Annotated in this window: 73 protein-coding genes, 1 tRNA gene and 2 pseudogenes (2 of these 76 only partly in view); 47 read left to right on the top strand and 29 right to left on the bottom strand. The window is 65.9% G+C overall.

Translation table 11 applies throughout. The annotated features are described in order from the left end of the window. The 3 genes from RM779_RS07100 to RM779_RS07090 form a co-directional block, all read right to left on the bottom strand. A protein-coding gene (locus RM779_RS07100) for a LacI family DNA-binding transcriptional regulator (protein ID WP_311616798.1) crosses the window boundary here: on the bottom strand, positions 1–592 show its 5' portion. 461 nt of this gene lie to the left of the window's left edge; 592 of the gene's 1,053 nt are visible here — the first part of the coding sequence; the start codon lies at positions 590–592; its stop codon lies off the left edge, out of view. A 112-nt stretch (positions 593–704) separates the two neighbouring features. Next, positions 705–1,199: an SRPBCC family protein gene (locus RM779_RS07095; protein ID WP_311616797.1), complete on the bottom strand. Its 495-nt coding sequence runs from the start codon at positions 1,197–1,199 to the stop codon at positions 705–707. Further along, positions 1,196–1,588, bottom strand: a complete 393-nt coding sequence (locus RM779_RS07090; protein ID WP_311616796.1) for a metalloregulator ArsR/SmtB family transcription factor — start codon at positions 1,586–1,588, stop codon at positions 1,196–1,198. Before RM779_RS07090 ends, RM779_RS07095 begins: the two co-directional genes overlap by 4 nt. Before the next feature lie 390 nt (positions 1,589–1,978). Here RM779_RS07090 and RM779_RS07085 point away from each other — a divergent pair, with 390 nt between their 5' ends. Continuing rightward, complete coding sequence (locus tag RM779_RS07085) at positions 1,979–2,854, top strand: AraC family transcriptional regulator (RefSeq protein ID WP_311616795.1); 876 nt, start codon at positions 1,979–1,981, stop codon at positions 2,852–2,854. Positions 2,855–2,933: 79 nt separating this feature from the next. On the opposite strand, the gene RM779_RS07080 is transcribed toward RM779_RS07085, so the two are convergent. After that, positions 2,934–3,887 carry a LysR family transcriptional regulator gene (locus RM779_RS07080; RefSeq protein WP_311616794.1) on the bottom strand — a complete coding sequence of 318 codons (954 nt, stop codon included), beginning with the start codon at positions 3,885–3,887 and terminating at the stop codon, positions 2,934–2,936. Positions 3,888–3,960: 73 nt separating this feature from the next. Here RM779_RS07080 and RM779_RS07075 point away from each other — a divergent pair, with 73 nt between their 5' ends. Together RM779_RS07075 and RM779_RS07070 are read left to right on the top strand one after the other, a co-directional pair. Beyond that, on the top strand, positions 3,961–4,170 hold the full coding sequence (locus RM779_RS07075) for a hypothetical protein (RefSeq protein WP_311616793.1): 210 nt from the start codon (positions 3,961–3,963) through the stop codon (positions 4,168–4,170). Positions 4,171–4,226: 56 nt separating this feature from the next. Beyond that, positions 4,227–4,682: a hypothetical protein gene (locus RM779_RS07070; RefSeq protein WP_311616792.1), complete on the top strand. Its 456-nt coding sequence runs from the start codon at positions 4,227–4,229 to the stop codon at positions 4,680–4,682. Here the strand turns inward: RM779_RS07070 and RM779_RS07065 are convergent. Beyond that, the gene (locus RM779_RS07065) at positions 4,624–5,346 is read right to left on the bottom strand and encodes an HAD family hydrolase (protein WP_311616791.1); all 723 of its coding nucleotides are present in this window, start codon (positions 5,344–5,346) and stop codon (positions 4,624–4,626) included. The genes RM779_RS07070 and RM779_RS07065 overlap by 59 nt on opposite strands. 23 nt (positions 5,347–5,369) lie before the next feature. On the opposite strand from RM779_RS07065, the gene RM779_RS07060 reads away from it, so the two are divergent. Continuing rightward, a complete protein-coding gene (locus tag RM779_RS07060) occupies positions 5,370–6,221 on the top strand; it encodes an endonuclease/exonuclease/phosphatase family protein (RefSeq protein WP_311616790.1) in 852 nt (283 codons plus the stop codon). A 79-nt stretch (positions 6,222–6,300) separates the two neighbouring features. Here the strand turns inward: RM779_RS07060 and prcB are convergent, their stop codons facing one another. After that, positions 6,301–7,146: a proteasome subunit beta gene (gene prcB / locus RM779_RS07055; protein ID WP_311616789.1), complete on the bottom strand. Its 846-nt coding sequence runs from the start codon at positions 7,144–7,146 to the stop codon at positions 6,301–6,303. 135 nt (positions 7,147–7,281) lie between these two features. Then, positions 7,282–7,671 (bottom strand): annotated as a pseudogene (locus tag RM779_RS07050) (Tat pathway signal sequence domain protein); the annotation flags it as partial. A gap of 118 nt (positions 7,672–7,789) precedes the next feature. Here RM779_RS07050 and RM779_RS07045 point away from each other — a divergent pair. From RM779_RS07045 to RM779_RS06935, 24 genes and pseudogenes are all read left to right on the top strand, one after another. Continuing rightward, positions 7,790–8,527 carry a WhiB family transcriptional regulator gene (locus tag RM779_RS07045; protein ID WP_311616788.1) on the top strand — a complete coding sequence of 246 codons (738 nt, stop codon included), beginning with the start codon at positions 7,790–7,792 and terminating at the stop codon, positions 8,525–8,527. After that, positions 8,478–9,419, top strand: coding sequence for a PD-(D/E)XK nuclease family protein (locus RM779_RS07040; RefSeq protein ID WP_311616787.1), 942 nt, complete (start codon positions 8,478–8,480; stop codon positions 9,417–9,419). Before RM779_RS07045 ends, RM779_RS07040 begins: the two co-directional genes overlap by 50 nt. 121 nt (positions 9,420–9,540) lie before the next feature. After that, complete coding sequence (locus RM779_RS07035) at positions 9,541–10,134, top strand: hypothetical protein (RefSeq protein ID WP_311616786.1); 594 nt, start codon at positions 9,541–9,543, stop codon at positions 10,132–10,134. 3 nt (positions 10,135–10,137) lie between these two features. After that, complete coding sequence (locus RM779_RS07030; protein WP_311616785.1) at positions 10,138–10,971, top strand: AAA family ATPase; 834 nt, start codon at positions 10,138–10,140, stop codon at positions 10,969–10,971. 177 nt (positions 10,972–11,148) lie between these two features. Continuing rightward, positions 11,149–11,394, top strand: a complete 246-nt coding sequence (locus tag RM779_RS07025) for a hypothetical protein (protein WP_311616784.1) — start codon at positions 11,149–11,151, stop codon at positions 11,392–11,394. Between the two features lie 148 nt (positions 11,395–11,542). Beyond that, positions 11,543–11,923, top strand: coding sequence for an SLOG family protein (locus RM779_RS07020; RefSeq protein ID WP_311616783.1), 381 nt, complete (start codon positions 11,543–11,545; stop codon positions 11,921–11,923). Position 11,924: 1 nt separating this feature from the next. Next, positions 11,925–12,170, top strand: a complete 246-nt coding sequence (locus tag RM779_RS07015) for a hypothetical protein (RefSeq protein ID WP_311616782.1) — start codon at positions 11,925–11,927, stop codon at positions 12,168–12,170. Next, complete coding sequence (locus RM779_RS07010) at positions 12,167–12,352, top strand: hypothetical protein (RefSeq protein WP_311616781.1); 186 nt, start codon at positions 12,167–12,169, stop codon at positions 12,350–12,352. The genes RM779_RS07015 and RM779_RS07010 overlap by 4 nt, the downstream gene beginning before the upstream one ends. 142 nt (positions 12,353–12,494) lie before the next feature. Next, a complete protein-coding gene (locus RM779_RS07005) occupies positions 12,495–12,749 on the top strand; it encodes a hypothetical protein (RefSeq protein WP_311616780.1) in 255 nt (84 codons plus the stop codon). After that, positions 12,746–13,138 (top strand): hypothetical protein, encoded by a 393-nt coding sequence (locus RM779_RS07000; RefSeq protein WP_311616779.1) that lies wholly within the window; start codon positions 12,746–12,748, stop codon positions 13,136–13,138. The genes RM779_RS07005 and RM779_RS07000 overlap by 4 nt, the downstream gene beginning before the upstream one ends. Then, positions 13,081–13,302: pseudogene (locus tag RM779_RS33660) on the top strand (CHC2 zinc finger domain-containing protein); the annotation flags it as partial. The gene RM779_RS07000 and the pseudogene RM779_RS33660, both read left to right, overlap by 58 nt. A gap of 37 nt (positions 13,303–13,339) precedes the next feature. Continuing rightward, positions 13,340–13,984, top strand: a complete 645-nt coding sequence (locus RM779_RS06995; protein WP_311616778.1) for a toprim domain-containing protein — start codon at positions 13,340–13,342, stop codon at positions 13,982–13,984. Continuing rightward, a complete protein-coding gene (locus RM779_RS06990) occupies positions 13,929–14,273 on the top strand; it encodes a hypothetical protein (RefSeq protein WP_311616777.1) in 345 nt (114 codons plus the stop codon). Before RM779_RS06995 ends, RM779_RS06990 begins: the two co-directional genes overlap by 56 nt. Continuing rightward, positions 14,270–14,497, top strand: coding sequence for a hypothetical protein (locus tag RM779_RS06985; protein WP_311616776.1), 228 nt, complete (start codon positions 14,270–14,272; stop codon positions 14,495–14,497). The genes RM779_RS06990 and RM779_RS06985 overlap by 4 nt, the downstream gene beginning before the upstream one ends. Next, positions 14,497–14,688 (top strand): hypothetical protein, encoded by a 192-nt coding sequence (locus tag RM779_RS06980; RefSeq protein ID WP_311616775.1) that lies wholly within the window; start codon positions 14,497–14,499, stop codon positions 14,686–14,688. The genes RM779_RS06985 and RM779_RS06980 overlap by 1 nt, the downstream gene beginning before the upstream one ends. Then, positions 14,688–14,918, top strand: a complete 231-nt coding sequence (locus tag RM779_RS06975; RefSeq protein ID WP_311616774.1) for a hypothetical protein — start codon at positions 14,688–14,690, stop codon at positions 14,916–14,918. Before RM779_RS06980 ends, RM779_RS06975 begins: the two co-directional genes overlap by 1 nt. Then, the gene (locus RM779_RS06970) at positions 14,915–15,166 is read left to right on the top strand and encodes a hypothetical protein (RefSeq protein ID WP_311616773.1); all 252 of its coding nucleotides are present in this window, start codon (positions 14,915–14,917) and stop codon (positions 15,164–15,166) included. The genes RM779_RS06975 and RM779_RS06970 overlap by 4 nt, the downstream gene beginning before the upstream one ends. Further along, positions 15,163–15,360, top strand: coding sequence for a hypothetical protein (locus tag RM779_RS06965; RefSeq protein WP_311616772.1), 198 nt, complete (start codon positions 15,163–15,165; stop codon positions 15,358–15,360). The genes RM779_RS06970 and RM779_RS06965 overlap by 4 nt, the downstream gene beginning before the upstream one ends. Then, on the top strand, positions 15,357–15,626 hold the full coding sequence (locus tag RM779_RS06960; RefSeq protein ID WP_311616771.1) for a response regulator transcription factor: 270 nt from the start codon (positions 15,357–15,359) through the stop codon (positions 15,624–15,626). The genes RM779_RS06965 and RM779_RS06960 overlap by 4 nt, the downstream gene beginning before the upstream one ends. Continuing rightward, positions 15,623–15,928, top strand: coding sequence for a hypothetical protein (locus RM779_RS06955; RefSeq protein WP_311616770.1), 306 nt, complete (start codon positions 15,623–15,625; stop codon positions 15,926–15,928). Before RM779_RS06960 ends, RM779_RS06955 begins: the two co-directional genes overlap by 4 nt. 331 nt (positions 15,929–16,259) lie before the next feature. After that, positions 16,260–16,481, top strand: a complete 222-nt coding sequence (locus tag RM779_RS06950) for a hypothetical protein (RefSeq protein ID WP_311616769.1) — start codon at positions 16,260–16,262, stop codon at positions 16,479–16,481. Positions 16,482–16,484: 3 nt separating this feature from the next. Further along, complete coding sequence (locus RM779_RS06945; protein WP_311616768.1) at positions 16,485–16,808, top strand: hypothetical protein; 324 nt, start codon at positions 16,485–16,487, stop codon at positions 16,806–16,808. Positions 16,809–17,139: 331 nt separating this feature from the next. After that, complete coding sequence (locus RM779_RS06940) at positions 17,140–17,334, top strand: hypothetical protein (RefSeq protein WP_311616767.1); 195 nt, start codon at positions 17,140–17,142, stop codon at positions 17,332–17,334. Positions 17,335–17,341: 7 nt separating this feature from the next. Beyond that, positions 17,342–17,638, top strand: coding sequence for a hypothetical protein (locus RM779_RS06935; RefSeq protein ID WP_311616766.1), 297 nt, complete (start codon positions 17,342–17,344; stop codon positions 17,636–17,638). Positions 17,639–17,918: 280 nt separating this feature from the next. Here RM779_RS06935 and RM779_RS06930 read toward each other — a convergent pair whose 3' ends face one another. The 22 genes from RM779_RS06930 to RM779_RS06825 all read right to left on the bottom strand — a co-directional run bounded on the left by RM779_RS06930 (position 17,919) and on the right by RM779_RS06825 (position 42,051). Then, the gene (locus RM779_RS06930) at positions 17,919–18,173 is read right to left on the bottom strand and encodes a hypothetical protein (protein ID WP_311616765.1); all 255 of its coding nucleotides are present in this window, start codon (positions 18,171–18,173) and stop codon (positions 17,919–17,921) included. Between the two features lie 4 nt (positions 18,174–18,177). Next, complete coding sequence (locus RM779_RS06925; RefSeq protein WP_311616764.1) at positions 18,178–18,417, bottom strand: peptidoglycan-binding domain-containing protein; 240 nt, start codon at positions 18,415–18,417, stop codon at positions 18,178–18,180. Next, entirely contained in the window at positions 18,414–20,321 is a 1,908-nt protein-coding gene (locus RM779_RS06920) for a hypothetical protein (protein ID WP_311616763.1), read from the bottom strand. The genes RM779_RS06925 and RM779_RS06920 overlap by 4 nt, the downstream gene beginning before the upstream one ends. Beyond that, a complete protein-coding gene (locus RM779_RS06915; RefSeq protein WP_311616762.1) occupies positions 20,321–21,538 on the bottom strand; it encodes a hypothetical protein in 1,218 nt (405 codons plus the stop codon). The genes RM779_RS06920 and RM779_RS06915 overlap by 1 nt, the downstream gene beginning before the upstream one ends. A gap of 3 nt (positions 21,539–21,541) precedes the next feature. After that, complete coding sequence (locus tag RM779_RS06910; RefSeq protein ID WP_311616761.1) at positions 21,542–22,444, bottom strand: hypothetical protein; 903 nt, start codon at positions 22,442–22,444, stop codon at positions 21,542–21,544. A gap of 1 nt (position 22,445) precedes the next feature. Beyond that, on the bottom strand, positions 22,446–22,991 hold the full coding sequence (locus RM779_RS06905; RefSeq protein ID WP_311616760.1) for a hypothetical protein: 546 nt from the start codon (positions 22,989–22,991) through the stop codon (positions 22,446–22,448). Then, a complete protein-coding gene (locus RM779_RS06900; RefSeq protein WP_311616759.1) occupies positions 22,991–23,275 on the bottom strand; it encodes a hypothetical protein in 285 nt (94 codons plus the stop codon). The genes RM779_RS06905 and RM779_RS06900 overlap by 1 nt, the downstream gene beginning before the upstream one ends. After that, positions 23,272–24,780 (bottom strand): glycerophosphodiester phosphodiesterase, encoded by a 1,509-nt coding sequence (locus tag RM779_RS06895; protein ID WP_311616758.1) that lies wholly within the window; start codon positions 24,778–24,780, stop codon positions 23,272–23,274. The genes RM779_RS06900 and RM779_RS06895 overlap by 4 nt, the downstream gene beginning before the upstream one ends. Before the next feature lies 1 nt (position 24,781). Then, entirely contained in the window at positions 24,782–25,096 is a 315-nt protein-coding gene (locus RM779_RS06890) for a hypothetical protein (protein WP_311616757.1), read from the bottom strand. Between the two features lies 1 nt (position 25,097). Continuing rightward, on the bottom strand, positions 25,098–26,069 hold the full coding sequence (locus RM779_RS06885; RefSeq protein WP_311616756.1) for a N4-gp56 family major capsid protein: 972 nt from the start codon (positions 26,067–26,069) through the stop codon (positions 25,098–25,100). Between the two features lie 43 nt (positions 26,070–26,112). After that, the gene (locus tag RM779_RS06880; RefSeq protein WP_311616755.1) at positions 26,113–26,634 is read right to left on the bottom strand and encodes a hypothetical protein; all 522 of its coding nucleotides are present in this window, start codon (positions 26,632–26,634) and stop codon (positions 26,113–26,115) included. Positions 26,635–26,777: 143 nt separating this feature from the next. After that, complete coding sequence (locus RM779_RS06875; protein WP_311616754.1) at positions 26,778–27,905, bottom strand: hypothetical protein; 1,128 nt, start codon at positions 27,903–27,905, stop codon at positions 26,778–26,780. Continuing rightward, positions 27,905–29,197, bottom strand: a complete 1,293-nt coding sequence (locus tag RM779_RS06870) for a hypothetical protein (RefSeq protein ID WP_311616753.1) — start codon at positions 29,195–29,197, stop codon at positions 27,905–27,907. Before RM779_RS06870 ends, RM779_RS06875 begins: the two co-directional genes overlap by 1 nt. Then, the gene (locus tag RM779_RS06865; RefSeq protein WP_311616752.1) at positions 29,197–30,510 is read right to left on the bottom strand and encodes a C40 family peptidase; all 1,314 of its coding nucleotides are present in this window, start codon (positions 30,508–30,510) and stop codon (positions 29,197–29,199) included. The genes RM779_RS06870 and RM779_RS06865 overlap by 1 nt, the downstream gene beginning before the upstream one ends. Continuing rightward, on the bottom strand, positions 30,510–31,409 hold the full coding sequence (locus RM779_RS06860; RefSeq protein ID WP_311616751.1) for a hypothetical protein: 900 nt from the start codon (positions 31,407–31,409) through the stop codon (positions 30,510–30,512). Before RM779_RS06860 ends, RM779_RS06865 begins: the two co-directional genes overlap by 1 nt. After that, a complete protein-coding gene (locus tag RM779_RS06855; protein ID WP_311616750.1) occupies positions 31,409–36,481 on the bottom strand; it encodes a hypothetical protein in 5,073 nt (1,690 codons plus the stop codon). Before RM779_RS06855 ends, RM779_RS06860 begins: the two co-directional genes overlap by 1 nt. Continuing rightward, positions 36,481–36,663, bottom strand: a complete 183-nt coding sequence (locus RM779_RS06850; RefSeq protein ID WP_311616749.1) for a hypothetical protein — start codon at positions 36,661–36,663, stop codon at positions 36,481–36,483. The genes RM779_RS06855 and RM779_RS06850 overlap by 1 nt, the downstream gene beginning before the upstream one ends. Beyond that, positions 36,660–36,947, bottom strand: a complete 288-nt coding sequence (locus tag RM779_RS06845; RefSeq protein WP_311616748.1) for a hypothetical protein — start codon at positions 36,945–36,947, stop codon at positions 36,660–36,662. Before RM779_RS06845 ends, RM779_RS06850 begins: the two co-directional genes overlap by 4 nt. Before the next feature lie 182 nt (positions 36,948–37,129). Then, positions 37,130–37,345, bottom strand: coding sequence for a hypothetical protein (locus tag RM779_RS06840; RefSeq protein WP_311616747.1), 216 nt, complete (start codon positions 37,343–37,345; stop codon positions 37,130–37,132). A gap of 211 nt (positions 37,346–37,556) precedes the next feature. Beyond that, on the bottom strand, positions 37,557–39,359 hold the full coding sequence (locus tag RM779_RS06835; RefSeq protein WP_311616746.1) for a hypothetical protein: 1,803 nt from the start codon (positions 39,357–39,359) through the stop codon (positions 37,557–37,559). 38 nt (positions 39,360–39,397) lie between these two features. Further along, complete coding sequence (locus RM779_RS06830) at positions 39,398–40,051, bottom strand: peptidoglycan recognition protein family protein (RefSeq protein WP_311616745.1); 654 nt, start codon at positions 40,049–40,051, stop codon at positions 39,398–39,400. 173 nt (positions 40,052–40,224) lie between these two features. Next, entirely contained in the window at positions 40,225–42,051 is a 1,827-nt protein-coding gene (locus tag RM779_RS06825) for a hypothetical protein (protein ID WP_311616744.1), read from the bottom strand. 2,229 nt (positions 42,052–44,280) lie between these two features. Here RM779_RS06825 and RM779_RS06820 point away from each other — a divergent pair. From RM779_RS06820 to RM779_RS06730, 19 genes are all read left to right on the top strand, one after another. Beyond that, positions 44,281–44,628: a hypothetical protein gene (locus RM779_RS06820; RefSeq protein WP_311616743.1), complete on the top strand. Its 348-nt coding sequence runs from the start codon at positions 44,281–44,283 to the stop codon at positions 44,626–44,628. A gap of 554 nt (positions 44,629–45,182) precedes the next feature. Continuing rightward, positions 45,183–45,416 carry a hypothetical protein gene (locus tag RM779_RS06815; protein WP_311616742.1) on the top strand — a complete coding sequence of 78 codons (234 nt, stop codon included), beginning with the start codon at positions 45,183–45,185 and terminating at the stop codon, positions 45,414–45,416. Positions 45,417–45,948: 532 nt separating this feature from the next. After that, positions 45,949–46,197, top strand: a complete 249-nt coding sequence (locus RM779_RS06810) for a hypothetical protein (protein ID WP_311616741.1) — start codon at positions 45,949–45,951, stop codon at positions 46,195–46,197. A 32-nt stretch (positions 46,198–46,229) separates the two neighbouring features. Further along, on the top strand, positions 46,230–46,574 hold the full coding sequence (locus RM779_RS06805; RefSeq protein WP_311616740.1) for a hypothetical protein: 345 nt from the start codon (positions 46,230–46,232) through the stop codon (positions 46,572–46,574). A gap of 16 nt (positions 46,575–46,590) precedes the next feature. Next, complete coding sequence (locus RM779_RS06800) at positions 46,591–46,848, top strand: hypothetical protein (RefSeq protein ID WP_311616739.1); 258 nt, start codon at positions 46,591–46,593, stop codon at positions 46,846–46,848. 144 nt (positions 46,849–46,992) lie between these two features. Then, positions 46,993–47,223: a hypothetical protein gene (locus tag RM779_RS06795; RefSeq protein ID WP_311616738.1), complete on the top strand. Its 231-nt coding sequence runs from the start codon at positions 46,993–46,995 to the stop codon at positions 47,221–47,223. 2 nt (positions 47,224–47,225) lie between these two features. Next, a complete protein-coding gene (locus RM779_RS06790; protein ID WP_311616737.1) occupies positions 47,226–47,462 on the top strand; it encodes a hypothetical protein in 237 nt (78 codons plus the stop codon). After that, positions 47,459–47,809 carry a hypothetical protein gene (locus RM779_RS06785; RefSeq protein ID WP_311616736.1) on the top strand — a complete coding sequence of 117 codons (351 nt, stop codon included), beginning with the start codon at positions 47,459–47,461 and terminating at the stop codon, positions 47,807–47,809. The genes RM779_RS06790 and RM779_RS06785 overlap by 4 nt, the downstream gene beginning before the upstream one ends. Positions 47,810–47,811: 2 nt before the next feature. Next, positions 47,812–47,991 (top strand): hypothetical protein, encoded by a 180-nt coding sequence (locus RM779_RS06780; RefSeq protein WP_311616735.1) that lies wholly within the window; start codon positions 47,812–47,814, stop codon positions 47,989–47,991. A 181-nt stretch (positions 47,992–48,172) separates the two neighbouring features. Beyond that, a complete protein-coding gene (locus RM779_RS06775) occupies positions 48,173–48,340 on the top strand; it encodes a hypothetical protein (protein WP_311616734.1) in 168 nt (55 codons plus the stop codon). An 87-nt stretch (positions 48,341–48,427) separates the two neighbouring features. Continuing rightward, entirely contained in the window at positions 48,428–48,643 is a 216-nt protein-coding gene (locus RM779_RS06770; protein ID WP_311616733.1) for a hypothetical protein, read from the top strand. Next, complete coding sequence (locus RM779_RS06765) at positions 48,640–48,870, top strand: hypothetical protein (protein ID WP_311616732.1); 231 nt, start codon at positions 48,640–48,642, stop codon at positions 48,868–48,870. The genes RM779_RS06770 and RM779_RS06765 overlap by 4 nt, the downstream gene beginning before the upstream one ends. After that, positions 48,863–49,102 (top strand): hypothetical protein, encoded by a 240-nt coding sequence (locus RM779_RS06760; RefSeq protein ID WP_311616731.1) that lies wholly within the window; start codon positions 48,863–48,865, stop codon positions 49,100–49,102. The genes RM779_RS06765 and RM779_RS06760 overlap by 8 nt, the downstream gene beginning before the upstream one ends. Before the next feature lie 596 nt (positions 49,103–49,698). Then, the gene (locus tag RM779_RS06755) at positions 49,699–49,890 is read left to right on the top strand and encodes a hypothetical protein (RefSeq protein WP_311616730.1); all 192 of its coding nucleotides are present in this window, start codon (positions 49,699–49,701) and stop codon (positions 49,888–49,890) included. 168 nt (positions 49,891–50,058) lie between these two features. After that, positions 50,059–50,751 (top strand): Scr1 family TA system antitoxin-like transcriptional regulator, encoded by a 693-nt coding sequence (locus tag RM779_RS06750; RefSeq protein WP_311616729.1) that lies wholly within the window; start codon positions 50,059–50,061, stop codon positions 50,749–50,751. Further along, positions 50,724–50,906, top strand: a complete 183-nt coding sequence (locus RM779_RS06745) for a DUF397 domain-containing protein (protein WP_311616728.1) — start codon at positions 50,724–50,726, stop codon at positions 50,904–50,906. Before RM779_RS06750 ends, RM779_RS06745 begins: the two co-directional genes overlap by 28 nt. 297 nt (positions 50,907–51,203) lie before the next feature. After that, positions 51,204–51,272 (top strand) — tRNA-OTHER (locus RM779_RS06740). A 575-nt stretch (positions 51,273–51,847) separates the two neighbouring features. After that, a complete protein-coding gene (locus tag RM779_RS06735) occupies positions 51,848–52,420 on the top strand; it encodes a hypothetical protein (RefSeq protein ID WP_311616727.1) in 573 nt (190 codons plus the stop codon). Between the two features lie 35 nt (positions 52,421–52,455). After that, on the top strand, positions 52,456–52,577 hold the 5' portion of the coding sequence (locus tag RM779_RS06730) for a hypothetical protein (protein WP_311616726.1). It continues 43 nt past the right edge of the window; the window shows 122 of its 165 coding nt (coding positions 1–122); its start codon is at positions 52,456–52,458; its stop codon lies off the right edge, out of view.

The raw sequence follows: 52,577 nt of genomic DNA, 5'->3' as shown, positions 1-52,577 counted from the left end.
AGTGCACGGTGCGGTGGCCGAGGCCGAGCAGGTGACGGGTCACCTCGCGGGCGGCCTCCCGGTCGTCCGTCCACACCCAGGGGCTGCCCGCCGGGGGCGGCTCCGCGGGCGTCTCGACGGCGGCCACCAGCGGCATCCCGGCGGGCGCCAGCTCCAACGCCCGCACGCCCGGCCGGTCGTAGGCGATGACGATGACGCCGCCCCCGGTGCCGGCCGCGCGCGCGAGCGCCTCGCGGACCACGGGCTCCCGGTCCGAGTCCAGCACGCTGATCCCGACCATGTAGGAGGCGGCGCGGGCCGCCTCCTCGATGCCCTGGAGCGCGGCGGCGTAGCCGTGGTGCACGGTGTTGGGAGTCAGGACGGTGACCGACTCCGACCGCCCGCGCGCCAGCGCGTGCGCGGTGGCACTGCGCCGGAACCCCAGGTCGGCGATGGCGGCTTCGACGCGGGCCCGCGTCGAAGCCCGTACGCTGGGATGCCCGTTGATGACCCGGGACACGGTCTGGTGCGAGACGCCGGCGGCGCTCGCGACATCACGAATGCTGGCGGCCCGCCGACCGCCGGTGCCCCCGGCGTGGCCGCTCACAGACATACCCAGATTGTGACCGGTCACATCAGCTTCCGTCAAGCGACGCCCCGCCCGGGGGCGGGCACGGCGGACGGGAACGTCGAGTGGGCACGCCGGGCGGGCCGCCGGGCGCGCCTTACCGGGCCAGGGATTCGAAGTAGTCCTTCTGCGCGGGGTAGTAGTCCTCGAATCCGGGCCGCGGCCCGCCGGTGCGCGCGGCGGAGAGCATGTCCAGGTAGTACTCCCAGCCCGGGCCGGTCTCGCCGAGGTGCTCCGCGGAGGGGAGGTGGTGGACGAGCCGGAGCTCCGTGGTGCCGCCGGTCTCGTCCAGCAGCAGCTCCAGGGGCCAGGACCCGGCCTCGTCCTCCATCGAGACGGCGAGCCGGCGCGGCGGTTCGCAGGCTTCGATCCGGAGCCGGCACCAGGGCGCCGACTCCTCGAACGTCAACTGCACCTCCACGGTGCGGCCGGGGGCCGCGTCACCGCGCCACGGGCCGAACCAGCGGGCGGTGCGTTCCGGCTCGGTGACGCTCGCCCAGACGTCGACGGCCGGGGCGCGGTAGGTGCGGGTGAGGATCAGGTCGAATCCCGTCGGCGTGGGTACGAGCCGTCCGGTGGGCTCTGGAGTCATCCCGTGTCCTTTCTGGGGTGGTGCGCGGCGCGCGGGGCGTCGGCCGGCTCCTGCCGGCCCCGGTCCCGTCGCGCCCGATGGACCTCGGTCTCCAGCGCGGCAAGGCGCTGTGACCAGGAGGGCAGCCGGCTCTCGAACCGGGCGAGCCACGTGGCGAGGTGATCCAGCCGGGAGGGAACGAGCGAGTAGCGCCGGTGGCGTCCCGCCTGCTCGTCACGGACCAGGCCGCTCTCACGCAGCACGCGCAGGTGGCGGCTCACCGCGGGGCGGCTGATGCTGAAGCGGGCAGCGATCTCGCCCGCCGTCAGCGGGGCGTGGCGCAGCATGACCAAGATCTCCCGGCGCACCGGATCTGCGATGGCGCCGGCCACCTCGCTCAGTTCGTCCACACACAAAAGCGTAACCCATAGGTTACGCGTTGAGCCACGCCCCCGGCCCGGCCGGGACCTGGCGCGTGCGGCTCGACGAGGTCGTTGGGCAACTCCGGCCCCCGGTCCGGAAGCCGGCTGACGGCCCCGGGGGCGGGCACGCCGAGCGGGCCGCCGGGGTGCCAGATCCGCCTCTCGGCGTGGTCGGCGCTGCTCGGGTCAGGTGCGGCTCACCGTGCGGCGGACGATGCCGCGGAACGGGCGCCCCTCCTCGTCCTCACCTGAGCAACCGATCTCCTCGGCGAAACGCCGGAATCCCCCGGCCGGGAAGTTGACCGAAGGCGAACGGCAACTGTCGGGCCGCGGCCGGGATGCCCTCCGTAGCGTTGCCGGTGAACGAGGGAGGAACCGATGCTTGACCGGTTGAACGAGGCACTGGAGCGAGTCGAGGACGACCCCGCCGGCCCGGTGGATGTGGCGGAAATGGCGCGGATCGCGCTCACTTCCGAGCACCATCTGCGGCGGATGTTCTCCGCACTGGCCGGAATGCCGCTCTCGGAGTACGTGCGGCGCCGCAGGCTCACCCTGGCGGGGACGGAGGTGCTGGAGGGCAAGGACACCCTGCTCGACATCGCCGCCCGCTACGGCTATGGGTCGGCCGAGGCGTTCACCCGGGCGTTCCGCGCCGTGCACGGCATCAGCCCCGGACAGGCACGCCGCACCAGGGCCGCGCTCACCTCCCAGTCCCGGCTGTCCTTCCACCTCACCATCGAAGGGAAAAGCACCGTGCGCTACCGCATTGTCGACAAGGACACCTTCCGTCTGGTCGGGCTCAGGAAACGCGTCCCAGTCGTCCACGAGGGTCTCAACCCCGCCATGGTCGAGTTCTTCGAGAGCATCGACGACGCCACCCACGAACTCCTGGAGGAGCTGTCCGATCAGGAGCCCTACGGTGGGCTGTCGGCGACCGTCGTCCTCGAACCCGGTGGGGGCGAGGGCAGCGACATGGACTACTACCTGGCCGCGGCCACCACCGCCGAGGCCCCGGAGGGGATGGAGACCTTGGAAGTCCCCGTCTCCACCTGGGCGGTCTTCCCCTATGAACGGGGGCACTTCCCCGAAAACCTGCAGACCTTGTGGCGCGAGGTCTACTCCGCCTGGTTCCCTTCCCATCCCGCCTATCGCACCGCCGAGGGTCCTTCGCTGGTGCGGGAGGAGTACGACGAGCAGGACGAGAACATCACCTGGGGGGAACTGTGGCTGCCGGTGGCCAAGGCCGCTGAGTGACCGTTGCCCCTGACCGCGCCCGTGCGAGGCGGCCCGCCCTCGCCCGAGCGCCCCACGACGACCGGCCGGAACGCGGGGGTCAGGTGGGAATCGGGGCGAGGGTGGGCGGGCCGGTGGGGGTGAGGCCGTGGGAGGTGACGGTTTCGACGAGGGCGGCCAGTCCCTGGCGGATCAGCGGGTGGCTGCGGCTGCCGCCGCGGACGCAGGTGAGGATGCGGCGGCACAGCGGGATGTCCGCGGTGACGGGCACGCGGACGACGGAGTGCGGGGGTGGGATGTGCGTGAGACGCGGGTACAGGGACACACCGAGGCCGTGGCAGACGAGGGCCGAGATCGCGGCCCACTCCTTCGCCCAGTGCGCGATCCGGGGCGTGAATCCGGTCTGTGAGCAGAAGATCATGGTGCGCCGGTAGTGGTCGCAGCTGTCGGGCACCGGCAGCACCCAGCTCTCCGTGGCGGTCTCGGCGAGGTGCACCCGCTCGCGCACCGCGAGCGGGTGCCCGGCGGGCACGATGAGGTCGAACGGCTCCGCCAGCAGGGACTCCTGGTCGAACCTGGAGTCCCCGGGGTGGGGAAAGCCCTCGGGCGGGGCGAGGACGGCGATGTCGGCGTCGGTGGACATCAGCATGTCGAAGCCCGCGGGTGCCTCGCACTCCGTGACCTCCACGGTGAGGGCGGGGCGGCGTTCGCGCAGGAGGGCGGTGGCCGGGGCGATCAGGCCGATGACCGCGCTGGGGTAGCCGCACATGCGCAGCAGTCCTGCTTCGCCTGCGCGGTGGGCCTCCAGCGCGGTCTCCGCCTCCTGCCAGCGGGCCAGGAGCGCGTCGCCGTGCTCGATGACGAGGTGGGCGGCGGTGGTGAGGCGGATGCGGCGGCCCTGCGGCTCGACCAGTGGCACCTTCAACTCCTTGGCCAGCTCGCGCAGTTGGTGCGAGACAGCGGAGGGGGTGAGGTGCAGGGCGGCGGCCGCTGCGGTCACCGTGCCGTGCTGGTGCACGGCCCGCAGGACCTGGAGGCGACGCAGATCAATCATGCAACCATTTTGCACATCACTACCCGGAAACGTGAAATGGACGCGAACGGTCGCCCGGTTCGACACTGGACGCATGACCACCACGACATGGACGGAAACGCACCCGCGAACGCGAGCACGCACCGACAGGAAGGAACTGTCCCGCCACGCGACCGGCGACGGAACGGCCGTCTGGAGCCGCTGCTCCTGCGGGCGGCTGCACATGGTCTTCACGCCCGCGGACCCGCGCGGCACCGCGCTGACCGCGGGCGGCGCGACCCCGGGCTGCCCCGACTGCCCGTGAACGCCCGCATCCCCTACGCTGGGCGGAAGTCGGTCCCGGCGGCAGGGGTGGTGAGGGTGCTCGGCGACCCGGTGCTCGGGGCGTTCAGGAAGGCGTGTCACGAGGCCGCGAGGCGCACGCCGGGGGTGACGTTCTACGAACTGACGGAGGCCGCCGCGCGCGTCGCCTTCCACTCCGCCGCGATGAGCGACCGCAGACTGCGGCACCGCATCCTGTGCCGTTCGCGCGGCGGCCTCGTCGCCTTTGCCGCGCCGCCGCCCTTCCCCGGCTCGGCCGCGCTGGACTTCCGCGAACCGCCGCTGTGGGCCGAGGTGTTCACGTGGTACGGGCTACGGGTGCTGCGGACCGCGGTGCTGACGGCTCCGCCGTCGTCGGCCGGCCCCGAGGTGCTGGACGCCTCCGACCGCCAGGCGCTGCTCAGATGGCGGCCGCGGACGCTGGGCGAGCTGGTGTTCACCTCGTGGCCCGTGCCAGGTCCGCCAGGAGGCCCGGCAGGTCGGCCAGTCCGCTGATGCGCCGCAGCGCCGCGACGGCCACCGCGGCCGCGGCGGCGGACCCACCGGCCCGGTCGAGCCAGATGCCGTGCAGACCGGCCGCGTCGGCGGCGGCCGCGTCGATGTCGGGACGGTCCCCGATGTAGGCCACGGCCCGCGGCGGCAGGTCCATGGCGTCGCAGACGGCGAGGAACGCTTCCGGTGCGGGCTTGGCGTGGCCGACCTGGTCGGAGCAGAGCAGCACCTCGAACCGGTCGCGAATGCCCATCGCCCGCAGCTTCAGCTCCTGGTGAGCGGTGTCGGAGTTGGACAGCAGCCCGTGCCGGTAGCCGGGGGTGAGGGAGGCGAGCGCGGGCAGCACGTCGGGGAAGAGCCCGTCGGCGGGCCGCCAGTGGGCGCGGTAGCGCCGGAACCAGGCGTCCGCCTCCGCGTCGGAGAGCCGCTCGCCGAGGAACGCGCGGGCCCGGTCGCGGCGCTGGCCGGCGAAGTCGGTCTCCCCCGCGAGGAAACGGGCGTAGTGGACCTCCATGACCTCGCGCCACCGGCGCACGGCGGCGTCCGGGCCGGGGAACCGGGACAGCAGCCCCTCGGCCTCGAAGTGCCGCAGGGCGGCGGCCCGGTCGGTGCCGGTGTAGTCGAAGAGGGTGTCGTCGATGTCCCAGACCACGGCGCGGATGCCCATGCGGGGACCGTAGCATCGGCGGCGTGCGCTTTCTGACCTGGAACGTGTGGTGGCGCTTCGGCTCGTGGGAGCGGCGCCGGGAGGCGATCCTCGCCGTGTTGCGGGCCGAGCGGCCGGACGTCTGCGGCCTCCAGGAGGTGTGGGACGCCGAGGGAACGAACCTGGCCGGCTGGCTGGCCGGGGAGTTGGGGATGCACTGGGCGTGGGGGCCGGGCGAGGTGCTCCCGCACTGGCCGGACCGGCCGGGCGGCGTGCGCGCGGGCGTGGGCAACGCGGTGCTCAGCCGCTGGCCGGTGATCCGCTCGGAGACGCGGCGCCTGCCGGTCGCGGACGGGCCCGACGAGGTGCGCGTGGCGCTGTTCGCGCTGGTCGACGCGCCGGGGGCGCGCGTGCCGTTCTTCACGACGCATCTGCACTCGGCGCCCGGCGGTTCCGCGGTGCGGTGCGCCCAGGCGCGGGCGCTGGCCGCGTTCGTCGCGGAACGGGCCGGGGAGGGCTCGTTCCCTCCGGTGGTGACGGGGGACTTCAACGCCCCGCCGGACTCGGCGGAGTTGCGGTGCTTCCACGACGCGTCGGCGGCGGGGGCGGAGTCGGGTGCGGTGCCGGGCGCGGGGCTGACGGACGTCTGGCGGGCCGCGCCCGCGGGCGCGGCGTGGGCCACGTGGGACCCGGCGAATCCGCTGGTCGCCGGCCCGGCGAAGGTCCGGGCCAGGATCGACTACATCCATACGGGGCCGCCGGACCGCGGGGGCGGCGGCACGGTGCGGTCCGCACGGCGGGCCGGGGACGCGCCGGTGGCCGGGGTGTGGCCGTCCGATCACGCGGCGGTGATCGCCGAGTTGGCCGCGCCCACCGCGCCCACCGCGCCGGACTGACGGCGGGCGCGGGCGCGGGCGCGGGGCTAGGGACAGGGGCAGGGACAGGGACAGGGACAGGAAGCGGAGCAGGAACCGGTCAGAGCGCGGCGGTCCAGGGGCCGTCGGGGCGGTCGCGGCGCTGCTCGACGACGGCGCGCGCGGCCTCGGCGGTCTCCTCGTCCGGCAGCCGGTGGTAGCCGTCCCGGGTGATGAACGTGACGACCGGGTAGAGCCCGCGGGTCGGGTCGGGTCCGCCGGTGGCGGTGTCCTCCTCGGCCGCGTCGTACAGGGCCTGGATGACGGCGTGGGTCAGGTCGTGGGCGTCGAGCCCCGGCCGGTACAGCTTCTTGAGCGCGCCGCGCGCGAAGGGGGAGCCGGAGCCGGTGGCGGCGAAGTCCCGTTCCTCGCTGTGCGCGCCGGCGGGCTCGAACGAGAAGATGCGCCCGCGTCCGGCGGCGAGGTCGTAGCCGACGAAGAGGGGGATGACCGCGAGCCCCTGCATGGCCATGCCGAGGTTGCCGCGGACCATGGCCGTGAGCCGGTTGGCCTTGCCGACGAGGGAGAGCGGAACGCCCTCGACCTTCTCGTAGTGCTCCAGCTCCAGTTGGAAGAGGCGGACCATCTCCACCGCGAGTCCGACGGTGCCGGAGATGCCCACGGCGGAGTACTCGTCGGTGGGGAAGACCTTCTCGGCCTCACGGTGGGCGATGAGATTGCCCTGGGTGATGCGGCGGTCCCCGGCGAGCAGCACGCCGTCGGCGTAGGTGGCCGCGACGATGGTCGTGCCGTGCGGTATCCCGGCCGCGCCGCCCGCGGCGCCGATGTCGGCGGTACCGGGCAGGGCGTCGGGCGCGTGGCGGGTGAGGAAGTCGAGGAACGACGGCGGTCCCGGCGTGAGGAATCCGGCGGGCAGGCCGCCCCAGTCGGAGACATCGGCAGACATGGCTCTCCCCTTCCTACTGCTGACTCGGGCCCATCGTAGGGGCAACACCGGCCCCGCGACCGGCGGATGCGTCGGGTAGCGACCTTCCCGCCGAGCCCCGCGGCCACACCCGCGGGGCTCGGCGGGGCCGCCGCCTCAGCGCGGCAGCCGGAAGTCGACGACGTGGAGCGGGGAGGGCGTGGTCCCGGTGGAACGCTCCTGGTAGAGGAACGACAGGATGCCGTCCTGGGCCACGCGGGTGTGGTCGACGACGACCTCGCCGAACGCGTTCAGGCTGCCGGTGCCGTCGTACAGCAGCGTCCAGTCGCGCCAGCCGCTCGCCGCCGAGGCGGCGGCGATGCGGCCGTAGGGCATCACCGCGTAGGCGTTGTCGTGGGTGTCGAGGACCAGTTGGGAACGCTGGCTGGAGTTCATCGGCACCGGCACCTCCGTCTTGTGCCACGTGCCAGAGGCGTCGCGGCGCACGTGGAAGGGGCGCGCGTTCGCGATGCGGCCGCTGACGTAGTCCGCGACGCACTGCCCGAACGGGCAGTGGCTCTAGCCCCACACTTGAGATCAGCTTCACTCTGACCGCCTGACCTGCATAAACATCACGGCCCCCGGAGAGCCCGGGGGCCTTCTTCATGCCCAGAGGAGGTGAAACATGCTCATTGACCTTGAGAGACGGTGGATGTGGCGGCCCGACAGGGCGTGCGCCAGCGTGCCACTGAAGGTTTTTTTCCCGCCAGGACCCACGAACCCCCGGAACCCCCCGTCACAGGCCGCCCTGGACGCTGCGGAGCAGGCCAAGAGGATCTGCGCGGGATGTCCAGTCATGCTGGAGTGCCGCCGAGACACCCTGGGCGAGCCGTATGGCGTCTGGGGTGGCGAGGCGGAGTGGGAGCGCCGCGAACGGCGGCGCCAGGTAGCTGCCTCCGCGGCCTCCTGGCCCGAGGCGACCCGCCTGGCCTGGGGTCGGCTATGCCGGGATCTCTACAACGCCAGTGGCCACTGGAGTCGCGTCCAGGAGCGCACCGGGCTGTCCGGCCGGCTGGCTCAGACGCTGGTATCGGAGTACATCCGCAGCCAGCCCCGCAAGAACGCCTCAGCGCCTCCTGAAGGGGCGATTACCCGAGTGCTGGACTGGCCGGAGAAACCAGGCACAAAGCATGCCTGGGTATGGCACGGCGGCCGAATGAAGGATGCCCACATCCGGGGCGTGACCCCGGACGGGAGCCACTATTACGTCTCCGTGGCCTCAGGCCACAGCCATTCCCACGCCTGGGTGCAGCGTGAGTACGTGCGTATCTATGGCGGCAAGAGCGATCCGCCCCTGAAGGAAAGGCTGAACCGTGCCGAATACGACCGCATCCGCGCCGCCGCCCGGCGCAAGGCCGCGTGAGATCAAGCATCTGAGCTACAGCTCCATGTCCGCCTGGCAGAAGTGCGGGAAGAGCTACCAGCTCGGCCGAGTGCAGGGAATCCGGGGAACTCCTGCGTGGTGGAACATAGGCGGTAACGCCGTGCATTCCGTGCTGGAGGTGTGGGATCACTTCTTCCACGAGCACGGGGCCCCTAGTTGGGGCGATGCCGAGTTGCAAAGCGCCTTCACTGGCGCCCTGGAGTCCGAGATCGACTGGGCGGCGCAGGCCGAGCCTGACCGCTCGAAGTGGCGCATCAAGCGAATGTCTTCCGAGGGGTATGACTGGTGGATGGAGAACGGCCCTCGGATGTGTCAGTCCTACATCGACTGGCGTCTCCGTTCCCCGAGCTGGGAGATCTGGACGACGCCGGACGGCGAGCCCGCCATCGAACTCGACGTGTCCGGCTACCTGCCAGGCTGCGACATGGAGATCAAGGCTTACTTGGACAGGGTCTTCTGCAACAAGCTGTTCAACCGCCTGGAGATCGTGGACTTCAAGTCCGGCTCATCCGTGGGCACCGACCTCCAGTTCGGCACCTACAGTGCGCTCCTGATTCAGAAGTACGGCGCTGTCGGTGAGGCCGACTTCGGCCACACGTTCCGGACCCGGGACAACAGCCACAAGCGCAATGGCAAGGGTCCCGGCCTTATCTCGCACAGCCAGCCCCTGGCGAAGTGGACTCCGCGATACGCGGGGATGCAGTTCGCTAAGATGTCCACCGCCGTGAAGGGCGGCATGTTCCTGGCGAACACCTCAGATGAGGGCTGGTGCAACAACGTCTGCGACCTGTCGGCCCATTGCTACGCAGCCGGCGGGGAGTTGTCAGCTCAGAGCGATCCGGACCACCCGGATTATGCCCTCAGACCGTGATGCGGTGAAGATGTTCCAGCGCCAGCTAGGCGCGGTCATCCTCGCCCCCCCAAAACCCGAGAAGACCACCACAAGGGCCCCGCAGGAGCGGGGCTCTTTTCGTTCCCCGAACAGGAGCAACATGACCACGCCGCAGGACGCCACTTACACCGTCGAACGAGCCGACGCCCCCGGCGAGGGGGAAGAGTGGGCTGACGACTCCCCGGCCTACCCCGAGTTGCCGAGCAACCCGCACAACCACGTGTTCACGTGGAGCCCGAAGCTGAGCGACGGCTCCATGCTGGTGATCCGCAGCAATTCGGCTGCGGGTCTGCTGGCCGCCACCCAGGCCGTAGCGGGCGTGGCGGCGGAGCTTCAGCGGACCTGGGACGGCGTCAAGGCGTCCGCGCAGGGCTTCCAGCAGGCGATGCAGCAGCAGTACCAGAACAGCGGCTTCAACGGCGGTCAGCAACCGAACCAGCCCTACCAGGGCCAGCCGCCGTGGCAGCAGGCCGGGGCCCCGCAGGGCGGCTCCCCGGTTCCGCCCGGGTGGATGAAGCTGAACGTGCCCTTCCCTCAGAAGGCGGCGTTCGACGCCATCGTGCAGCAGTACAACTTCCGGAAGGGCGACCCCGGCAACGGGGGTCAGCTTTCCTGGCAGAAGGCACTCAAGTCCTGGTACTGCTCGCCTGAGGTGGCGCAGGCTTTCGTCCAGTTCAACCCGACGCCCGCGTAGTACATGCGCACGCTCTCCCGGAGCGTGATTCGGGGAGGGGAGCCCAGTGCTCCCCTCCCCGCTCCGTTCCAGACGTGGGCCCAGCAGCGCATCCGCTTTCACCGGGCCTCCCTGTCCCTGCTTTTCGGCGTCAGCGGCTCCTTCAAGACCATGATTGCGCTTAATGCGCTGGTCAATATGAAGTTGCCGACGCTGGCGTTCAGCACTGACTCCGACGAGAACACCGTGGCCGCCAGATTGGCGGCCCTCTCCACGGGTGAGCCGTATGAGGTCACCCGCTCCTGGCGTCAGCGAGACCCTGAGCGCCTCCAGCGGGCGGTAGCCCCTTTCGATTTCATCCGCTGGGACTTCGTCCCGCAGCTCACGATGGATCACATTTGGCTTTCCCTCTTCGCCTATCACGAGATAGAGGGGCGCTACCCGGATCAGATCCTCGTGGACATCCTCTCTGACGTATGGCACTCGGAAGGAGAGGGCGAATGGGGCATGCAGAAGGCCGTCTTGCGGCAGCTCAAGGCCCTCGCCAGGGAGACAGGCTGTCACGTCCTGGTGGTCACTCACGCGACCGCCGACAGGGCAAAGAGCCCGTGCCCCAGGAAAGGGGATGTCCAGGGGAAGCTGGATCTCCTCCCGGAGGTCATCATTTCCTGTGGCGTGGACTGGCAGAACAACCTTCAGGTCACCGCGGTGAAGAACAGGCACGGGAAGTCGGACCCGCAGGCGGACAGCCATTTCCGTATGGCCATTGAGCCCGAGCGGGCATTTGTGGGCGACTACATTGCCCCTCAGTACCTGTCATACGCCAACGCCTACTACGACAACGAGGAAGAGGAATGACCAGGGAAAGCTGGCTCAGGATTCTGCCCTGGGCTATTGCCTCTTGCGGCCTGTGGGCCGCAATGCTCTGGAGCTGGTGGGGATGAGTGACCCGATAGGCCAGAACCCCACCGGTCGGCCCAGAAAGTCCAGCGCCGGTACCCGGCAGAAGAAGGCAAAGAAGGGGGCGGCAGAAAAGTGACCGGACCCGAGCATTACCGAGAGGCGGAACGCCTTCTGGAGCGATCGCAAGACGGCGATCGTGGCTACGGCCCCACCACTGCGGACGACATCCGGATTCGGTCCGAAATGGTGGCCCTCGCCCAGGCTCACGCCACGCTGGCCCTGGCTGCCGCCACGGCGCTCACTCCGGTTGCGGGTATTCCCGACACGCGAGAGCTGGGGTCTTCCGACTACGAGAAGTGGCAAGAGGCCGCAGGATGAGCCCCGACGAGCCCATTCCATTCAGTCTGGGAGTTGAGGCGAGGTTCCTCCCTGTGGCAACTAAGGGGCTCTGCGGGATCTTCGGGCATAAGTGGGGTCCGTGGACGCATGAGCCCCGCAGGGGTGGCTACTACCGGGCCTGCGAGCTATGCGGGGAGATCGAACACCGGTGAGGGTTCTTGTGACGGGGTCAAGGGATTGGCCCCGGCCTCAAACCGTCTACATGGCCCTCTGGGGCCTCCATCGCGATACCGGCGGGGCATTGCTGGTGGTGCATGGCGCGTGCCCCACAGGGGCCGATTCTGCGGCGTCTGAGTGGTGCAGGGCTACGCGCTGCGGCACAGAGGAGAAGCGCCCGGCGGACTGGGAAAAGTGGGGGAAGTCCGCTGGCCCCATCCGCAATCAGCGGATGGTCAACGATGGTGCAGATGTCTGCCTGGCCTTCATCAAGGACAACTCCCGAGGCGCCACCGGCTGCGCCGGTATGGCGTTCGCCGCAGGCATCGACACACGGATATGGAGGATGTGACGTGTTCGGAAACGACGAAGAGGAATTCGAAGCGTGGCTGGACCTGGCTCAGGAGGCTGATTGTGCGGCCGAAGAGGTGAACCACGGTGTGGCCGTGCTGGAGAACCTGACGCCAGTCGTCCAGATGGCGACCAAGCTCGGACTGGACAAGAGCATCGTCTTCCAGCGCATCATCGCCAGGACGGGAGATTGCTGCCTCCCGGACACCACCGCTATCCTGCCCGCGCTCTGGGAGGAGCTGCGGTGAGCGCGCGGGACCGCTTGGCGGTCATGCTGACCACTTCGCCGCTCCCTGACGGCGAGTGGTCGAACGAGGAGATCGACAAGGCCATCAACGCCTTCGCCCACGAGCTGGCGGAGGAAATCAGGGATGAGGTCCCTCGGGGCTACTGCCCCTGTGCCGACCTGATCGACCCGGAGGTGAAGTGATGCACCTCTTCCACAGGTGGGGCAATTGGGAGAATCGATCCGGGACGTGGGTTGATCTCCGGACCGGGAGGTCCGGGACGGGCCCCCTTCAGGCCCGAACCTGCTTCAGCTGCGGCAAAACGACGGTTCGGGAGGTGCGGTAATGATCGACCTTTTCCCGGGGGACCGGGTGGTGGTGGTGACCACTGACCAGTGGCGTGCTCTGGAGATGTATGGCATCACTGGCTCGGTGATTGACGGGCCTGACGAACGGGACGAATACGGCGTGATGCTGGACCCGGAATATGACCCGGATCAATTGCCCATCTCTCTCAAGGGGAGCGAGCTGGACGAGATAGGAGCGGAGGCCACCACCGGCCACGTGTGGCGGGTGCGAGACAGGGAGCGACCCGAGTGAGCACCAAGAGCAAGGCCAAGGGCACCAAGGCGGAGACAGAGGTTGTTCGCTACCTGCGGCAGTGGTGGCCGGCTGCGGAGCGCCGGGCTCTGTCCGGCAATAAGGACAAGGGTGATGTGGCCGGAATTCCCGGCGTGGTCGTGGAGGTTAAAGCTGCCGCTACGCAACAGCTCACGGCCTGGAAGCGCGAGACGGAGCAAGAGCGCATCAATGCCGCCGCCCTGACCGGCGTGCTGGTGGTGAAGCGGCCCCGGAAGCCCGTCAAGGAATGGGACGCCTACCTGCCGGTGGAGCAGATCGAAGACAAGCTTGATGTTGACGGAGGCGTGGAATGGGTGCGGATGGATCTCGCCCTCGCCGCCGCTCTGCTGTTGACGCTGGGCCACTGATTCCACTCGAACCCATCCTTCAGCACTACGGCGTCGAGCTCCGAGGCTCACGCTGGGGGGAGCAGAACGCCTGCTGCCCCATTCACGGAGAGAGGCGCCCTTCCTTCCGGGTCAACCTGGAGAAGGGCGTCTTCTTCTGCCAGAGCTGCGGAGCAGGGGGCTCCGCAGTCCACCTGATCATGGCAATGGAGAGCACAACACGTGAAGACGCTCTCACTAGAGCAGAGGCTATTTGCAGAGAGAGCGGTCACGCAATACCAGGCCGATCTAAGGGCAAGTACCAGCGCCCAGGCGCATCTGGCGCTCAGGGGGATCGGCCAGCAGGCCGCAAATACGTTCCGCCTGGGCGTCGTTGATAGTCCACTCGCCGGGCATGAGATGTTCCGGGACAGGCTGGCCCTGCCCTACCTCACTCCGTCTGGTCCGATTGGATTCAACTTCCGCTGCGTGCGGCCCCACGACTGCAAGGAAGCGGGCTGCCCGAAGTACCTGAAGCCTGCCAGCCAGTCGAATCACCTGTACAACGTGGCTGCCCTGAAAGCTAATTCGGAGTACATAGTCGTCACCGAGGGCGAGATTGACACCATCTCCTGGTCAATGGCCGGAGTGCCAGCCGTAGGGCTGGCCGGTGTCGAGACCTGGGAGGAACATTTCTCCCTCGCCCTGGACGATTTCCCCGTTATCTACGTCGCCGGGGACGGCGACAAGGCCGGCGAGGGAATGACCAAGCGCCTGGTGCGCGTACTGGAAAACGCAAGACCGATCACCTACCCGAGAGGCAGTGATGCGAATGATCTCTGGAGATCCGGAGGAGCAGACGCCCTGCGGGCCCTTCTCCCAGTCTGAGATGAAGATCCTTAGGGAGCTTCAGCGCCTGCTGGACGAGGCGTATGGCCATTACTTCGCCTTCGGCGATGGCTACTGCAAGAGCAGTGAGGGTTACATGGGCCTTCACTTCAACAACTACTTCGACCGCCAGGACGGTGAGCCCTTGAGGATCAAGGGGGTTGACGTCTATAGCTATGTCCTTGGGCCCCACCGCATGCACAACTTCAAGTCCCTTTCGGAGGCGCTGGAAGCCGTCCGAAAGTGGCATGCCCGAGAAATGGCCAGCGACTCTGAGGAGACTTGGTGACTGAGCCCCCATCCCCAGCTGAGGAACTGCGTCAGGCGGCGGCGGAGGTAATGCAGCCGCCCTTCGGCCTTGCCATCGGCCGCACGTTGAGATGGCCATTGCGCGATCTGCTGGTGAGTGCCGCCGAGGTGTACGCCCCCTGGAGGGGGCCCTACATCAGCGCTGAACTGGAGCGCTACCTCAAGCTCGCCCGCGCCATCAACGGAACCTCCAAGGAGGGCTGATGCGAACTCGCAAAACTGTCACGTTCACCATCGTCGCCACCTTCGAAGGCGACTACATCCCCGCCAACCAGGCATTTGACTACCTGGAGGAGTGGATAGACGGCGGCCTGGCCGACCGTGACGACCTCAAGGGCTGGGAGACGACTAGCGCAATCGTCACGGAGGAGCCCGTGAGAGAAGAGGAGAGCTGATGATCCACCTGTCTGAAGACGAATACCTGGCCGAGGTGACCGGCATAGCCTTCGATGAGGCCCCGACCCAAGACCCCGACCCGGGCCCCATGGAAGGCGCCGCCATGCAGCTCATGGAAACGGCCCTGACGCTCCTCTCAGAGGAGAACCCGGACTTCGGGTACTCCGGCACGGAGAAGTGGTTGATACGGCGTCTGGACGCCTTCTACGTCCACAGGAGCGGGCAGTGAGCGCCCGGGAATCCGTCGAGGATTTGTGGAGCCGTTCGGCTCCGGTTAAGCCGATCCTCGATCAAATGGAGGCGGAGGTCCTGCGGAAGGCGGCGAAGGCCGTTGACGCCCTCGCGCGCGAGATGCGTGAGAACGCCGGCACGTGGCCCGAGAAGTGGTCGTCACGCGAGGTGCGTGACGCTGTCATGACTGCCGCCGACACTCTCACCCTGGCGGCCGATGCGGTGGAGAGGGGTGAGGAGTGGTGAACGCACTCACTATCCAGGAACTCCGGTTGCGTCAGGCAACGCTGGCAGAGAAGGCGGAGAGGCTGCGCCAGCAGTGGCGCCAGTCCACGGCCACCAGCTCCAGGGCGCTGGCCCTGGGCAAGGAGGTCATGGCTCTCCAGCAGAGAGCCGACGACTACGCCTCGCTGATCTGTGTGGCGGAGGCAGCGGAATGAGCCTGCGCGGGATCAATACCGTGAAGGGCCGCAGGCTCGAATGCCTGCGCCATCTGGCCAACGGCCTCACGATTCCCGAGATCGCCTCGGAGATGTACATCTCCGAGGACAGCGTGAAGAGTCACCTCCAGATTGCCTATCGGGAACTCGGGGCCCGCAACGGACCCCATGCCGTGGGGATCGCCATGGTCCGTGGACTGATTCAGCCGCACGAGGTGCCCCTACCGGCGCCTCGGGCGCCGCTGAAGAAGGGGGTGAAGTCATGAGTGATGAACTGCGCGAACGGATTGCCGAGGCGCTACGGGCGGTCTCACACCAGCACGGTCTACCGACGTTCGCACAGGGCGCCGACGCCGTCATGGCCGTCGTGCAGCCCGAGATGGGGCGCGTCGGCAACCTTCGTGACCACTGGCACGTGCTGGCGTGCGCACAGGAACAGCGCGCCGAGCGGGCCGAGGCCGTCATCGAGCGCGTATGGGAGTGGGTTGTGGGCTACAACGACGGCATCAACAAGGACGTGGGCGACCTGATGGCGGTTCTGCCCCCACCTCCCAGGGAGGGCTCGTGAGCGAGCCCTGTTCCTGCGGGAAGGACCGCACCTTCTCCACGAGGAGAGCCGCACGGCGGGAGCTGGGCGAGATGGACAGGAGCAATCCCCGGCGCCGCGAGCGCCGGGCTTATCCGTGCCCTGACGGCCATGGCTGGCACCTGACCAGCCGGCGCAGGGACTCCACCCCCCTGGACGAGACGAAGTTTCGGAGGCTCCAATGACCTGGAGATTCTGGTCCAGGCGAACGAAGAGGCGGGCTCACAGGAGCCCGCCTCTCGCCGCTGTAAGGACCGAAAGGGACCGCCTGGCCCTGGAGGTCAAGCACCTGAAGAACGAGCTGCACGCAGTCATGGAGGGCAACGACAGCGCCTGGAGGCACATCGACTTCCTCCGCCACCGCGTGGCTTTTCTGGAGAATCAGCACGCTGTGAGCGTGCCCGCCCCCATGGACTGGCCACGCCATACCACAGATCCGCCGACGCCGAAGCCAACCTTTGTGATGAAGGCGGCGAACCCACCCAAACAAACGGCAGTTGTCATTCCGCTGCATCAGATGACCAGGAGAGTGTGATACGTGACCGAACTGACCATGAAGCCCGGCCGGGACCGGGTGACGTTTACCGTCTCTGACCAGGACTCGGAGACTCGTGTCGTTCTCCGCGTGGGGGACGACAGGGAGACACTGATCCGCAAGCTTCGGCATGTGCTCCAGGTGACCAGCGCCCCACCGCCCGGCCTTCCGTCGGAGCTGGAGCTGATGAAGCGGATCGGCCTGGAGCAAGAGGAGGCGGCAGTCACCACCGGGTGGGCCGCCCTCGCGGAGGCCGCGAGCAAGCCCGAGCTGCCTCCACGGCTGCGAGGAGAGTACGAGGAGCTGCCTCCGGGGGAGAGCGCGTGACTCCAGCTGTCACGTCCGCGGCGGAGGGCTGCGATCAGTGGTCCCTCCGTCGTCAGGTCAGCCTGACCGGCGCGCCTCCCGTGAGGGCGCTGACCGCGAAAGGCGCCCCCACGCCCCACCGGTTCTACCCCTCCTACGCCGTGATCCACTACTGGTGGGTGGCGGGCGCGCTGCCCAATGCGACGGCCGAGATCTATGTAACTGGGCCCACACTGCTGAAATCCGGCCGCCGTGGTGCGTCCCGCACGCTCTCTTGGTGCATGCACGAGGCTCCCCCGTGGCTAGGGCCAGCGGTTTGGGCACATGCCCCCGAGGGGTGGAAGGAGTGTCTATGACAGACCTGGAGCGGACCAAGGAGTTTCTGATCTCCTTGGGTGTGCAGGACTACAAGGAGGTCACGCAGGCGGATTACGTCGCCCTGGTCCTCCGGCCAGGAACGCGCAAGGTCGTCGGGTGGAGTGACGCCCTGACGGTCTTCCGCTTCCATCCGGATGGAAGCTTCAAGGAGATTGGGGTGTGGGAGTGAGGAGGAGGTGAGCGCTGAGGACTTCACGGATCGCCTGGTCCGTCTCAGTCGAGACGCGGAGGCATCGGCTAGAGACACGCTCGTAGAGCAAGTTCTGTGGGGCCTCGCCGGAGGCGAGATGCCAACTCAAGACACGCTCCACCGCGCGGAATCCATGGTCAACGCTTTCGCCCGTGAACTGGCGGAGAAGATCAGGACGGAAGCTGGCGCACGCCGAGATCTCTCGGACTACGACCACGCCAAGTACCACGACGGTATGGATAGCGCTGCGGACCTAATTGACCCAGAGGTGAAGGACGAATGATCCTCCTCGCGTTTATGTGCGTGTGCGGAGCCCCGATGGTCCGCACGAACAGCGGAGGACTGATCTGTGAAGCAAGATGCGGAAGGTGACTAATGCCTGAAGACCAGAAGCCCACGCCGCCGAAGGAGCCGGAACCCCCGAAGGAGGACCCGAAGCCTGACGGCTACGGCTGCGCACTGTGCGGTACAACCTCTGGCCGGTGCCAGAGTTACAACAACCACGGCTATATCTGAGTGACAAAGCCCCCTCCAGCTTCGGCTGGAGGGGGCTTTTCTGCGTTTCAGGACCCGCCTCGCTCGTCCAGAGCCTGCTGGACCGCCTTGCGGATTCGCTCCGTCAGCACACCATTGGTGTTCTTGTGTATCTCGTTGATGGTCTGATCCTGTCGGGTCAGGTGGTTGACCACGAAAACGGCCGCCAGAACCGGAGTCACCATCCCTACGTACTCGGCCGTCTCGGCGCCCTTGACGGTCAGCGCCACGAAGCCGGCCACGACCAGCGCGAAAACACCCAACTGCACGACCTTGTCGGCCATGTACTCACTCCCTTGTTCCAGGTGGCCTCAGGCGGTCCAGGAGGGCCGCCGTATCCCGGTCCAGGACACCTGAGACCGGAAGTCTGAAAAGCCTCTGAATGCCCGCCAGGCGCGTTGTCAGCGTCTCGTCGGGGATTCCCGTGGGCTCCATGTCCAGAGCCCTCTGAGCGATCCTCACGGCCTCGTGCTCGGCCTCCGTGACCGGCACGAGGATCTGATCTCGGGGCATCCAGTCAGCCGTCATGTGATCGCATCCGTCACGGTGCGGAGCCTGATGTAGATGTAGCCGCCCCAGCCGCCGCAGTTGGCCGGCGGGACTGACTGACGGAACTCGTACTCGTCGTTGTCGACCACGACTTGGGTCGTGGTATTGGTGCGCAGGTCCTGGAGGGCGATGACGTCGCCTCGCTGAATGATCTGCTCAAATGCTTCGAGCCGACCGAGCGTCCGCCCTTCCCATCCGACGATCTGCCCGTACCGGTCCTGCTCGTGGTCGAAGGCCAGGAGCGGCAGCATGAAGACGCGCTGCCTGATCTCCCCGGGAAGGGCCTTGAACTGCCAGCCGGTGACCACCGGGCCCAGCTCGGGATTCACAGAATCCCGGTTGATGGTCAGCTTGAGCTGAAGCCATTCGGCAACGGTGACCGGAGAGCGGAGAAGTACGTTCTCGATGGACGCGTTCCCGCTCACCGTGATGACGGTGTTCTCGCCCCCGGTGGGGTCGATGACAGCTGCGGTAATGCTGCCGTTGAGGGGGCGCTCACTTCTTACGGTGAGGAACTTGAAAATCTTCTCAACCAGGGTGTTGTACCTGACTCGGCCCGTGGTGAACGTGCCGGTAGGCTCCAGCTCGTCCGCGTGCTCCACGTAGGAGCCGCTGCCGCGGACAGTGAATACAACCCTGTCCGAGTTCCCCAGCAGCGTGACGCCGTCCACCTCTCCGGCAGCGTGGGCCTGGAGATCGGTCGCGTAGGCGTGACGCAAAGAAGCGCTAGGTCCCTGGCTCTCCAGGGGCTGGCCCAGGTCCACGCGATACAAGCCGGAGGAGCCGTTAATGGCGTCCTCCGCCCCGATGAAGAAGAACCGGTCATAGCCGACCATGCCGCGCACGGGCGTCTCCACCAGGAGCGGCCCGTAGACGATGTCCCCGGAGTCAGAAAGCTCCCCCACGCGGAACCCGCGGCTGGTGCCGATGCCGACATAGGTTCCGAGGTATGCGGACATGCTGAGCACGACCTCCCCGTGAGGGAGAGACGCGGCCTGGATACCGCCGGAGAGGACGGGAACGCTGCCATCCACCTCCAGAGTGAATTTGTAAATGGCGCTGACGCTGCCGGAGTACCCGGCTACGTAGATGGCACTGGAGCCCTCTGAGATGGCGGTCCACTGCCATCCGGCCGCCGGGTGGGTAAACACCGGCTCGGGCAACGTCGGCGGCTCCCCGCCGGCCAGCTCGTAGACAGAAGCGCCAATGCCTGCCATGAGGCGGCCCATAGCCCAGCCGACCACCACATCCGGGTCTCCGGTGTTCCAGGCCAGGGTTCCAGCACCCGAACCGGTCCCCTGGTAGATGCCCACTTCGTCGGCGGCGTAGTAGTCCTCACCGTCGCTTGCGAGGGACAGGATGGTCTCTGTGCCGCCCCACGTGACCACGGTGTGACTGCTGCCGTCCGAGGACGTGAGCACCGTGTCAGCGGCGCTCCAGTACCTGTCTGTGCCGTCCGCGTAGCCCAGTACGTGATGCCGCTGCGTGGTCGCCGCGGTGACGTCCAGCTCGGTCCTGCGCAGCAGGGAAAGCCTGCCGTTCACCCATGGGTTCAGCCCCACAGAGTCCCCGTACTGGATGGCCCACTGATTGCTGACGTCCGGGTCCTGATACAGGAGCCCGGCGCCACCAATGAAGGTGGCCTGACTCCTCAGCCACCAGTCCGCAAGGGACTGTTCGCCGGGGATTTCCTGATTGTCGAACTGCTCCTTGCGGATCTGCGCCAGGCCCCTGGTCATGGGGCGCTCAGGGTTGATCGCCAGCATGAACGGCATGCCGCCTATGGCGATGTCATAGGAGGCGTCAACCGGCGTGTACGTCTCGCTCGCGCCGCCAGAGCGGCCGGAGAGCGGCGCTGGTATCCGCGCCGGAAGCCTGGACATCAGCCCACCCAGGACAGAGAGCAGAGGATGTTGGTCCCGATACCGATAGTTGAGTTCGGCATAGCGGTGCGCAGCACCATCTGCCCGGACTCATCAACCCTCCCCTCGCCCGAGGTGATGCCGTTGGACCAGGAGGCGGAGGTCTGCGCCGGAGGGCGCCAGCCGGAGGGCAGGGTGCACATCAGGACGTCATCGATGTTGCCCGCCCCGCTCGCCGGCCGGGAGACGTTGTTGGTGACCAGCACGGTCACGTAGTAGACGCCACAGGTCCGCCTACCCACGCTCGCGTTCGCAGTGAACCCGGACGCGATCGTCGGGTTGGGCATCGTCTCCACCTGGGCAACGAAGCGATCGTCTGTGGCCAGGAGATTGGCGTCCGAGCGGTAGAGGGTGGTGTCCGCCCCGGCGGCGCCGGTGCCCCAGAGCATGCGACCATCCGCGGAGAGGATGAATCGGCTGTTGGTGTCCTCTCCCACCCTGGTTGCCAGGGCGTCAGACTCCACGCTCGGGCGGATCACGCGAATACGCGAGGTCGTGCCCAGCAGTGCATCACTCAGGCGGTAGAGCACGGTGTCCGCGGCAGCGGTGCCGTCTCCCCACGCCAGGATGCCGTCTGCGCTGAACTGCACTCTCGCCGCCGTGTCACCCGTGACGCGCACCTGAAGGGCCAGCTCCCCTGTGGCTGCCTCGAAGGCGGCTGCGTCAGTGAACTCCTCGCCGCCAACGAATACGGGCGCGCCCGTGAATTCCGGGGCGCCATCGAGCGTGGGGTTCCCCTGGAGGGTGCCGTCCAGGTCCGCCCCGTTGATCTGGGCGGCGGTAATGACCGGAGAGGTCAGGGTCTTGTTGCTGAGGGTCTGCGTGTCGCTTGTGCCGACGACGGCGCCAGTGACCCCGTGGACGCCTGCGGAGGCGTCCTGATGGGCGCGGAAATCCTGGAGGTCCACCGCGTTAACCACGTGCTTGACGACGGCTCCAGCGCTGTGCGCCTGGGCCGAGGTGCCGCCGAATGCCCTCGTGACTGTCCACGTAGTCCCGGCGGCGGCCGTGACGAGAACCAATTCCTCGGCGTCCGTCTCGTAGTCCAGAGCGACCACGTAGGGGAACTGCGCCGGGTAGCCGCTGGCGCTGGCTACCACAATCGTGGTGTCCCCCGTGCCTGCATTGCCCGTCAGCTCGGTTGTGACGGAGGTGTTCGAGTAGTAATACTCAGGCACTGCTCACCCCTGGAACGTCTGGTAGGTGGCCAGATCTTCGAGCTGCTTGCGGCGTTCCTTCGCGAGCGCCGTTTCGAACAGGCCCTGGTAATAGGCGGCCGTCCTGAGGGCCGCCTGTTCGCCCACAATGCGCCCACGCTCGGCAGACTCAACGGCCCGCTGCTGGAGACGTCCGGCCTCGTAGGCGGGCGTCAGACGGGCGCAAGCGCCCCACTTCACGGCCTCTTCGGCGGTGGCAGGGAATCCCGTGTCGGTGAAGTCCTGATCCCCGCTCACCAGCAAAGTGGGCGGCTTGTTGTAGACGACCCGGTAGCGCCGGCCGGGGACATTCCCGTCCAGGAGCTGAGCGCTTTTGCCGCTCGGGAAATACCCGGTGTCGGCGTTCCCGTTGTAACGGACATTCGGCTTCGGGGTCCACATCCGGGATGGCCCGATGGTCTCCCCGACCACGTACCAGATACCCTCCGCGTCGGCAGGCAGTTCGTACTCCCAGATCGCTGCGGAGCAGACGATCTCCGTTTCCCCGAACACGTTGAGATCCGGGTACATGAACGTGATGGTCTCGGCTATCGCACTCTTCACGTCGCTCCGGGGGAACGCCGGAGCGCTGGTGACCAGAGACCCGGCGCTGTGAGCTGCTGGGGTGGTACCGGCGTAGCCGCGACCATTCAGACCGCCCATGACGGTCACGGTCCCCGTGGAGGCGTCGAAGCTGCGCACGAGGATCAGTTCGTCGTCGATCTCCACAACGCCACGGCCGATCTGCCGGGCGTCGCCAGGGTCCAGGGCGAACGTGGTGTCGGTCTCGGAGATGGGAGCCGTCACCTCCGAGACCTGCTCTTGGGTGAGGGCGTAGCCCATCAGCTGGCGGCGTACCGCCTGCACGAGCTGATCCAGGGTGGACATGTCAGGCCGCCATAATGGTGGCCGTCACGGTGCCCGCGCCTGAGGCTTCCGAGAGACCCGCGCGCCAGTACCGGCAGGCCATGCCGGTGACGCTGACAGTCACCGTGCCGGCGGCGGGTAGCGGAACGGTGGCATTCGTCATCACCCACGTTGTTCCGTCATGACTGCCCTGGATGATGATGGTGCCCGCCAGCTCGGAGGCGCTGGTGGCGATCACAGTGCACGTCGTCATGGGGACGCCCGCGTCAAGGGGGGTCCCCAAGGCATCCGCGGTCACGGCGGCGAGGGACGTCACGGCAGTGACGTCCGCGGTGGTGGTGGTGACCGTGCCCGAGACGGGGACCGTGCCACTGATGCCCACCGTGCCGGACACGGTGGTCGTGCCGCTGACGGTGACCAGCCACGGGTCAGTGCCCGCGGCCCCCTGGTCGGCGGTGGAGGTGCCGCCGCTGCTGGCACTTCCATCCACCTTCAGGGCGCCATCGGCCGTCACGTGCGCCCGGTACGTCTGCTCCGGGTCCTCGATCCCTACGTATTGACCAGGCATTACCCCTCCATGGAGGTCGCGGCGTTGAAGTCGCGGCCGTAGGCCGCGCCCGTTTCATCGGAGCGGCGTACCGCCTTCTCTACGGAGGCCCGGTTGGTGGAATCGGGCTGTATGCCCTGCCTGACAGCGTCCCGGTAGGCCGCCAGGTCTGCGCTCCAGCGCTTCTGCCGCGTACCGTCCAGGCCCTTGCTCGGGCTCGCGAGATAGGTCCTCACGGCCTTCGCCTTCAGGCAGTCGCCGTAGCTTTCGTGATTCTTGGTCCGGCATCCGGAGGTGCACGTCATGGCAGCAGCTCCACGTCTGTGATTTCAAAATGGGGAAGCTGGGCCGTCTCGGCTACTGACCCGGTGGACAGATGCCAGTACCGGCCCCGGTACGTCGTGTTATCGGCCGTGACCGTGTACGGGCCCACGTCCGTGCGCCGGAGGATGACCTGAGTGGGAGTCACGTCCGTCTCAAAGGTCATGTAGGTATCCGCAACGGGTGCATCTGTGGTCACGGTTCCGAGCTGCGTTCCGGTGGTGGAGCCTTTCACGTGGCTGTAGAGCTGCATGTCTCCGCCGGCTCGCATCACCACGTGATAGCCGCCAGGTGAGGAGAACTCGCCGTCGTCATCATTGGCGTTCGAGAACTGGTAGACGTCATCAGTCGCCCTGGCGAACGCAATGCCACTATGAAGCGTGGACGTCGGCAGCGTTGGCCATTTCATGCGCCAAGAGATTCGGTAGCCCGAGTCCGCGGGGGCCCGATGGCCTCCCATGAGGAGGCTCTGATTGGGCCCCACATTGACGTAAAGGCCCCCAGAGCCGTCGAACTTGGGGGCGTAGGTGGGATCATACCTGGCCACTCCCAGGGTGCCCGGAGAGGCGATCTCAGCCACGCTGGGGGCGCTCGTGAGCGCCAATGCCTGGTTCAGGTAAATCCACTGCGCGGCCATCATGCCGCGCACGCCGAGAGAATTCAGGCGCTGGTAATCCACCAGGCGGTGGACTTCCCAGCAGATGACCGGCTTCCCTCGGGCCACCACAGCAGCCATGCGCTCGTCGGTCATAGCCTGCGGCACGCCCCACATGTCGATGTTCGCATCCACGGCGTCCATCTCGGCATCCGTGGTGGTGGCATCCACATAGCCCCACGTCCTGAAGCCGTTGTTACGGGCCCAGGCGAATGAGTTGTTGGTGTAGTAGCCCTTCCAGACGACCGACCGGGCCGAGTCCGGATAGTGGGTCGTGATCAGATCCTGAACCAGGGGAATGGAGGCGTTGCTCTTGGGCTCCAGGAAGATCACGACCTTGCCCCAGAAGCGGTCTAGCACTTCCCGCAGGGTGGGAATCGGCTGAGGGGTCCAGCCGGGGCCCAGCAGGCTGGAGCCCACCGTCACCTGGACGGTTTCCCGGAGCTGCGCGTAGGTGTAGCTGGCCACCGGGCCAGTAGCGTTCGTGGTGCGGTCCAGGGTCGCGTCATGCATGCAGACGGGGACGCCGTCAGCCGTGGTCTGCACGGAGACCTCAATGGCCCTTGCCCCAGCGGCGGTAGCGCCGCTGTAGGCCGCCATGGTGTGCTCAGGGAATTCCCCGCCGCTGCCGCGGTGAGCGATCCAGAATTCCGGATCGGCAAGGAAAACGTCCAGGCTCGCCGGCTGACGGGCGAACCTGCTGTCCGCCCAGGTCCGCAGGCCGTGGGCGTCGGCCAGGTCCTCATGGCCCGTGATGTCCTGGTCCAGCTCGGTCAGGGCCATGTTCAGTGTCTGGTCCCAGTTGACCTGTCCCCGCTGGGGCAGCTCCACCATGTCAGTCTCCGTAAACGCCCGAGCCGTATCCACCGCCGCCGTAGGCGTCGGCAGGGGTGGCGAATTGGTCCTCAGTGGCGACTCCGGCCGCAATAAGTGCGGCCTTCGTGTCGTCGTCCACCTCGTAGGTATGGCCGCCCATCCACCAGCGATAGGCGTCCCGGATCTCATCCTGATCGGGAAAGCGGACCTCCCGGAAAACCCCGGGAGGTCCCTCCAGAACCGTCACGCCCCGGGTCAGCTTGACCCTGTAGAAAAGACGGTCCGTCCACGTGACGGGCCCCTCCTCCACAGTGGGGGGCGTGTAGGACCACATCTCAGTCAGGATTGACGGAAGAGGTGGTCTCGACCCGGATGAGGCACTGGTCGCGGTATCGGCCCCAGCCGGCGACGCCATACCAACCCAGCGGGCGGAATCGGCCCAGCTTGTCCACAATAGGCCCGGCGACCGGGTGGAATTCCTCGCCCACGGCCTCCATGAGGGCCTGGCGGCCCACGTAGTAGGTCCGGAAACGCCGCACCGTATTGTCACCAGTACCGGCATCCACAGCGTTGTAGCAACGCGGGCTCTCAACGTAATAGGCGCCCTCATAGGTGCCAATCTCATTCGCCCAGATGTTGCCGACCGCGGAGTAGTTGTGCGGGTCGCGCCAAGCTGCCGCGCCCGTCTCCTCCTTCAGGTCGTGAGCGACCTGAGGGTGAATCATGCACCCGAAAAGCGCGCCGAACTTGGGCGGCGCCAGATTGGTGCGCAGCTGAGTCGTGACAAAGCGCGCCACGCCGGACGTGAAAACGTCCGTGGCCGTCATCGTGGTGGCCGCCGTGGTGGCGGTCGCGTTGGTGACATAGGTCAGCGCCCCGGCGAGGCGCTGAAGCAGGTTCGGCCCGCCGCGCAGCGTGGTCTGCACGATGGTGTCGATCGAACTCCGGGCGTTGTAGCCCAGAATGTTGGTGACCGCCGGGTCGATGTCGGTGAGCGAGAACATTCGCAGCTTGCGAGTCAGCAGAACCGGGTTGCCGTACTCGGTGAGCGTGATGGTCTTGATCTCGGGGTTGCCCAGGGCAACCGCGTCCGGGTCCACGGTTTCCGTGAGGGGAGCGGTCTGCTCCGCCAGGTCCTGGAAAATCTCCAGGTTGACCGTGTCGCCGGGGTTGGTCAGGCTGGTTGGCCGCTTGTCGGCCAGAATCCGGAAAACGGGCTCGGCCCGGAGTTCGAATTCGAAAGCCTTGTCCCACGCCGCCTGTACGGCGTTGGACATTGCTGTGGTATCGGTGTACGCGTTCGCCATGGCCTCTCACCCCTCTGGGGGTGCTCAGTTGGAGTCGGGGAGGTCAGGACCAGTCGTGAGCATTTCCCTGCGTGCGCATGAACTCGGCGTACTCCTCCGGGGTCTTCAGGCTGGCGATCTTCGCCGCCATTTCCGCATCGGAACCCGCCGGAGGCGCGGCACCTGCGCCGGCCTCAGAGAACTGCTGCATAGCCTGCTGGTCCTGCGGCTGGACGGTGGTCTGAGGAGGCCCTGCGGGCTGCTCCTGAGCCTGCTGCTCCTGGCCGCCTTCGGGGGCGGTGGGCAGCTTGGCCAGGGCGGCACCGTGGGTGCTCAGCCAGTCATCCAGCTTGTCGGGCTCGCCGGTGTAGAGCTGTGCTCCCGCCGGACTGAAGCCCTTCGCCCTGAGCGAGTCGGCCACCATTGACTTACGCTGTTCCGCCTTCAGGCGGTCGTTCTCCGCCTTCAGCTCGGAGACTTCACCAGACAGCTTGTCCATGCGGTCCCGGAACCACTTGGGTTCCTGCGACCCCTGACCTTGCTCCTGGCCTTCGGCGTAGTCGCTGTAGCCATATCCGTCGCTCATTGCTGTCTCCCGTTCGTTCTCCGCGGCCAGCTCGCCCCCGGGGGAGGGGTCTGCGCTCCGCTACCGGACTCCGTTTCGAGCGGGGCCGGTCGATCCGCTCGAATGGAAGAGTAAGTCCACTATACGAATAGTTCAAGTTCGGTTTAGGTTTGCTGGAATCCAGCACCCAGGCCAGCGCGAGCGGAGCCAGCTCGACCACTGAACGCGGCCCTCTCTTGGCTCCTGAGGCGCCGGGAGCGATTCGCCGATGCGGAGCCCGATACGAACTCGGCCTGCGCCGCCTGCTGCTGATCCCAGTCGGCCAGACCCCAGCGCTGAGCTATGCCCCGCATAGCGTCATAGCCTTCCGAGATGCGCCCCCACCCCTCCTCTGCCCGGTCGGCAGTAATGCCCATCGTGGCGTAGCCCTCGAACTCGTCCCGGTACGCCTCAAATCCCCGCCTGATGGCAGCCGCTCCGAACTGTGCGGCTGCCGCCTGCTTCTCCAGCAGGGGTGTTGCCCTGCTGCGATCCAGGAAATACGCCGTCAGATAGCTCTCGTCCACGCCGTACATCTGCTGTAGCGCCCGCTTGTACTCCGGATTCGCCTGCGTGGTCGCCTGCACGGCCATATCCACGCGCTCCTTGATCTCCGTGGGACTCACGTCCCCGGCAATCCAGTGCGTGAAATCAGCCGGGTTGTCGTAGAAGCCCTTCGGAAGACCGGCGTCCTGAAGGATCTGCCGGTAGGAGGACTCCGCAGCCAGGTACTCCGCAGGGTTCAGCACGGGCATACCCGCCTTCTGGCGGGCCTCGTTCCCCGCAAAGCGCTGCTTGTACTCCTTGGTGTCCTGAAGGAGGATGGCGATCGTGTCAGCGCTGTACCCATTCTTCGTGTACTCGTAGATCTTGCCCGCCAAGCTCCCCAGTCCGTAGGAGCTGAAAAGGGCGCTGAGGGCGCTGTAGGCGTCCCTCGCGGCTCCGGTAAGGAGTTTCCCGTACTCGCCGCTCAGCTCATACACACGGCTCTGTGCAGCCTGTTCCCGGGCCTGCGTCTGGGCCAGCCCCTTCTGGGCCGCCTCCAACCTCCGCTGGAACTCCTCCTGGCGCTTGCCTACGGTCTTCTTGACCTTGTCCTGGTAATAGTTGACCTTGCTGTTCCACTTGCCAGCCCACTGGGACTGTTCCTCGTGGATCTTCTTCTGGCGGGCGATCTCCCGCGTGTTGGTCGCAGGCGGGTTGTAGCTGATGGAATCCTGGAACTCCGGCGGTACGTACTGCGGCGTGGTCATCAGTAAGCCATCCCGAAATCTCTGAGCACCTGATGGGCAACGCCCATCATGGAATCCTGTGCGTTCTTGGTCTTACGCCACTTTGGGTCATTACGCAGGGAGTTCTCAAACTCCCACATCGGCGTGGGCAGACCGTCGTCCCGGCCGCGCATAGCCTTACTGATATGGCTGTTGCTGATGGCGTCCAGGTCCGTTTCCGGAAGCTCCAGGATTCTGGAGACAGCCTCAATGAACGGGGCCGCGAGATCCTGCACGCTCATCCCGGCCTTGATCTGACTGGCATAGGCTGCGTACCGGCCGGCGCTCTGACGCCGGATATACGTCTCATGCTCCGCAATCGTGCTCTTGCCCGAGGCGATCTTCCGCGTAGCGTTCTCATACCAACTCAGGGAATACTTCATCCCCATCTGATACGCGAGGTCATGAAGATCATCCCAGACGGCGGCTGAATCCCCCCACGCCTGACCGTGGGTGAAGCTGATTTTGCTGCCGAACCAGTTCTGCAAGCGCGCGTCGTCCCAGCCCAGAGCCAGCTTGTTATAGACCGCATCCCAAAGAGTGCCGGAGGAAATGCCCTTGACGCCCACCCGGGCGGCCAGGGACTTCATTGCCGCGTAGGCATTGTCCCGGTTCTGCTTCCACGTGGCGGGGTCCGTGTACCGCAGAGTGACGTACTCGCGCAGGGTGGATGACTGACCCCGCCACCACTTGGTATTTCGCAAAGCCGCCTGGAAGCGGTCGGGAGACCAGCTCCCGGCTACGGCCTTGTCGAACAGCCTCTTGAGTTCCTTGTTGGAGTTGACCAGGCGAAGGCTGAGCCCGAATGACTCAGCCTGCTCTGAGACAGTCATTCGCGGTGTCTCCGGGGCAGAGTAGGTAGTGGCCTGAGCCGAGGTCTGTGCAGCCCCCGGATTGATCCCGGAGGCGATCCTGAGAACCGAGTCCACATAGCCCTTGATGGACGGTCCGCCACTCTGCGCGCGAGTGGACATGTGGAGGTTCGGGTTTCCCGAGTACCACGCACTGGCGGCGCCGCGGGCGCCGTACTTGTTCCAATAGGAACGCAGCTTCCCGCGGGCAACGGCCTCCTGGGCCTGCGGGTTGTTCAAGAACTGCTGAGCGCTCAGGCGCTTCCCGTAATACTGCTGGGTCCAGGGACCGATATTAGGGGCCAGCACTTGATATTTGCCGTAGGCCCGGCCGTACCTGGTCTGCGGCCCCACGGCCGAATAACGATTGCCGCTCTCCTGCTGGGCTATCGCCGCAAAAAACTGCTCAAAGGTGACGGCCATTATGCCTGCCTGGCGATAAGACCCATGTCGGCCAGCACCTGTTGGCCCACAGCCATAGCGTTATCCTGCGCCGTCTGCGTCTTTCCCCACCTGGGGTCATTCCGCAGAGTCTGTTGGAAGTCGGCGAGAGTCATCGGGGTGGGGCCGCCGGAGGAGCCCATCCGGTTGATGGCATCCCGGATCTGCGGAGTGTAGAGATCCACGTCCGTGTCAGGGAGTTCCAACTCCTCCGCCATCATCTGAATGTAGGGAGAGGCGAGGTCCCTCACGGACTCGCCGGCCTCTATCTGCCGGGTGAATCCCGGATACGTCCCGGTCGCCTGCTGACGCAGAGTCGTCTGTACTTCCTCCATGGTCGAGACGCCACGGATGATGTACTGGGCGTAGTTCTTCACCTGCTGCTCACTGACCTTAATTCCCAGCTCGTAGGCGAGGCCGGTGATTTCCTTGGCCGCGGTACCGGCCATGCCGCCAAGGGTGTGCTTGTCGGTGAAGTCGATGTACTTCCCGAGGAAATTGTTGATCTGCGCCTCGTTCCATCCGAAGTGGACGACATTGCGCGCCAGCTCGTTGAGCTGCGTACCGGTGAGAATGGCGCCCGCCTGGACGGCTGCCGCCCTCAGGGCCTCGCGCTGCGCCTCCATTGAGGCTCTATAGGAAGCAGGGTCCGAGGCTGCCAGCACCTGCGCCTCCCGGCTGGTTTTGCTGGACTCTCGCCACCACTTGGTGTTCTTCAGGCTCGCCTGGAAGCGGGTCGCCGTCCACTGGCCGGCGGTCGCCTCCCGCAGCAGCCCCTTCAGCTCCGGCTGAGAGTCAAAGAATGCATACGACATGCCGTAGCGCTCGGCCAGCTCCGTGGCCTCCAGGATGGGCGCAGGAGCGCTGTCGGCGCCGCCGCCCGACACAGACCCCGCACCGCCTCCGGATACGCCCGAGACGCGCCTACCGGCCATGAAACGATCCGAATAGTAACTATCCCCGAGAGATGAAATTTTGACCACGTCACCCGTGCGCGGGGCATGGATGAATTTCCCCCCGCCGATGTAGATACCGACGTGATCCGGGCCGACCTTCTTGCGGTCCGTATCGAAGAATACGAGATCGCCCGCCGTCAACTTGTTGAGCGGCACCGAGCTGCCAACATTGATCTGCTGATAGGTGACTCGGGGGAGCTGAATTCCATGGGCGGCGAACGCCTGCTGCACGAGCCCCGAACAGTCCACGCCGCGGGTCAGGTTGTTCCCCCCCCAGCGGTATGGGGTGCCCAGCGCGGTTCTCGCCGTCTGGATGATCGCATCCGCGGAGGCGGCCATCACGCCCCCAGCTGCGGAGCGCCGAAGACCGCGTTCTCCAGGGCGTTGGCGTAGGTCGTAGCGGCCTGGACGTCCGCGTATTCCTGCGTGCCCTTGACGCGCTCCTCCGCCAGGTACTGGCGGCCGGCGGCATCAATGCCGCCACTCGTGGCGGCATCCGAGCCGATGATTTCCCCGGTGATGGGGTCGTGCTCCGTGGTGGTGGTGCGAGTGACCGGAGCGGCTTGCTCGGCCTGCTGGAGGGCCGATGCCCAGGCGGTGAGTTCCCCTTCGCCAGGGTCCCTCCCCATGAGCTGCTGGAAAGTCGCGACAGCGACAGCTTTGGCCGTTGCCGGGTCCGTCAAGTTCACGGCCGTGTCGGTCTGCGTTTTGAATTGCGGGCCGATGTATCGGCGCTCGCCGGTCACCGCATTGACCTCGAAATCCGGGTTGCTCGGGTCCTTGCGCCACGCGGTCTCCGCGGTGCCGCTCTGCCGGACGTACCCGGCGAGAACATCCCAGGGGGTCACCTTGCGGTCTCGGGCGCCATAGAAGGCCGCCTGACCCACCAGCTGCTCCCACAGGCGGGCACCCTCCATCTCTCCGCCATCAGCCGGCAGCAGGCCGGACAACTTGCCCTGGGCAATGAAGTCCTGACGAGTCTTGGATTCCCACTCGTAGAACTCCAGAATGGCATCCTCGCCTGTGATCCAGCGGTCTCGCTGGGCGCCACCGCGAATGTCCACATTTCGGGGGTCGCTCTGGGAGTAGGCCGTCCGGCCCATGTAGACCATGCCGGGATATGCGGACTCGGTCCCCTGCGGCTGGCTCTGGAAGGAGCGGAAGGAGTCCACCACCGCCTGTTGCTCAGGACTGAGGACGCCAACACTGCCACCGCCGCCCGATCCTCGAAGGGCCATCAGACTGCCACCTCTCCCCGCCCCAGGGCCATTTCATCTTCGACATCTATCCCGAGGTCCCTCGACAAGTACCGGGAGTGGAGATCACCGAAATTCGTGTCGGACTCCACGAGCTGGCCGACGAAGGCCGACCACGCACGACGTAGCTGCGTGTTCCCCCGCGCCCCGAGGGTGGAGAACTCGCGGGTCGCCAGTGTCTCCTGGAGGGCCCTGCGGCCCGCGAGATACGTCTGGAGGGTCCTCAGGTCATTCCGCTCCGGATCGCGCTCCAGCATCTGTGTAGAGACGCGCTCAAGGGCCGGAATCAGCCTCTCGTACTTCCTGCTGTCGAAGCTGAACCAGTCCTGACTGAACTGCTCGTTGTAGAACGGGTTCTCTGAGCCGTCCGGCAGGACGGGTTCGGCGAGCATGGCCACAACGGCCTTGCGCGTGCCCGCCAGATCCTCCGCTCCCGGCTCGTCCAGGGAGGCCAAGCTCCGGTTCACCAGCTCGGCATTGATACCGTTCATGAACGCCGTGTATTGGGCCCATCCCAGGCGCCTGCGATTCTCGTCCATTGCCTCCCGGGCGGTGAGGCGTCGCCTCTGAGACTCGGCGTCGCCCGGCTCCAGCGGCGTGTTCAGCTGGTAGGAGTACGCCTCGGGACTGAAAGGTCCCTGCCCCTCGGGGCCGATGATGAGACTGCCCAGCTCGGGGTTCTCGGCAAGGATGTCCGCATACTGCTGGCTCAGCTCCACGCCCGCCCGGGTGGCGGGTACGCCGGCCTCGTGCTTGCTCATGCTCTGGGCAAAGATGAAATACTCCTCGCCGAACCTGTTCAAGAATTCGAGATCTGCTGTCTCGGGATTCTGCCTCTGGAGGTTCCGGAACTGCTGACGGTAGAACTCGTAGGCGTCACGGCGCTGTGTGGCCATCGGCTGAATGAAGCTAGATGCCGCCGAGAACATCCAGTAGTTGCGCGTCTGATCGGCTATCTCCTGCGCCGAAGGCATGGGTTTACCGGTCTGCTCGTGCTCGAAAATCGCACGCTGGGTGATCTGCATTTTGATCTGCTGGTAGCGGTAATCGCTCGTGTCGAATGCAGTCAGGAAGTTCCTCACCGTTGACGGTGCCGCCGACTGCACGACTCGCATAACCGGGTTGCTCGCGGTGTTGGGTCCGAAAGGCAGGACGCCTAGATGCCGCGCCAGCTCGGCGTCACTCGGCTTGTCCTTCACGAACTCATTCACCGGGATCTGCACAATCGGGCCTACGCCGGGGTTGTACCAGGGGTCCCCCTGCGTAACCTGGTTGATTGAGTTCTGGCTCAGGCGGAAGTTACCCGAGCTGCGCTCAACTCCAAGGGCTACTCCGAGGTCGGAGCCCGCTAGCCACTCGGGCATCCGGCCGACAATCCAGCGGTCGCCCTTCGGGGCCAGCTTCCGTTCACCCGTGACCGGGTCCACGTAGGTCCCATCGGGGAAGATCTCATCCCCATTGGAAGTCTGAAGGTGCCCCGTGTACGCCGGGGCGTTGTAGAACTTGGCCGCATAACCCACGATCTCCGGCTTGTCGCCGATGATGCGCGCCCAGCGCTGGAAAGACTCCGCCGTGGCGGAGAAGAAGGGACTGATGAACCTGAGCGCCGCTGCCGCGTCCGTCTGGTGAGAGATGTCGAATGTCATGCGCCTCATGTCCCGATGCGCAATACGTCGTGCCGTCTCCGCAACTCGCTCCACCTCCTCCACCGTCGAAGGCCGAGCACCCTGGCGAGTGCGCTGGGAGACGATCTGTCGTAGGTGCCCCTCATAGAGCTGATTGAAGAGGGGGTGACGGCTCATGGTCTTCGCCGGGATATTGACCGCCATGTCATACCAGCGCTGCATGATGCGATTCATGGCCTGGTAGCCCTCTACACCGGCCCGCCCGAGCTGGCCCATGTGTACATCGGGCCGCGCCAACGGCTCCATGGAGTCCCGCAGGAACTGCTGGCTGACGCCCTCCGGAGTCAGCGCCTGCTGGCGGATCTCCGGCAGCGGCAGATATTCGTCCACCTCGAAACGCGAGCGGGCAACGATATCCTCAGGCGTAGTTACGCTGCCGACGCCGAGACGGCGCCAGTACGTCTGCCCCTCCGGACTATTCTTCAGCCAGCGGACCACGTCCGCATCCGGCGTGCCGGCCACCAGCATGCGCTGCATCTGGTCGCCAGCGATCTGAGCATTGATCGCGTGGGCCCACGCGTCTGCGTGCGTTACCTCGTCATCGACGGCGGAGATCGGCCGGGCCCCGTTATCGAATGACCTCGTCAAATTCGCATGTATCAGCTGGCGATTGGTTTTGAACAACTTGTCGTATGCCTGGCCGGGTGAGATGCGCTGCATCCAGTATTCTCCGCGCTGGCTTCCCGCCAGCGCGGCCGGGTACTGGATGCCATCAATCGTGACCGTCTGACCGCCCTGGAAACGCTTCGCCTGGCGGGCCGCCAGGTCGTCTGCGTCTCGGAGCGCGAGGCCGCGCAGGTCCTCCAGCTGGCGCATGCGCCCGCGGAGATCGATGAGCGGCTGTATGTCAGCGGCCGGAAGCCCCGCCTGCATCGCCCGCTCTGCGGCATCCATCTGCCCTTTAAGGCGCGCCGCAGTTCTGGTAAGTCCGGCACGTACGCGCGGGTCTGCGTTAGCGGGGAGGGCTCGAAGCTTTCGCTCTGCCCTGTAATGTCTGTCGCTTGCGCGGATGTGCGCCCTGTCCAGCGCCCTCTGGCGGCGATTGAGCGTGATCAGCAACCGGTTCTCCTGGGGGCGCAGAAGACCTAGCTCCTCATCCGCGTACTGTACCTCTGCTCGGCGCATTCGCTCGGACGCGGCATCCAGCCCGCGTGTGCTGCGATGCACGGCGTTGGTGACAGTATTCTTCGCGCCGTACCCAATGCGCATGGCCATGCTGACCGTGCCCAGCGCCGCCCACTGGGAAGCGATGTCATCGCCCAGCGTCCTCGGGATGTACCCCAGCCTCAAGAGCGTCGCAAATTTCCAGTACTGGTTCAGGCTCTCGCCCGCCGCGGCAGTCCAGTCCCGTGCGCCGCCAGCTGATTCCCGAAGCGCGCGGAAGCGGGAGGCGTTCCGCCGGACCAGCCGGTCAAACTGGTCCAGGTCATCCAGGATGTAGTTGTTGACGAGTCGGGAAACCGTGTGCGGACGGGGATCAATGAGGACCCCGTTGCCGTCCTCAAAAACATCCACGCGAATAGGCTGCTGGCCGGGTCGATCCATCTGCGCCGTGCTGTACTGGCGCAGGTTATCCACCACCGCGCCACGCCTAGCGCGAGTCGCCTCCCACAGCTCCTCGCCGGCCTGTTGCGTCAAGCCGTGCTTCTCTGCGATGCGGGCCATTGCTGCCCGCTGGAGTTCGTCCAGGAACTGACGGCGCTCGCCTTCGGTGGCCGTCTTCAAGTACCGGTTCAGGAGGTTCTGGCGCTGACCGCCGGTCAGGCCGGGAATGCGCGCCAGCTGGCCACGCAGCTCGGCTACGTTATCCGTGCTGAAAGCGGCGCCGTTGTCCAGCTCCAGGTACCCGTTGGGCTTGACATTCTTGAGCATCCGGACCATGGTCACCGGCAGCGAAAATGCGTCGCCAATGCCCCAAAGCCGAGTCTTGACCAGCCCGGTATCAACCACCTTCTCACCGGTCACCCGCCCCCAGTTGCCGCCGTTTGGGGCGACAGTGGGTGTGATCCTGCGACGGAATTCACGTCCGGCCTGGGCGTTCGCCGCAGCGCCCCGGGCGGCGCCGGTGCTGTATTGCCTCTGAGCCTCTGTGCGGGCCCTGGCGGCCCTGTACTGCCCCCGGGAGAGGTGCAGTCGGTCTATCTCGTCAGCATGCTCCAGAATGGCGTTGTAGCGCGTCACTAGTGCGTCGTCCGCGTTGATTGCCGTATTGAGGCGGTCAACCTCCTGCCGCACAACTGCCTGACTGTTCGTCGGCATCCTCGGGGACCAGTTCGCCAGGTTGTTTTCCAGCACGGAGACCCGAGAGCGGTAGCCCTCCAGACGCTGACGCGCCAGGGCATTGGACTGCATCAGCCGTTCCTGCGCGGCTACGTCCCCCAGGCCCACGCGGATAAAGTCCCGCACCTCGTCCGAGCTGGTCAGGATGCTGTTGACGGCGCCCAGGCGCGGCCCCATGGACGAACGCAGCGCCATATCCGTGTTGTTGACCAGCGCGGGATTATCGCGGTTGGCCGTAAGGAAATCGACCAGCTGGTTCATGCGGGAGTTGTTGACCAAGTCATCGATCTGCCCCGGGGACCAACCGCCCCCCGGGCGGACCTTCACGCTCCTCGCCGCACGAGCGGCGGAGATTCCCTTGCCGCCGATCACCAGCGGATCGGCGAACCAGCGGACGGCAAAATCTGTAGTGCCACTGAAGTAGCGGTAACCCAGAGACTGCTGGCGCAGCTGCGCAATGAAAGCATTGCCGCCCATGGGGTCAACTGGCATGCCCATTTCGGCCAACGCCTGCTGCTGCTCCTCGGGGGACAGGTCAGCCCAGCCGGGCATCTGCTCCACGCCCGGGGGGGCGTAGCGGAGGAGCGGAGAATCCACCGCCTGCTGAGCATTGCCGGTGTCGCCAAAAAGATGCGGAGCCGCAAGGCCCATGGGGGTCATGGTGGATGCCATTCCCCAGAGCTGCCCCAGGGCCCCCCTCTCCGCCCACGGGAGCTGGAACGCTTGACCGGGGGAAATGAACTCTGATGCCCTCCAGGTGCGCGCCCATTCGGATGGAGAGAGAAGCTGTCCGGGGCGCTGAATCATCAGCACGCCCGTGCTGATGGGCTGGGAGATGGCGTTGTCGTAGACCCATTCGTACCCCTGGAAGAACCGCTCAGTGGAGCGGTTCACGATACCGCCGAGCGGAGAATCCCTGGACTCGTCCACCTCGCCCGAAGGGTCGAATTCCACATGGAACGGGTTGATAAACCGGTCCACAACGTTCAGACCACGGGTGGTGGCCTCCAACCCACCGCCCAGGATGTCGCCGGCCTCGCCCGCAGCGTCGCCGAGGGCATCCAGGGTATCCGTCAGCCAGTTCCCCATCAGATCAGCCCCGGCTGAGGGTAGACGTCAATCTCCTCGGGGGTGCGGATGGCGCTGTAGGCCAGAGAGTAACCGGCCTGATCCGCCGGGGGGCCGTTCAGCGCCATGTCCACCGCCAGGGCGGGGGCGTCAGGAAAAGCCGTGTAGAAATTGCCGATCTCGGCAAACCAGGTCTCCATCACGCTCCCGGCGTTACGCGGCTCTTGATGTAACGGACCATATTCCGTGTCGCCCGGCTGGCACCCGGGACATTCGCCATGCGCTCCAGCGCGGGCAAATAGGAAATCAACTTCTGCATGTCCTCATTGGGCTGCGGGCTGAGGTTCAGGGCCTCAGGGCCGGGGCCTGCCCCCGCGGCGGCCCCGGCGGTCACGGGTGTGCCCGGCTGGGCGGTGGGCTCACCAAAGCCCACGAGCGCGGACAGGTCGATACCCGGACCGGCGTCCCCGCCGGGGGTTTCCGACATGGGCGCAGCCTGCTGCATGCGCTGACTCTCCACGCCAGAGCCGTAGGAGCCTCCCGTGGGGACGCGCACCGGCTGCCCCCCCTGGGGGCCGTCAGTACGCTGAGAGAGGGGGCCAGGGCCGCTGACCGGTGCCCCTCGTTCGGGCTGCCGGTAGCCACCCCGGCCAGGGGCCGGGGTGGTCATCAGTGAACCGGGTTGCTGTTCGCCGGCGCAGCCGCCGGGACCGGCTCCAGGAAGCTGGTCCAGCTCTGGCCGATGTTGTCGGCCGCAGCGCTGCGCGGGTTGTCGTGGCTCACGCTCTCCAGCGGCATGGCCATGGTGCTGGCCAGCGGCTCGCCCTGAAGGGACTCCTGCGGCCGGGCCGCTCCGTCATGGAAACCGTCTCCGAGGTGGCTCATCTCTTTGCCTTTCGGGTTGTCGTGTGGTTTACGCAGTACTTGGCGGGCCGAGGCCCCCTGCTGACTAGCCGGGGAGCGGTGCAGCCATCCTTGGCGCAGGGCTCCCGATCAGGCTCTTTCTCGGGGCCGGGAGGGGGCTTTGCCCGCTCGGGGCAACCGACGTGGTGTCCCTGGTGACCGTTCTCGGCGCGCTTGCCGCACCTCGCGCAGCTCATGCGGGGACCCTTCTGGATACAGAGGCGGACAGTTCAGGAGAGCCGCCGGACGTCAGCCCAGCTAGGAGCTGCATCATGTCCGGCTGTCCGCCAGGGCCAAGCTGGGCCTGGCCGGGCGCGGTGCCCGGGAGGCCGGGAGGTCCATTCGGGGCGGGAGGACCGCCGCCGAGTACGGCGGCTAGCGGATCCGCCTGGGCGGCCTCCTCTTCCTTGGGCTCGAAGGCGCGGAGGTATGCCTCATGGAAGGGGAGGCGCTGGCGAAGCTTGATCAGCTCCGCCGTCTGGCGCAACACCTGTGTGGGGTCCATGCCCTGCTGCATCATCATGCCGAGGCTCGCCAGCATGGCCGCTAGGCCCTGCTTCAGGGAGTCCTCAACCAGCTCGTTATCCACCTGGCGCTGGAGCTCGGCAACATCCACGTCCATCGGCAGCTGGCGCTGCACGAAGTCCCGCGGCACGAGCTGGTCCCCACGGAGCTGGAGCAAAAACACCAACGCGTTGTGCTGGTTCATCCCCGAGGCGAAGCCGTACGAACAGGAGACGCGGTAGCTGCCCGCGATGTCCTTACTCGGCGTGTACTTCTCCTCGAATGGCGTGCCGTTGATGACGCCAGAGATCTGCTTCTCGGCGTTCGGCCAGAACTTCTCGTCCATCTCGAAGGCGAGTTCTAGCGCCTGCTCAAGGGCATAGCCAATCATCAGTTGGCCGGTGGCGATCTGGGTGTCATAGCCGGCGCCCAGGGCTTCCACACCCTTGCCGGTGATGATGCTGGCGTCAATGTCGCCGGAGGCTGCGCGGGGGGTCCGGGTTCCGCGCTGGACCTCTTCAGCCAAGAGGCTCTGCTGTTGCCATGCCGCGGTGGGCATGTCCTGCCCCACCCGGATGACGTCCCGGGGTGACCGGGTGCGGATCACCGCGTCGTCGCCGAAGCTGATCTTCGTGACGTCCTCGGGCACCGCAAGCGGCGCCCGCACTGACTTCTGCGTGGCCTCCAGGCCATACATGGCCATCTTGCTCTGGGCCAGGTGCGGATAGATGACGTCGTCATACTGACCGCGTTCCTGGTCATCCCACTTCGGCTTCTCGGCAATGGCGACCATCACCTTACCGAGAGGGTTTGGTGCCTGGAGAAGAACGTGGTCCCGGCGCTCGGGCATGTAGAGGACCCGCGTTTCCGCATCCTCATACCTCACCACCTCAAGCAGCGCATCCGGAGAGCATGCCTTGTTGAACGTATCCGCGCCGAAAATGGCGCCTGCATGCTCGGGATATTTCGCCGCCAACTTGCCAGCCGCCTCGCGGTATACCTTCACGTAGGTGCGGACAGCGCCCCACCGATCGCATTCGGTGTAGGTGCCCATCGGGTTCTCAATGCGGAACCGCGGCCGACCACGCTTGAAATCCGGCTCCACAATGATAGGCATACTGGCGTAGGTGATGTACCAGTCTGCGCCGGTGGGCAGCTGCTTCCGGAGGCCGGAGTCGATGACGTAGGAGTACGCAATCTTCGTGCGCTTGGCGACGCGACGCTTCGCAACATCAGTGTTCGCGGTCCCGGAGGCGCAGTTGATAGATGGCAGAGCCGCCAGGTTCTCCGCCAGTTGCCGTGCGGCGTTGTCAATCGCGTTGGCCGTGATCGGCCGCGGCCACGCATCCGGCAGCGAGCCAGGGGCGATGTTGTCAATGCGCTGGGCGCGGGCGTCGGTCACGAGCTGGTGACGCGCGTCCCGCTCGGAGTATTCGCGCCGGAGACTATCCACCCTCTTGGCTATGTGCTTGATGCTGCCGTATCCGTCCATGTCACCTCCCAGACTTCAAGCGCACTTGAAGTATGCCTCTACTCGGCGATGATGCGCACATCGAGCGACTGAATGCGCTCCTCAATGCGGCGGATCAGGGCATCCACGTCAATCGCCTCGTCCCGGGAGGCGAGAGCCTGCACCAGCTCGCGAATGGTCTCCTGCTGCGCCTGAAGCTGCTTCACGCGCCCACGGACCTCGCGCAGCAGATTGCCGGTGTCGGTGATGACGTTCCCGGCCGCCCAGTGCGGATTCTGTTCAGTGCCCCACGGCACATCGATCAAGTGGTCTTTTACCCACACGCGCTCGGCAGTCAGCTCGGCCAGCTTCTTCATCTCGGCTTCGGTCACCGGTTCCTCCGTCTTCGGGCGCGGCGCGCCGGCCTTTACCCACTCGTACAGTTCGTCACCAGGGCACGCGGTGGCATAGCCGTCCCTGTGACCCTTGATCTCCGACCCGCAGGGCCCCTTGGCCCGGCAGTGGTCAATGGCATCCCTGATGCCACTCAGCAGCTCGGAGCCAGGCTTGCCGGAGTTAGTTCCGTGCAGCCCCAGCACGGCATAATGCGCCTCGTTGAGCGACGTGTTTCCGTTCGCGGAGTTGCGGCGCTTCAGACCGCGGCCCTCGTAGACGGTGCCGTGCTCGCACACGGCGAAGCTGTAGCCGATATCGCTCCAGCCGTTGCCGTTCATGTGCTGGTTCTGCACCTGGCGCACGTAGGCCGCGCACTGCGTGTGCGGGCGGCTGGAGTAGGCGCCTCCAAGATAATGCACTTTCACGCCCCTGCGGGGGCGTGAGTAGGGCGTAGCGCCGTTCGGTTGCCTGTAGGGCCTCGCGCCCCAGTTGGCGCGTGACACGTACTCCATTAGTTCCATCTCCCGTTCCAGGCACCGGCTGCGCCACCCTGAAGCATGAAGTCGAAGTCAAGAACCACCTGCGATTCCCTGTCCCGGGAGGACAGGAACTCATTGTCACCCAGATGGAAATCCTGACCCATGGTCGCCATCAGCTCCCGGCAGCGGATTTCCACAAACCAGGCGGCCATGACCGTGTCAGTCAGGCCCTTCGTCTCCGGGAACCAAGCGCACAGCTGCTCTACGAAAGCGCGGACATGTTCTGACTGGGATTGCGAGGGGAGTCGGATCAGGTTGTCCCCAGTCCCCCATCCCTCGAAGAGGGTGGCCATGCTGGCAACGCCGAAGTCCGAATCCCACTTCTTCGCGTCCGTATGGTGCGGAGAGATCAGGCAGCCGAGGGCCGCCAGGCGCTGGCGGATCTCCCGGTCCTGGACAATGCTCATCTGGTACGCGTTGCGTTCCACGCGCCATTCCTGGATGCCGTACCGCTCGGTGAGGCGGAACATCTCCGCTCGCATCTCGTGTGGCGGCATTGCCCGCTTGTTCACGATGTCCAGCACCCACCGCACCCCGGTGCGGCGGTCCAGCCCCCAGACCTGCATGGCAGTGAAGCCTGCGGCGGCCGGGTCCAGGCCGGCGAGGACGGTCAGGCCCTCCATGCCGTGGGCCCGGTGCTGGGGCTGGCCCGCGAACAGGCGGCCCGGGTAGCGGGCCCGATCGATACAGCCAGTGACAGCGGCGACCTTGAACACGCTGTCGTCCGAGACCTGGTCCTGCATGTAGACCATGGACCAGTTCCGGGGCGTCATCTTCGCGCGCTTGCGGGCAAGAGCCGGACCGTCCCACATGGGCCAGCGGCCATCCTCGTCCGCCTGGACGAGCTTGCGGGCGGCGATGGTCACCGGGGCCCGGTTGGTCTTCGGCCAGAAGGTCACCCAGTCCTTCGGGTCGTCGGCGTACTCCAGAACGGCGGGCTGAGTCAGATACGTCCAGGGCGACTTGCCCTCGTTGTAGTACTCGGCCTTCCGGATCTCCGAGTAAAGATCCTGGCTCTCCAGCCGGGTCCCGATCAGCACCATCTTGCCGCCGACGTCGGCGACGCGGCTCTGCACCTGGTTCTGAATCCAGTCGATCTGTTTGACGTAGTCCTGGTGGTTCGTGTGGTCCACGCAGTCATCCATGATGACCAGGTCGGCGCGGGCGCCGTAGATGTGCCCCTTGATGCCCAGGGCCCACACCGTGGGGTCCTTCTGGTCCGAGCTGCGGCCGTTCACATAGATCTTGTCGGCCGTCCAGGCGGCAGCGCCCTCACCGCCGAAGCCGCCAGCAGGCCCGAAGTCCTCCTGAAGCTGCGCGAACTGGTCGGATTCCGCCAGGCGTTCCTTGATGGCCAGCAGCATCTTGCGGGCCATCTCCTGCGTCTTCGAGACGATGACTACACGGACGTTCGGGTCCTGGACGATGCGCCACACCGTGTACCCCACGGTGAACGTTGTGGTCTTCGAGCCCTCCGGCGGAGTGTTGATGAGGAGCATATCCGGGTCGTTCGGCTCGAACTGCTGACGCGGATGCAGCTCGCGGGGCTCGCGGCCCTCCAGGAGGTCGAACCACTGCCGGTGATGCCAGAACAGCTCATTGCCCAGGTACTCCCGGGAGAACTCCGGGAAGTCCGGGACTTCCCGGCGCTCGCCGGCCCGCTTGGCGGTCACTGCCGCCAGGGCCGCATCCGCGGCGGCGCGGAACTCCGAGTCGGACTTGCGGTAGTACTCGTAGGTCTTGCGGACCTTCCCCACCGCCGTGCATGCCTCGGCCACCGTGTAGCCGGTGCGCAGCATGGTGAGGATCGTGTGCTTGCTGTCCGCGGATGACAGGCGGCTGGCCCGCCGGTCCCGGGAGGCGACCCTGCCTTCGGAGGGAAGTCTTACCCTCGCCATGCCGTCACCGCCGCTCTCCCGGGACTCTGGGGGCCCCTCTGGGGCCGCTCGCGGCGGTGAGGGTAACGGAGGTCGCACGCGTGTTCTAATCGCCTCTGAGGGCCCTCCAGGGCCCAGGAAGAGGCATTCCAGAATGAGGGCAAGGTTCGCCACCGGGCGCACGCGCTGTCCGGAGTCGATAAGACCGGGCGGGGAGATAGTCATGCTGCTCGGGAAATGGGTCCATCCGGAATGCAAGCGGGGCGAACTGAACCGGAGAACCACCCTCGCGGGACCCGCGGTCACCGTCGAAGCGACCCCGCCCGAGCGTGAGCCCGAGGCGGTGAACATGTGTGCCACCCGCCGCAGGCGGAACAAGAGCCGCGGAGCGCGCTGACGCCATCCCCGCAGGTCAGCTGGGTGCCATCCTGGAAAACCCGAACGTTTTTTCGAGCATGCTAGACTGCTTAGTTGAGCATCGCTCAAGCCTCAAAGAGGCGGCCCGAACCCCCGGGGCCGCCAGATAGAAAGACTTCAGCCGGCCTCCAGGCCGGCGGTGATAAAGACCAGGGCCGCCCGCAAGGCGGCCCTTAGTCATTAGGTCTCTAACGAGACCTAACAGGCGGCCTCCAGGCCGCCAATAAAGACTGGGGAGTTTAGGCGAGATCAGTGAATGGATACCATTCACTGGAGCGAGCCACGAATTTAAAAACCTGGGGTCATAGACCCCAGAAAGAGACATACAGGGGCACAAAGAGCCACTACGTGGCTCGCTCCAGTGAAAATGAGGGGACTCTCCTTACCAGCATGAATGCTGCCAGTCGAGTCCATTCACTGTGTGCCCATAGGGCACACAAAGACATATATATGTGCTGGCCGACAGGCCAGCACTATGCGTGTGCGCATACGCGCACACATACGCGCGCATACGCGCGTGCATGTGGCCGTTCCTCGCCGGACACATACCGCCGCATGAGCGGCGGGTGTGCAGGGGGAACACCTCTGCCGTCCCTCCGGACGGCTTTTGTCCGGCCAGCACTCAGGCCGGACAGAACACGCGCGCATGCGCGAGGGCATCTTCACTTTACGGCTGCCCGTAAAGTGATCAAGGCACGCATACGCGTGCGCGAGGGCGCCTCTGCCACCTTCCGGACCAGAGCCGCGCTCTGGGAGCAGTGAAGCCTCTGTGGGGCTCTGTGGGGCTCTCTCAGGCGCCTGTCGGCACTGGCCAGCCATCTGCCCCCGTGAGGGCTTCTGAGGGCCCGTCAGGGGCTCTGTGCGCCCCTTCCTGCGCACCCGTGCGCCCCCGATGTCCCCTTGTGCCGTTGAAACGGCACTTGGTGCCTCTGGGACCGCTTCCATCACTTTGGGTGATTCCTCTCCGCCGGGTCTTCACGGGCCCCACACGTCTGTGACCGGCCCGGATGTGTCAAGAGGCTGTCCACCCAGTGGACATGTCAGCTCGTCAGAGTCACCAGCGGTGACCATCGCTAGGCACGAACGTGCACAGAAAAGAATCTTGCTGCGCGCTACAACCTTTCGAGCGCAAGGCCGCTGACCTGCATGTTCTATTCGAACAAAATGACTTTGCCATCCCTTTACCGTTTGGGGCTTGTGCACGTTCGTGGACGTCCGTAGTGTCTTGCCTACTCCACCACGGAGCACCGGGAAACCGGGGCGAAGCGGAAGAGGCGGACGGGGCCCGTTGGCTCGGACCGATCCGGAGTGAACATCTCGAACGCGCAACGTCCACATACGTGGGGAGAACGAACTCCCGGGGTGTGTGAGTGCTAGGCACTGAGACGCAGGTACCCGAGCGGGGCAGACATCCCGCGATGACCGGCTTGCGGATAGGACGGGCGAAGCTCACCCCAACCCGTGATGGACGGGTGAGCAGACGATGGCGGCCCCTTCACGGGCCCGCCACTCGTCACGCAGGCAGGGGAGCGACCGAGATCAACCCAAGGGGAATCTTCAGTGAGGAACCGGAAGAGGCGACCCGACAGAGTGCGGGGCTCATGGAGCGTAGAGGCACGCGCGAGGCGTGAAGAGTCCTTTAGCAGGGAGGCATTGCGCACCCCTATAGGGCCGGTACCGAATCGGACTCCCCTGCCTGCTTGATGAGTTCATCGTGATCAATGGAGAGGGATCGTGGACGACTTCATCATTGGTGAGCGCTACGCCGAGGTGTTCCTTAATCCGGGGCGCCGTCACCTGCGAGAGATCAACGGCACGCGCTTTTGCTTTGTGCGCACCCCAACAAAAATCTCGGTGGAGCGACGGAGTAACCTCACCGGCGAGTACATCCCCGTGCATGAGTGGACGTTTCCGGAGACCCGGACGCACCTTGCGGCCAACGGGCACCGGATGACATACACGGTGACCGGATATGACGCGGACGGAGAGCCGCGCCTGTCACAGTGGGACGCGGTGCACGCGGATGACTGTCCGTGTCTTCGGAGCGAGGGCTATGACCCTTTTGGTCTGCCCGACTGGTGAGGGCTTTCTGCCGGAGCATTCAGCACCCATCCAACAGATGGGTGCTGATTTGCTCTTACAGGGAGAGCACGTGATCTAGGAGAGGGATCATGGGTGTCACAATCAAGCGGTACGTCATCAAGAGGCAACCGAGCTGCGTGACCAGGTATGACTCATACCTGGATATGTATGGATCGATCTACGGCGACATGTCTAACCCGATACAGCGGGCAGATACCATCCGCGCGCTGCGGCGTAGGGATGCAATGTCCCATGCGTCCGCCTGCCGACAACTCCGGCAGGTCATTGCTGCGATGACCGATGATGAGTTGTATGCGACCGTGCGAGTGAAGCGCCACCAGATTGACGAGTGCGCCCCCCTGCGGCCCTGGAACATCCGGAACGCAGACATACACACACTGCGCATGGTGGCCAATGAGTTGCGGCGCCGTGGTGAGGCAGTGCGCTACGAGAACTAGAGGGCCTGACCCTGCCGGAGAGTCCAGCGGCTCCTACTGCCATAGGAGCCGCTGTTTCGCTCTTACAGGGAGAGCACATGATCTAGGAGAGGGATCATGAGGGATTACACCATCGTGATTCATGGCGCGATGCGCCATGACAATGAGGCGCCGTATCTGTATGCCGTCCGGGCGGAGTCGATGGAACAGGCGATATCCGTTGCGCTGACAGCGCATGGCCGGGTGACGGACGACGGTGATGATGTCGAAGTGGCCCACGAGATGTGCCACGCCGGAATTCCGACCCCTAGCGCGGGCTTCTGGCATGACTTCAGGGAGGGTGTGGCGTGAACGTAAACGTCCCCCGCGAGGTTCTGCGTGATTTGGGGATTCCGTGCACCGATGCCCAGGTTGAGGCACTGCACCGCATTGCAGAGCGCGGTTTCTGGCCGAATCGCGCCCTTGATCGGAGGGTGGTTCGAAATCTGCTTCGTGCGGGCCTGGTTGAGCCCTTCTGGCACAAGGGCCTCCGTCATCTAGAGGACTGTCTCAGGCTCACACCCCAGGGAATGAGGGCCGTTGATCGCGCCAACCTGTGGCCCTATGTCGCTGAGGTCGATGACGGATGGGGGTGCCTGCGGATAGGCAGCGCGCCCCGCCCGCGGCTGGCCGCGGAGTTGCTATGGAACCCCATCTTGACCGCGGGGCTCCGGCAGGTTGACATGTCTGGTCACCTGGATGACTTGGCCGCCGGGCTTGAGGTGATGGCGGACGATGGCACCGTCTTCCGCGTCGCGCGGACGGTGGTGTACCGCTAGCCTGCCGGATCATCGGGCGCACACCGTGATGTGCGCCCCCTTGGTCCTACAGGAGAGGGAGACAGATGCGTTACTTCTACTACGAGCCCGCCGACTATACCGCGTGTGAGCAGCACATGGCGACGCAGCTCGGTGAGTGGTTCCCAGAAACGGCGGAGAATTGCAAGGGGCCCATGTGGAACTACCACGGCTGGGACCTTGACGAACTGGTGGCAGCACTTATGGAGACGGGCGAGATGCTGAGCACGCACTTCTGCGAGCTAGCCGCGCTTGGGCCCGACGCGGATAATGAGCGCTGCCAGTCGCTCCACTAGGCCCTTGCGGCGGCAAGGGAAAGGAGTCGTCAATGCAATTCGTGAGAACGCGTGACGTTTTCGAAAATGAGGTGTATCTCTATGGGGATGAAAAGCGCATTGTAGAGGCTGCTCTCCCCGCCGACGATAATCCGTGGCTGCCCGTCTACGCGTGGTGTGCGGCCACGCATCTCGGTTCGGCGCGTCGAAAATGGTGGACGGAGCCGGAGCCAGGAGGCAGGCCGGACTTCCTTTTGGGGCACAAGCAAGACAGCGATCCGTGGTCGGGCAGACACGTGCACGACTATCGCTGGAATCGCTGGAATCGGGTTCGCTTCCGGAGCATTGAAAAATCCCTGTGTCGCATATGGCGCAGGGAGTTCAAGGCACTGCCGTAGCGAGGGGGGAGCGCGCGTGTTGGACCTGTACCACCGAACCACGGCCGTTAGCGCGGCTGTCATCTATCGCGAGCGACGGATGCTCTCGAAGGAGAGCAGCGGAGAGGCATTCTTCTCTACCGTCCGCGACGGAGGAGCGAGTACGGGCTACGGAGAGGCCGTTGTGCATATCCGAGTGCCTGAAGAACTCGCCGAGATCGATGACGAGTTCCCAGACGGAGAGCAGCACTACCGGGTGAAGGTGGCGCGTCTGCGTCCGGAACACTTCATCTGACGCACTGCCGTAGCGACTTGGCCCCCGTACCCCACACGGGGGCCTTGTTGCTGCTACAGAGCAGCACAGAGGGCCCGTGGACTGGCATCCAGGGCCCTCTGACACGTCCGAGTCCTAGGTTCCTTGGAGAGGAGAACTACGGACATGAACGAGGGTAACAAGACCACTCACTACCCGATGGGGGCCCCGGCGACGTGGGGCGTGCTCGTGTCGGTGGACAACGCGCACCGAGGTATCGGCGCCAACGTCGCTCACGGCTTCACGCCGACGCGGTACGAGCTCAAGGACCGCAAGGGCCGCTACACGGTTGTCGTCGCCCTCACGGGCAGCGGTGGCATCGTCCACGGGATCTACGAGTTCCAGGCGGGGGCGTGAACATGGCGACCTACCGCATGACGCGCTACCTGCCGACCGGGCAGGTCAAGGAGTGGCCCTCCTACTTCAAGAGCCAGGCTGAGGCGGCCCGCCGCGCGGGCCAGTGTTTGCTTGACAACGGAGCCGCGAGCAAGGCGGAGGCGCAGCGCTTCTCCGCGGCGCTCGCGAAGGCCTCATTGTCCGTGATCGTGGACCACGAGCCGAGCGGCTATAGCTTCATGATCGTGCGGGGTTGGTGATCATGGCGAAGACGTGTAGCACCATCGGGTGCCTGGAGATCGCCACGCATGAACTCACGTGGCGCGACCGTACCGACGGGGCGATCGTCACCGACCCCGTATGCGGGGGGTGCGGGGAGGGCTACCTCCGCCGCCCGTCGCTCCGGGCGACGCTCCGCCGGCTGTTCGAGATCGGGCCTCGCGTGGTCCACGTGGAGAACGAGCGAAACCGCATCTGGGACCGCAGGATCAACGGGACGCTCTACCGCTTCGTCAACACGCCGGAGCGAGTCTTTGTGCTCCGTGCCCCCGGCGACCCCTTCATGGACAAGGTCCACGAGTGGCGCAGCATCAGCGGGGGTGAGTGATCGTGGCTGAGCGAGTCAAGGTCATCGACGCCCCCGGCGTCGAGGACTTCGAGGGTGAGGCAATCCTTCACGCGGAGGACTTCACGGGCGTCGGGTCCTACGTCGTGAAGTATGAGCATGACGGCGCTGTAGAGATGGTGAGTGTCCCCGCTCGCTGCGTCACCTTCCTGGACGGTGAGTGATCGTGGTCGACGTCAGCCTGTGGGGCAGGACCGAGCACGGGAGCACGTGGCACATCGCCTCCGGCGGGCGGTCGAAGTGTCCCCGGCGGTATCGCCTCAGGGAACCCTTGCTGCCCACCGAGAGGGCCGACCGTCAGCCGGGTACCTTCCTTTGCATGCTTTGCCGGAAGGGGCGCTCATCGTGAACGAGGGCGACAAGGTCAAGGTCTCCGGCGCTCCCGGCTACGCGGACTTTCAGGCCGTGGTGTTGATGGAGCTGGGGGAGCGCATTGTTGTTGAGTACGAGTGGGGTGGCGACCGGGAGGTCACCGTAGTCCCGGTCCGGTGCGTCGCTTTGGCTGATGGCTGACTAACCCTGCCGCATCAGACTGCCGGGCACCCTGCACACCCCCTGTCGGGGTGTTCGGCTCTCTGGTCTTATAGGGAGAGGGAGACAATGCCTGAAGAGATGGGCGTGAACGAACGCAAGGCAAAAGTCGCTGAAGCGCTACTGATTGCGGCCGGTGACCTCCTGGAGAGGTGGACGGAGGCCCACCAGAGCCGGGGCGAGGAGCCTCCCTGTGAAGTCGGAGAGGCTAGGGAGTACATCAGCACTTGGCTTAAGAGACTCCCGGGCAACTACTGGGATGACCGACTGGGAGAGGTTGAATGATTGCCGAGTGGGGAATTTTCAAAAACGACAGAATGCTCCGGCAGGATCTATACAGCCAGGAGGGTGCAGACGCCTGCCTTGCTGCGTACAAGGCCCTGAAGAACGATGACACGCTTGTGGTCCGCGAGTTGTGCCCTGAACACCGGGACGTGGGGCAGCCAAGAGGCGACTGCGAGGAGTGTCGGGCAGATGAGCTCTGGGCTTGCAGGGAGAGGAATCATGACTGAACGCAGAATGGCTGCGGACACCGCAGCTCTGGCCAAAATCAAGGCAGAGCACGCCCTAGCCGTGCTGGAGCGGTGGCAGCACGAACATCCGACCGTGGGCGACTACCGAGTGAGCGATGCACTGAGCGGCCTCAGGATGGCGGTGGGGGCACTGGGTCTCCTGTACCAGGACGAGCACTACCCGGGGTACGAGGAGGCGCGGCAGAAGCTCGCGGAGTTCCTTCGGGGGTGACCTGTTGGCCCAGACTGCCCCAGCGTGTCACACCCCCTGGATACGCTGGGGCTCTCTGGACTCACAGGAGAGACCACCCCGTGCGGGGGTACCGCACACCATGACCTTGGAGAGGGATCATGAGTTCGAGTGCAGTAACCGTCGCGCTTCCACGCGCGACGTGGCGCCACATCCTTGACGCCTCAGAGAAGGTCGCGGCGCAGTGCCGCAGCTCGAAGAGTCTGCGGGGGAGCAGTGAGCATGCGCAGGCGGATGGCCTGTACGTCTGGGCCAAGGGGGCACTGGAGGGGCGCGAAGGCACCCCGAGCGCTCCAGTTACCGCGGCTGAACTCCGCGCGCTTCGGTGGCTGGACTACTTCTACGGCGAAAGCCGCGACGCCGCGCTCGCTGCGGTTGCGTCCGCCCTGGAGGGGGCGGTAGCGGCATCTCGAAACGAGTAGACCAAAGGGCGCCCCTGGAGGGGCGCCCAACTCCTTCCGTGGCGTCAGACGCCCGTACATGCGGTTGCAGGCTCCTCTGCCTGCCTCTCCCCCTCCCCTCAGGTGGGGGCGCCTCCTGCATGTGCGGGCATCTGTCTTCATGGGAGAGGTGAAGAGATGGACGACAGACATCAACTCGCTCAACGACTGATCGAGAAGTCGGAGGAGTTGCTGAACCACGAGACGAGCGTCCTCCAGTGGCGCATCCGCGAGGCGCTGGTCTACATGCGTTCGGTCGAACAGCCGAACCAGATCACACTGGACCACATCCGCCGGTACCTGCGCGGGGAGAACGACAACCTTCGCTGAACACCAGACACCCCCGGCCGGCGGTGGGATCATCCTGTCAGCCGGGGGTCACAACGGGCATATGCCCGCGCACGATCGCATGAAGAGTTCAAGCCAGGCTGACAACAGTCTGGCGCGAGGGAGTCACTATCTGCTACATCTGACTGGCTCTACGGAGAGGAGAGTCATGTGAGCGTCATTGCACGCGCCATGGCATTGCGCGCTGGGGACCAGCGCGGCATCTGGCGCGCTGAGCGGCTGGACGCGGTTGACAGCAGCATCAACCGACTGATTGACCTGGAAGCCGCTTCTGACATCATCAGGAGCTGGGACATGCGGTTCGTCCCGGGCCTCCTTCAGGTCCCCCATTACAGCCTGGGTGTCATCAAGGGCACCGCTCGTCGTCTGTCGGACGACGTGGCCCGCGAACGGATGTTCATGAAGAACATGCGGGTTGATGCCCTCAGTCGGCGTCTCGCAGGGATGCAGACGCCTACGCGGGAACCCCTGGCCCGATTCGTCGTGGGGGAGCTGGCCCTCACGCAGCAGTGGACCTTCGATGCCCATGAGCAGCAGCTCCGGCATCTGCTGCACATGGCAGCACATCCCCATGTGCGCATTCAGGTGCTTCCGCTACGGCGGCTAGCGTGCGCCGCGAGCGACCACTTCAGCCTGTACTCAGGTCTGCACCAGGAGACCCGACAGTACGCCGGGTACGCGGAGACCGACGCGGGGGGGATGGTGGTAACCCATCCGGACGATACGATGCGTTTGCTGGGGGTCTTTGCCGACCTCAGCAGCGATGCCCTGGGAGAGGGCGAGAGCATGCAGGTCATCCAAAGGGAGCTAGACAGATGGACCGTAAAAGCACGGCGTTCATGAAGTCGTCCTACTCCGACCACCAGTGCGTCAGCGTCGCCCGTGAGGGTGTCGTCGGCGTCATCGACACGAAGGACCAAACCGGCCCCGTGGTTGAGATCGCTCCCGCCGCCTGGCGGGCGTTCCTGACGGGGGTCACGGGTGAGCGGCAGAGCTAGCCTGCGCCCCCTACCCGTCATCGTGGCGTGGGCGGCCCTGGTGGCCGCCCTGGCGGCCCTTGCGGGGGCCGTGATGTCCATGGCGGACGGAGACCCGGCGGCCGGCGTAATGCTCGTGCTGGCCGCCGGGTTTCTGCTCCTCGTGGCGCGAGCCGCGTGGCGCAGTGCCCGCGGCGAGAGTCGTGAACCCGGGCTTCAGCAGGAGCCCGACCGCCCTTGGCGGTGAGAATCAAACGGATCAAGGCCCCCGGAGAACCCGGGGGCCTTCTTCATGCCCCGCCCAGTGCGGCGGTGGCTTCCCTCGTAGCTCAACTGAGCAGAGCACGCCGCTGGGCGGAGGTGCCGGTTCGAATCCGGCCGAGGGGACGAGGGGCCAAGCTCCGCCGGAGGAGAGTGCAACCCTCGCACCAAACGCCGTATGCCTCCGGGGGTCGGCCGCTTGACCCACAGACGCGGCCCTCTGCGCCCGGAGGGTGAACGGGTACCCGTAACAGGGCTGGGTCTGGTCCACCCGAACAGGGCCCCAGTCCGCCCCGTCCCCATGCCGGGGCGGACTGGACCATCCCCACAGCACTCAGATCATCACGGGGAGGTGATGTTTTACGCCGGTCGGCGTCAAGGTTCGGCCAAGAGAGTGAGCCAGCGGACCCCGGTTGCACAGTGCGAGCCAGCGCAGCGCCATACTCAGGCCACCCTTACCGCCGCCGATCTTCACAACCAGGAGCCTCCCACGATGCCATCGCGAAGGAGACGAGCAGTGCCCGAGACCTTGAGGCGCGTGGAGCGCGAGGCGGCGCGGACCGCCCACGACGAATGGAAGAACGCCGAAGAGGCTTTCAAGATCAAGATTTATCTGACCGTGGAGCAGGGGGTCACCGTTCGCGAGCTGGCCGCAGACCTAGGGCTATCGCCCTCCGTGGTCAGTAAGTACCGGAGGCAGGGTGAGCAAGCGTACAACGCAGGCCGTAGCAGACCTCCTGAGCAGCCCGGAGAACGAGAATCGGACGGCTGAGGAGGTCGCCGAGCTGGTTGTCGAGCTGGTTCAGGAGGAGCTGGCACGCACCAACCGCGTAGCGGTGGTGGCGCAGATACAAGAGGGCCCCAGGCCGCCCATGGTGGTGGCGCTGGGGCCCTTTAGCGCTCGGGGCATCCTGGACACCCCGGGGAAGTTCCTGAAGGCCGTGAGCGGCGGCACAGCCGCCCGGACGGCCGGTGAGGGCCTGGCCTGGAACCCGTCCACGAAGGTCGGCAGGGGGCGCTTCATGCTCGTGCCAATCCTCCGCACGCCCAGGGATGCGTGGCTGTTCTACGGCCAACTCCCCGAGGACGAACGCCCGGACGAAGGCGACCTGTACGCCGCAGCGCGGGAGATGACCGCATGGAACCCAGAGGCCATTGAACCGGCATGCGTGTGCGGACTCACGCACGTACACCCATGCCCGCAGTGCGGGCAGCCCAACACGCACCACTGCTACAGGCATCAGCTCGGCGAGCAGCACAACTGCCGCCGATAGCCCGGGTCCATCACCCCGGGGCGGGGAGGTACATCATGCAGGACGGGGAGCGAGACAGAGCCGACATAGCCATTGAGTGGCTGCACTCGCACTTTGAGGACGACCCCGCACCGCATATTGAATTTCGGCGCGAGGAGCGGTCCATCTCGGACGCCGC

The sequence above is a fragment of the Streptomyces johnsoniae genome (genome assembly GCF_031845565.1).
GTDB lineage: Bacteria > Actinomycetota > Actinomycetes > Streptomycetales > Streptomycetaceae > Streptomyces > Streptomyces johnsoniae.
This window is presented reverse-complemented; position numbering and strand designations above follow the sequence as displayed.

Coding starts and splice junctions, on each gene's coding strand:
- RM779_RS07095 (WP_311616797.1), bottom strand. CDS start 1,199: ATGACTCCAGAGCCCACCGGACGGCTCGTACCCACGCCGACGGGATTC.
- RM779_RS07085 (WP_311616795.1), top strand. CDS start 1,979: ATGCTTGACCGGTTGAACGAGGCACTGGAGCGAGTCGAGGACGACCCC.
- RM779_RS07080 (WP_311616794.1), bottom strand. CDS start 3,887: ATGATTGATCTGCGTCGCCTCCAGGTCCTGCGGGCCGTGCACCAGCAC.
- RM779_RS07075 (WP_311616793.1), top strand. CDS start 3,961: ATGACCACCACGACATGGACGGAAACGCACCCGCGAACGCGAGCACGC.
- RM779_RS07065 (WP_311616791.1), bottom strand. CDS start 5,346: ATGGGCATCCGCGCCGTGGTCTGGGACATCGACGACACCCTCTTCGAC.
- prcB (WP_311616789.1), bottom strand. CDS start 7,146: ATGTCTGCCGATGTCTCCGACTGGGGCGGCCTGCCCGCCGGATTCCTC.
- RM779_RS07045 (WP_311616788.1), top strand. CDS start 7,790: ATGCTCATTGACCTTGAGAGACGGTGGATGTGGCGGCCCGACAGGGCG.
- RM779_RS07035 (WP_311616786.1), top strand. CDS start 9,541: ATGACCACGCCGCAGGACGCCACTTACACCGTCGAACGAGCCGACGCC.
- RM779_RS07030 (WP_311616785.1), top strand. CDS start 10,138: ATGCGCACGCTCTCCCGGAGCGTGATTCGGGGAGGGGAGCCCAGTGCT.
- RM779_RS07020 (WP_311616783.1), top strand. CDS start 11,543: ATGCGGGGAGATCGAACACCGGTGAGGGTTCTTGTGACGGGGTCAAGG.
- RM779_RS07005 (WP_311616780.1), top strand. CDS start 12,495: ATGATCGACCTTTTCCCGGGGGACCGGGTGGTGGTGGTGACCACTGAC.
- RM779_RS06990 (WP_311616777.1), top strand. CDS start 13,929: ATGATCTCTGGAGATCCGGAGGAGCAGACGCCCTGCGGGCCCTTCTCC.
- RM779_RS06980 (WP_311616775.1), top strand. CDS start 14,497: ATGCGAACTCGCAAAACTGTCACGTTCACCATCGTCGCCACCTTCGAA.
- RM779_RS06975 (WP_311616774.1), top strand. CDS start 14,688: ATGATCCACCTGTCTGAAGACGAATACCTGGCCGAGGTGACCGGCATA.
- RM779_RS06960 (WP_311616771.1), top strand. CDS start 15,357: ATGAGCCTGCGCGGGATCAATACCGTGAAGGGCCGCAGGCTCGAATGC.
- RM779_RS06955 (WP_311616770.1), top strand. CDS start 15,623: ATGAGTGATGAACTGCGCGAACGGATTGCCGAGGCGCTACGGGCGGTC.
- RM779_RS06950 (WP_311616769.1), top strand. CDS start 16,260: ATGGAGGGCAACGACAGCGCCTGGAGGCACATCGACTTCCTCCGCCAC.
- RM779_RS06940 (WP_311616767.1), top strand. CDS start 17,140: ATGACAGACCTGGAGCGGACCAAGGAGTTTCTGATCTCCTTGGGTGTG.
- RM779_RS06930 (WP_311616765.1), bottom strand. CDS start 18,173: ATGGCCGACAAGGTCGTGCAGTTGGGTGTTTTCGCGCTGGTCGTGGCC.
- RM779_RS06925 (WP_311616764.1), bottom strand. CDS start 18,417: ATGACGGCTGACTGGATGCCCCGAGATCAGATCCTCGTGCCGGTCACG.
- RM779_RS06920 (WP_311616763.1), bottom strand. CDS start 20,321: ATGTCCAGGCTTCCGGCGCGGATACCAGCGCCGCTCTCCGGCCGCTCT.
- RM779_RS06910 (WP_311616761.1), bottom strand. CDS start 22,444: ATGTCCACCCTGGATCAGCTCGTGCAGGCGGTACGCCGCCAGCTGATG.
- RM779_RS06905 (WP_311616760.1), bottom strand. CDS start 22,991: ATGCCTGGTCAATACGTAGGGATCGAGGACCCGGAGCAGACGTACCGG.
- RM779_RS06900 (WP_311616759.1), bottom strand. CDS start 23,275: ATGACGTGCACCTCCGGATGCCGGACCAAGAATCACGAAAGCTACGGC.
- RM779_RS06895 (WP_311616758.1), bottom strand. CDS start 24,780: ATGGTGGAGCTGCCCCAGCGGGGACAGGTCAACTGGGACCAGACACTG.
- RM779_RS06890 (WP_311616757.1), bottom strand. CDS start 25,096: ATGTGGTCCTACACGCCCCCCACTGTGGAGGAGGGGCCCGTCACGTGG.
- RM779_RS06885 (WP_311616756.1), bottom strand. CDS start 26,069: ATGGCGAACGCGTACACCGATACCACAGCAATGTCCAACGCCGTACAG.
- RM779_RS06880 (WP_311616755.1), bottom strand. CDS start 26,634: ATGAGCGACGGATATGGCTACAGCGACTACGCCGAAGGCCAGGAGCAA.
- RM779_RS06875 (WP_311616754.1), bottom strand. CDS start 27,905: ATGACCACGCCGCAGTACGTACCGCCGGAGTTCCAGGATTCCATCAGC.
- RM779_RS06870 (WP_311616753.1), bottom strand. CDS start 29,197: ATGGCCGTCACCTTTGAGCAGTTTTTTGCGGCGATAGCCCAGCAGGAG.
- RM779_RS06865 (WP_311616752.1), bottom strand. CDS start 30,510: ATGGCCGCCTCCGCGGATGCGATCATCCAGACGGCGAGAACCGCGCTG.
- RM779_RS06860 (WP_311616751.1), bottom strand. CDS start 31,409: ATGGCCCTTCGAGGATCGGGCGGCGGTGGCAGTGTTGGCGTCCTCAGT.
- RM779_RS06855 (WP_311616750.1), bottom strand. CDS start 36,481: ATGGGGAACTGGCTGACGGATACCCTGGATGCCCTCGGCGACGCTGCG.
- RM779_RS06845 (WP_311616748.1), bottom strand. CDS start 36,947: ATGTCGGAAACCCCCGGCGGGGACGCCGGTCCGGGTATCGACCTGTCC.
- RM779_RS06840 (WP_311616747.1), bottom strand. CDS start 37,345: ATGAGCCACCTCGGAGACGGTTTCCATGACGGAGCGGCCCGGCCGCAG.
- RM779_RS06835 (WP_311616746.1), bottom strand. CDS start 39,359: ATGGACGGATACGGCAGCATCAAGCACATAGCCAAGAGGGTGGATAGT.
- RM779_RS06830 (WP_311616745.1), bottom strand. CDS start 40,051: ATGAACGGCAACGGCTGGAGCGATATCGGCTACAGCTTCGCCGTGTGC.
- RM779_RS06825 (WP_311616744.1), bottom strand. CDS start 42,051: ATGCTGCGCACCGGCTACACGGTGGCCGAGGCATGCACGGCGGTGGGG.
- RM779_RS06815 (WP_311616742.1), top strand. CDS start 45,183: ATGAGGGATTACACCATCGTGATTCATGGCGCGATGCGCCATGACAAT.
- RM779_RS06810 (WP_311616741.1), top strand. CDS start 45,949: ATGCGTTACTTCTACTACGAGCCCGCCGACTATACCGCGTGTGAGCAG.
- RM779_RS06805 (WP_311616740.1), top strand. CDS start 46,230: ATGCAATTCGTGAGAACGCGTGACGTTTTCGAAAATGAGGTGTATCTC.
- RM779_RS06795 (WP_311616738.1), top strand. CDS start 46,993: ATGAACGAGGGTAACAAGACCACTCACTACCCGATGGGGGCCCCGGCG.
- RM779_RS06790 (WP_311616737.1), top strand. CDS start 47,226: ATGGCGACCTACCGCATGACGCGCTACCTGCCGACCGGGCAGGTCAAG.
- RM779_RS06770 (WP_311616733.1), top strand. CDS start 48,428: ATGCCTGAAGAGATGGGCGTGAACGAACGCAAGGCAAAAGTCGCTGAA.
- RM779_RS06765 (WP_311616732.1), top strand. CDS start 48,640: ATGATTGCCGAGTGGGGAATTTTCAAAAACGACAGAATGCTCCGGCAG.
- RM779_RS06760 (WP_311616731.1), top strand. CDS start 48,863: ATGACTGAACGCAGAATGGCTGCGGACACCGCAGCTCTGGCCAAAATC.
- RM779_RS06755 (WP_311616730.1), top strand. CDS start 49,699: ATGGACGACAGACATCAACTCGCTCAACGACTGATCGAGAAGTCGGAG.
- RM779_RS06745 (WP_311616728.1), top strand. CDS start 50,724: ATGGACCGTAAAAGCACGGCGTTCATGAAGTCGTCCTACTCCGACCAC.